Source organism: Marinobacter litoralis (genome assembly GCF_016427555.1).
GTDB lineage: Bacteria > Pseudomonadota > Gammaproteobacteria > Pseudomonadales > Oleiphilaceae > Marinobacter > Marinobacter litoralis_A.
Genome location: NZ_JAELVS010000004.1, coordinates 1 through 57,671 on the forward strand (window position 1 = coordinate 1; position 57,671 = coordinate 57,671).

A 57,671-nucleotide genomic window follows, 5' to 3' on the forward strand; every position below is an offset into this window, starting at 1 on the left:
ATGGCTTGGCGATCTGAATCAGCAACAGCGGACCATCGTCGAAAGCTGGTCAGCGGATCGTGGCCGGCAAACGGAAATCTGGTTAACAGGGCGGAGAAACTGGCAATTGGCATTGCTAGACGTACTGGAGCAACGAGGCGAGCCCGGCTTTGCTGAACAGGTGAAAGAGCTGCTGGTTCACTCAGAGCGTGCCAGAGGCGCGGAGTACCAGGCCATGCTGGCCAAAAGCCGGGGCGCGATGGCCAGATTGATGCACGATCTTCTGCAGGCCGGAGATACCCGGCATCAGGATCACCTGCTGGCCAGGGCCAGTGAGCTGAACGGAGATTTCGCCGCGCTCACCTGCAGTTAGAAACCAATTGCGATGCCAATGAAAAGGGCCCGATGACTCCGTATCATCCGGCCCTTTTTGCGTATCGATCAGCTTTTAAACCGTCAGGTATCCACCGTCAGCATTGATGCAGGCGCCAGTGGTATAGCTGGAGGCATTAGATACCAGGTACAGCACGGTACCAGCCATTTCATCGGGATCCGCGACACGCTTCATGGGGATGTGGGCCATGGCTTGCTTCTTGATAGCGTCGTTGGTGGTCAGGGCGCTCGCAAACTTGGTATCCGTCAGGCCTGGCAGCAAGGCATTAACCCGCACGTTCTGCTGCCCCAACTCCATCGCGAAGGACTTGGTCATCGAGATGACGGCAGCCTTGGTGACGGAGTAAATGCCCTGAAAATGCCCCGGATTCACACCGTTCACAGACGCCACGTTAACGATAGAGCCACCGCCATTTTTCTTCATCAGCTGCGCACCGCGGGCGCACATGAAGAAATAACCACGAATGTTCACGTCCACCGTTTTCTGGAAAGCACCTAGATCGGTGTCTTCGACCGGGCCAAAGTACGGGTTGGCCGCCGCGTTATTCACCAGAATATCCAGTTTACCGTGGGCCTTGGCGATGTGTTCCCAGGTGGCTTCAATCTGGTCCATTTCACCAATGTGGCAAGCCACGGCTTCAGCACTACCGCCGGCGTCGCGAATGCTGCTGGCAACGGTTTCACAATCATCAATTTTTCGACTGCTGACAATCACGTGAGCACCGTAAGTGGCCAAGGTACGGGCAATACTTTCGCCGATGCCACGGCTGGCACCGGTTACCAGGGCGACTTTACCAGTCAAATCAAACAGGTTCGCGTTGCTCATAGTTGTTCCTCACTCTTATCGGAAGGTCACCAAAGCGGGGTTTTCCGCTTCGAGGTGGCTATAGTTGTTGAAGGTAGCCAGGCTGCGCCGGGCACCGGAATACAGAATTCGGGATACGCTGGTGTTGGCAATCACACTGTTTACTTCCAGCGTTTTTCGGTCGGACAGCTCCAGTAAATTTTGAGCGATCACGGCTATCGGCCCGCCCGAGGTGGAAACCACCACATCCGCGCCATCGGCCACTTCGATCAGCTGATCCAGCGCCTGGTTTACCCGCTGCTTGAAGTGTTGCCAGGTTTCGGCGTACTCGTTATCGTAATCGCCGCTCACCCAGCGTTCGACAGCCTTTTCAAAAGCCATCTGAAACGCTCGGGCCGGCTTGGGGAAACTCGCTAAATCCCGCGCCATTGTCTGCTTGTCGGCCCATTCCGGGCGTAGACGTTCGACAACCTCGACATGATCAAACTCGTTCAAGCCTTCGAGTACCTGCATGTCTGGAAGCGTTGAGCCATAACCGGTCGCCAGTGCTTCTACGGTTTCCCGGTGGCGCTTGAGATTGCCGCCAAAAATGGCGCCCGGCTCCACCTTGTCCGCCAGCCAACGGCCCAGCACCTTGCCCTGCTCCCAGCCTCGCTTGGAAAGCTGGTCGTAATTTTCCTTGCCGAAACTTGCCTGGCCGTGGCGCACTAGGTAAACCGTTGCCATTACAGACTGCTCTCACTGATCAGGCGCAAACACCGTTTTTCGAGATAATTCGCAGCATGACCGAAGGCCGCAAAGCGCTTGTCTTTGGTTTGGCCGTTGTAGAACCGGTAGTAAATCTGCTGAACAATCACCGCCAGCCGGAACAAGCCGTAGATTTCATAGAAATCAAAGTTCTCAGCCCGGAACCCGGATTTTTCCATGTAGTATTCCACTACTTCCTTACGGGTCAGCATGCCCGGCTGGTGAGTGGGCTGACGGCGCAGCATCTGGAACGGGCCTTCATCATCGGCCTCAATCCAGTAGGCCAGCGTGTTACCCAAGTCCATCAACGGATCGCCAATGGTGGCCATTTCCCAATCCAGTACACCGATCACTTCAAACGGGTTGTCGGGGTTCAGCACCACGTTGTCGAAGCGGTAGTCGTTGTGGATCACAACCTGGGCAATGTCGTCTGGCATTTTCTCGTTCAGCCAGCTCATGACGGCTTCGAAGTCACCCACATCTTCGGTGCGCGCCTTGCGGAAACGATCGCTCCAACCGCCAATCTGGCGCTGAACATAGCCTGCCCCTTTACCCAGTGTGTCCAGGCCCGCGGCTTTCGCGTCAACGGTGTGCAGGTCAACCAGTTTGTCGATCACATTCAAACACAGCTTGCGGGTATCCGCTTCGCTCAGTTCAAGATCACTCGGGAAATCCTGACGCAATATGATGCCTTTGAGCCGTTCCATTACATAGAAATCGCAGCCCAATACACTGTGGTCGTCACAGATGGCCACGATGTTCGGCACGTAGGGATACACCGGCTTCAACGCTTCCATCACCCGCGCTTCGCGCAGCATGTCGTGAGCGGATTTGGCAATTTTTCCAAACGGCGGCCGACGCAGTACAAACGACTGGTCACCGTAGTCCACTTGATAGGTCAGGTTCGATGCCCCACCCGGGTACTGTTTGATGGAAGGCTGACCTTCCAAACCCGGAATGGCCTGTTTCATGAACTGGTCAACCACTTGAACATCCAGCTCTTCGCCTTCCCGGATGGCTACGGCCTGATCAATCTGTGTCATTCATTCTCTCCTGTGATCCTGTGGCTAGCTCGGCCACTCAGGCGTTGCTTTTGCTTCCCATCTTACTCATCCAGCGCTTGGTTTCCTGGTACATCAACCAGTCAAACGCTTTCGGCGCGTGGCGTTTGAGCATCCACATACGGCGCTCTTTCGCATGGGGCAGCACCCAGAAATCTTTGCCTTTCACGCTACGGACAATATCGTCGGCTACGTCTTCAGCGGTGATGCTGGAACGCTTCATCAGTTTGTTCACGTTCTGTTGAATGCCCGGGATATCCGAGCGCATGCCGTTTGTGAGATTGGTCTGGAAAAATGCCGGGCATACGCAACTTACATGTATTCCGGAATCCCGAAGTTCTTGGCTAAGAGTTTCGGACAGCGCAATCACACCCGCTTTGGAGACGTTATAGCTGTTCATCAATGGCGCAAGCATCAGCCCAGCCATAGAGGCGATGTTCACAAACGCGCCAGACTTCTGTTCTTTGAACAGCGGCGTAAACGCCTTACAGCCCCGCACAACACCCAGTACATTGATGTCGAGTATCCATTCCCAGTCGCCAATGGTGGTATCTTCGATCGCCCCTGCGGAGGCTACACCGGCGTTGTTGACCACAACATCGACACCGCCCCACTTTTCCACCAGATCATCCCGGACTTTCTCGAAATCGCTCAGGCGGCGTACATCGCACTCAACGAAGTAACCTTCGCCACCGGCATTGTTCAGCTCTTTTTCAATCGCGATGCCCTGCTCCGGGTTAATGTCCCCAATGCAGACCTTGGCACCTTCTTTCGCGTACCGCAATGCAATCGCCCGGCCCAAGCCACTGGCTCCGCCGGTTATGAATACTCGTTGTGTCATTGTCTGTTCACCGCTTTACGTTTGAGTTCGTTGTTATAGTTTCGAGCCCGACCTTAGAGTAAGAGTTGGTACCGGATAGGCCATTCCAAAAACCGCTACGAGCACATCCATGTGCGCTTCTCTCCGGCCATCCATGGCCTACGAAATTTTTGGAATGGCCTATCCGGCACCAACTCCCAAGCTCCTCAGTAAGCTGTTCAAATTTAGACAATCTTTAGCCGCTTCGGCAAAAGCTTCAACTCTTCTGGCGCTGCCAGCTTCGTCTACCCGCAATCCCTCTGATAAGCCAAAAGGTGCCGTTGGGGGTAGGCTTCTGAAAATGTGCGGAGCCATGGATGGCGGAGCAGAAGCGTCACATGGGTTCGGCCGAGCGCTTATGAAGCAAAGCTTCATGCGACAGCCGAACGACCGCAATCTACGATTGCGGGCCGGACCCCGCAGGGGTGCCGAAGGAGCGGTTTTCAGAAGCCCCACCCCGATGGCCACCCAGCACCAAACCCTCAGGCTAAGGCGTCACAATCACCCAAGTCTGAACTTATTTATACTTCCGAAGCTCAAGGCGAGCCACCATCGCCCGATGCACCTCGTCAGGACCATCAGCCAATCGCAGAACCCGAGCATAAGCAAACAGCGCGGTCAGCGGGAAGTCGTCATCGCTGACGCCACCGCCACCATGCATCTGAATCGCATCATCCACAATCTGCTGCAACATCGCAGGCACCACCGCCTTGATCATCGACACTTCCTGCAAGGCACCAAGAATGCCCTTCGTATCCAATGCCCAGGCACACTTCAGCGTCAACAACCGCGCCTGCTCGATGTTCATCCGGGCATTCGCAATCACATCCGGATTACCGCCAAGTTTCGCCAGCGGGCGACCGAAGGCCTCACGGCTCATGGAACGCTTAACCATCAATTCCAGAGTACGCTCGGCAGCACCGATTGCGCGCATGCAGTGGTGTACCCGGCCCGGCCCCAAACGACCTTGGGCAATTTCAAAGCCACGGCCCGGGCCAGCGATGATCGCGCTTTTCGGCAAACGGACGTTTTCGAACAATACCTGACCATGACCATAAGGCTCATCGTAAGCCCCGAAAACCGGCAGCATGCGTTCGATGGTGATGCCCGGAGTGTCCATCGGCACCAACACCATCGAATGACGGCGATGTTTATGGGCGTCTGGGTCGGTCACTGCCATGAAAATGCCCACTTTGCAGTCCGGATGCCCAACCCCCGTACTCCACCACTTGCGACCATTAAGAACCACTTCGTCGCCCTCAACCACCGCCGTCGCTTCCATGTTGGTGGCGTCAGAAGAGGCAACCGCAGGCTCAGTCATAAAGAATGCGGAGCGGGCTTCGCCGCTCATCAATTGGGGCAGCCATTCCGCTTTTTGCTCATCGGAGCCGTAGTGGATCAACACTTCCATATTGCCGGTGTCGGGCGCATTACAGTTGAAGATTTCCGGCGCAATAAAGCTGCGGCCGGTTTCTTCAGCAATCAGGGCGTAGTCGGAGTTCAGCAAGCCACAGCCATGCTTCTCATCTGGGAAGAACATATTCCACAGGCCCTGGGCCTTGGCCTTTTCCTTCAGTTCCTTGATGATCGGCAGCACTACCCAGCGGTTCTCCTGAGCGGCCAGTTCTTTATGGTATTGCTCTTCAATCGGGTAGATCTCATCACGCATGAACGCTTTCACGCGCTTCAGATAATCTTGGCCCTTCTCGGAAATATTGAAATCCATGGTGCAGCTCCTCGCGCTTACCGGCCCCATCTTCCAGGGCGCACTTTCGATCAGATGGCAAACAGTCTAGGAGGCAATACGCTATTACGCGACTGAATTGTTCTTATCGTTTATCATTATCGTTACTTATTCTGCAATCGGATATTCATGATGGCTCTGAATCGACTCGACCTGAATCTGCTGCACGTGTTCGACACGATTTATCGTGAAGGCAGCCTCACCCGCGCTGCCAAGGCCCTGCACCTGACACAACCCGCCGTGAGTCATTCACTCGCCCGGCTGCGCGAGCATTTTGATGACCCGCTCTTTACCCGCCAAGGCAATCAAATGGTGCCAACACCTCTGGCGCGGCGTTTTCTGGAATCCATGCGGCCCGGCCTCAACCAGGTGCAAAGCGCAGTCAATCAGTTTCATGCCTTTGATCCCGCCAGCCAACGTAAAACCTATGCACTGGGATTGAGAGACGTTCTGGAATCGACGTTTTTGCCGGAACTGATGAATAGATTGGCACCCTACCCCGACATGGAGATTTCCAGCCAACGGGTGGCGAGGCGAGAAATGGAAAGCCAATTGGCGGCGGGCAAGCTGGATTTTGCCATCGATGTTTTGTTGCCCGTCAGCAACCAGACCAGTCATGAATTACTTCGGCAAGACAGGCTTGTGGTACTGGCGCGCAAAAAGCATCCCGTCGCGGAGAAAGGCCTGACCATGGCGTCCTATCTTGAAGCCAAGCACGTTTTGGTTTCGTCCCGGAGCGAAGGGCCCGGATTGGAGGATTTCGCGCTGTCTCGCCAAGGCGCGCAGCGGGATATCCGCTTGCGCTGCCAGCATTACTATGCGGCTTGCCGCGTTGTTGAAGCTTCAGACTTGCTGCTGACCATGCCTGAAACCTACGCCAGGATTATTGCCGAGCGCGCAGAGGTTGAAGTGATGGCTCCTCCCGGCGAAATGCCGTCGATCGACGTGCATTTGTACTGGCACAAAGCCTACGAACAGGAGCCTGCGCTGGTGTGGTTCCAGGAGCTGCTGCGGGATCTTCAGGAAGGTTAATACGCCCCGACTAGCATCAGAAAGCCCATAAAACTGGCGGCGGTCAAGCTCAGCGAAACCACCACTATGCCAAAGCCCCACCAGACTGCAGCGCCACTGGATATGTTCACACCGTGGCCCAGCAGCGTTCGGTAAAACGCCCAAGGCCCCAGAACAAAGGCGCCAACCACCGCAAACACCAGACCGATGGCAATGCCGGCAAAGGTCCAGGTTGCCAGCGCGGTTGCACGCTCGGACACCTGCTCCTGCACACCATGATGCTCAAGAAACTTCTTGCAGAAGAACCAAATCAAGCCGAACAACGCCGCCACAAAGACGAGCGCACCAATAAGCGTGACAATCCGATAAAGCACTGGGACATCCTGTTTTCGGGAGTTTAATAGAAGCCGAAGCCACCTTTGGGCCACTATAACCATCATCGTTCACAAGGCACAACAGAACCTTGGTCCCCTCATCTCCGATAACTGGCATATAGCTGCTTCAGGGCTACACTGGGGTTGTTGAATCCGCTTACCCCACACCGCTCAGGAGGTTCGGGAATGAGCCAAACCACCCGCATCGCCGTTACACCCGGAGATGGCATTGGTCCGGAAGTTGTCGCAGTCGCTATCCATTGTCTGGAAGCGTTACGCGCCAAACACCAACTGGCACTGGAGTGGACACGTTTTCCATGGCCGTCTCATGCCTGGCACGAAGAACACGGAGAAAGCTGGCCTGCCGATGCGCTGACGCAACTCAAGGCCTACGACGCCATCCTGTTGGGCGCACTGGGCGACCCGGGGCCCATCAACGATCCTGACCGCTATCTATTGTCTGACAGCGTCTCACTTTCGCCACTTCTCGAGATGCGCAAAGGCTTTGATCAATGGGTTTGCGAACGACCCGCCCGGCTTTTACCCGGAGCACGCCAGTATCTGAAGGACGACCGCGCCAAAGACATCGACATGCTGGTGATCCGGGAAAACAGTGAAGGCGAGTACGTCAGCCAAGGTGGCCGACTGCGTCAGGGGACCGCCGACGAAGTGGCCACCCAAATGGAAGTCTTTACTCACCGAGCGACCGAACGAATTATCCGTTACGGCTTTGAGCAAGCCCGAAAACGCGCAACCGAACGCTCTAAGAGTGGCAATGCGCGCACATTCAAAACTCTGGATGGTCGCCACTGTGAAAGTCAGGTGTGCGTAATCACCAAACGCAACACCCTCAGGCACTGGGGTGATCTGTATACGGAAGTCTTCGAAGCCGTCAGCAAAGATTATCCTGATATCGCCACCCACCATGAGCTCGTCGATGCTGCTTGTATGAAGTTCGTGCAGTGCCCCTGGGCCTTCGACGTGGTGGTTGCCAGCAATTTGCAGGGGGACATTCTCACCGATCTGGCCGCCGTTCTATCCGGTGGTATGGGCGTAGCCCCGTCCTGCAACCTGAACCCCACCAACCTCGAGATGCCGTCGATGTTTGAGCCGACTCATGGCAGCGCCCCGGATATCGCCGGTAAGGGCATAGCCGACCCTACCGCTATGCTGTTCACCACCGCGCGCATGCTGGAATGGCTGGGTCAAAAAGACGCCAAGCTCGCGGCCGCCGGTAAAGAACTGTTTGAGGCTGTGGCCGCTGACCTTGCCGATTCAGGCGATGAACAGCGCAACACACAGGAAATCGGAGACGCCATCCGCAAACGACTGGCCCCGTAACCAGACTGCTGAACCTTTTTCACATTCATTCCGGGAGGTAATCAATGACCGACCAAAAGGGCAAGCTGTCCCCTTTGCTGAAACAAGCCACAGGTGTCACTGCCGCCAAAGGCGAAGGTGCTTACATTATTGATCCGGAAGGCCGTCGTTATCTGGATTTCACCTCGGGCATTGGCGTCACCAGCACCGGCCACTGCCACCCCAAGGTGGTTGAGGCGGCACAAAAACAGGTGGCAACCATGATCCATGCCCAAGCGACTACGGTCATGAACCCTCGCTTGCCAGAGCTTGCCGAAAAACTGGGGGAGCTGACACCGGATCCTTTGAACGCGTTCTTCTTTTCCAATGCCGGTACCGAGGCGGTTGAAGGAGCCATTCGATTGGTGCGCCAGGCCACGGAGCGGCCAAACATCATCGTATTTCACGGCGGCTTCCATGGCCGCACTATGGGTTCGCTGTCACTCACTACCTCGAGCGTCGGCCTGCGGGCCGGTGTCAGCCCAATGATGAGTGGCGTTGTTGTTGCGCCCTTCCCCCACGCCTTTCACTACGGCTGGAGCGAAGAGGAAGCCACCGATTTTTGTTTACGTGAGCTGGATCGAATTTTTGTTACTTATTCGGCCCCTAAAGAAACGGCCGCCATGTTCATTGAACCCGTTCAGGGCGAAGGCGGTTACGTTCCTGCGAACACCCGGTTCATGCAAGGACTGAGAGAACGCTGCGACAAACACGGCATTATGCTGGTGTTTGATGAAGTGCAAGCCGGCTTCGGGCGCAGCGGCAAGTTTTGGGCCCACGACCATTTTGACGTCACCCCCGACGCCATCCTGATTGCCAAAGGCCTGGCCAGCGGTTTCCCCATCTCGGCACTGGCGGCCTCGGAGGAAACCATGGCTAAAGGCTGGCCCGGATCTCAGGGCGGCACCTATGGCGGCAACGCCATTTCAGCCGCAGCTGCCATCGCCACCATCGATGTCATCCGCGAAGAAGGCCTCGTCGAGAATGCGGAGCGCATGGGTAAACGCCTGCGCAGCAATTTGGAATCGTTGAAGAAAGATTATCCGGATATGGCGGACATTCGAGGCATGGGCCTGATGCTGGGCGTGGAAATGCGCCGCGGCGATGCCCCGGACGGTGAGCGTGCCGGCAACATTCTCAAAGAGTGCGAAAAACGTGGCTTGCTAATGTTGCGCTGCGGCCCCTACCAGGAAATCGTGCGCTGGCTGCCGCCACTGATCGTCAATCAGGAGCAGATCGACGAAGCGACCCGCATCTTTGAGGAGGCATTGAACGCAACTGCCTGACCGTGCTTGATAAACAGAAAAGCCCGAATGACACAGATTCATCCGGGCTTTTTTTAATTCATCGTCGTTGTCACAGCAGCATTTTACTCCGCCATAACCAGCTCCAACCGACCGCGGGCAACCCGGATATCCATCGGCACCACTCCCAACAAGCGCTGAGCGGTGCTTGTCTCATCCAATCGGTACACCGGCATGGTTTCCAGCATCTGGGCCACTACCCTCATGACAGAGTCTGTCACCGGGCCCAAATCTCCTTTGAAAAACGGCGAATCAATGGAGCTTTCCAAAAGTTGCAGGCGGCGTATGTAAACGGCTTTTTCTTTGCTGTCATAAACCGGCGCGCCTTCAACTTTAAGGGCAAGATCGACCGGCAGCTTGGTCAGCAGTGCATTGAGGGCAACCTGCCCTTTCAGATCAATAACGGCTACGTCACGGCCATCCGGCCCCAACGTGATATCGGCATCTTGCAGGCTAAGACTGAGTGGTGAGCCACTTTGCAGTTGTTCGCGGTCGTATTTTGCCACCGCGTTCTTTAAATGCTGCTCCACTTCACCTTCAGTAATGGAGTACGGGGAAAAACTGGCGCACCCGCTTGCCAGCACAACAGCAAATATCAGGGTTAAGCGCACAATCGGTTTAAGCATGTTGTTCATTCGTCAGCCTCCTCGGAAGACCCCTATAGTGCGGGATCTACCGGGAGCTGACAACTTACAGTCCTGTATCAGAACTTCTGTTTGGCCATCCAGGGAATAATACGATCGAAGGCTTCATTCATTCGCTCGCACGTGAGCGAGAAACTGAACCTTAGCGCATTAGTGCAATGGTCGCCGAAGGCATCGCCCGGCACGACACAGACGCCGGTTTCTTTCAGCATCCGCAACGCCACATCGGAGCCGTCTACATGGGGCGGCAGATTGGGGAAGGCGTAGAAAGCACCACCCGGCTTATATCCCGTCAGGTGTGGCGTGCGATCGATCAATTTAACGATATTATCCCGGCGCTCGCGATAAATGTTCACCATGTCCTGAACGCAATGCTGTTCTGCCGAGAGCGCCGCCACGCCGGCAAACTGAGCCGGAGTGTTCGCCACCGATGTGGTGAACATGTGGTACCGCCGCAGCGATTTGATGGCCGCTTGGCTTGAGATCACCCACCCCACTCGCAGGCCGGCCATACTGTAGGTTTTAGAAAAACTACTGATGCACATGATGTTGTCGAGATCGACCGCGCAACTGAGCACGCTGGCAAAATCGTCGTCATCAAACAGCATATGGTCATAGACTTCATCGGCGTAAACCTGAATGCCTCGGTACGCACACTCCTCCAGAATGGTCTCTACCGTGCTGCGCGGATAAACCGCCCCGGTGGGGTTGTTCGGGTTATTCAGCACCAGCGCAAAGGTGCGGGACCCCATGGCCTTGATGACATCATCAGGATCCAGCTGATGATTGTTTTCCGCGTATGTGGGGATGTACTTTACTTCTCCGCCGGTCATCCGGATCAGCGGTGCATAGAGCAAAAATGAGGGGTCGGTAACAAGAAACTGCCTGCCCGGTGCCGACGTGGCCGAAATCGCCAGGTACAGAGCCTCGGTCGCGCCACTGGTAATCAGGATGTTGTCCCGGGTGAGCTTTCGGTTGTAGCGTTTGCCGTAATAATCGCGCAAGGCCACCAGCAGTTCCGGTAGGCCGGCGTCCATCGTGTAACCGGTTTGCCCGGCGTTGAGCGCGTCAACATAGGCCTCGATAATATGCGGTGGCGTGGGTTGGTCAGGCTGCCCGATGGAAAGATGAATAACATCCTTCATGGTAGAGGCCATATTCACAAGTTTGCGAATGCCGGACACGGGAATGGCCTGCATGGCGGGATTCCAGCTGGCCTTCGCTTTCCGGTACTTCATCTTGCGAGACGTCGCCTGCTCCACATTCTTGTTCAATGGCTCCGGCATTGTCCACCTCCTTGCACGTAGGGAAAATAAAGGCTTACCTCGAGCGTAGCACGAAGCCCCGGGGGTACAAGTAAAGCCATTGATTTGACCATCGCCCCGCTGACAACCAGACTGTGTAGGCATCAATGAACAGACTGCCAACCCCTTCTGGAGCTGACATGACAGAGTCCCGAAAACCGGTTGTTACCGTGCTCACCGCCCCCGATGACCCCACGCCGCCGGGGATTGAACCTCTGAAAGATCAGGCCGAAATTCGCTTCGCCTGCGATGAACAATCACTGCGGGAGACCTTGCCCGGCACCGACGTTATGATGGTGACGGACTTCCGTACCGAGGCGCTTGAGGCTGCCTGGCCTGCTGCCGATCGTCTGCAGTGGATTCACGCCACCAGTGCCGGTGTCGATGCCCTGATGTTTCCAGCCCTGATCGACAGCGATGTAACGGTGACCAACGCGCGCGGCATTTTCGACCGAACCATCGCCGAGTACGTACTGTGCAGCATTTTGATGTTTGCCAAAGACTTCCCCGAATCACTGAGACTGCAGGCCCAGCGCCAGTGGAAACACCGGGATACCGAGCGCGCTGAAGGCAAACAAGTGCTGGTGGTGGGTGCCGGTTCCATCGGCCGTCAGATTGGCCGTTTGGTCAGGGCGATTGGCATGCACCCTCACGGAATCGCTCGAACCGCTCGGGAATCCGACCCGGATTTCGATGCCGTACACAGCAACGAGGCGCTGTATGAGCAGCTCGAACAAGCCGACTTTGTGGTGATTGCAGCGCCATTAACACCACAGACCGAAGGTCTGTTTGATGCAAAGGCCTTCGCCGCGATGAAAACATCGGCCCGGTTGATCAATATCGGCCGCGGCCCCATCGTGAACACCGGGGCTCTGATCAAGGCACTGGACAACGGAGAAATTGCAGGCGCGGCCCTCGATGTCTTCGAAGAAGAGCCACTACCGGAGGATCACCCTTTGTGGGCGCGGGAAAATGTCATTATGACCGCGCATATGGCGGGTGATTTCATTGGCTGGAACCAGGCTCTGACCGAGCAGTTTCTCGACAATTTCAAACGGTGGTCCCAGGGCGAAGAAGTCTTCAATCTGGTGAACAAAAAGCTGGGTTACGCGGGCTAAAAGAACGGGAGCCATCAGGCTCCCGTTTCTTATCCGTACCGAAAAGCCCAACCATCAACCGCCCGAAAGCGACTGCTCGGAAGGGTCAAGCTCCATTTGCTGAATGGCGATGACCGCTTGGGTCCGGTTGCGCACACCCAACTTACGGAAGACCGCTGTGATATGGGCCTTGATGGTGGCTTCCGATACATCCAGATCGTAAGCAATCTGTTTGTTGAGCAGCCCTTCAGCCAACATGCCCAATACACGGAACTGCTGGGGCGTCAGAGAGGCCAGGCGCTCTGAAAAGTCCGTAGGTTCGGATTGCATTCGCTCGATCTTGTCAGCCACGCCGTCCGGCAGCCACACATCACCTTCCAGAACCGCCTGAATGCCTTCCGTGATGGTCGGCAGAGGCGCGCTTTTCGGGATGAAGCCGGAGGCGCCATAGTCCACCGAGCGGCGCATAACCTGCAGGTCTTCGGAACCTGACACAACCACCACAGGCAAGCCCGGATACTGGCCTCGCATGAACACCAGCCCTGAATAACCATGCGCACCCGGCATGTTCAGGTCCAGCAAAATCAGGTCAGCATCGGGGTTGGCCTCTACCGCCGCCTGTAATGCCTTGATGCTGTCCACTTCGACTGTATTGGCATCCGGCACCGCCTGGTTGACCGCCTGTTTCAAAGCTGCTCGAAACAAAGGATGGTCATCAGCGACGATAATTGTTTGTGTCATTCCACACATTCCTCACAGGTTATTGGCTGGCTCACGCCGGCGCTTAATGGGACGCCCGGCTGCCAATCAGTTCATCCACTACACTTGGATCGGCCAGCGTGGAAGTATCTCCCAACTGGTCGTGCTCATTGGCTGCAATCTTACGCAAAATTCTGCGCATAATCTTGCCAGATCTTGTTTTCGGAAGGCCCGGAGCCCACTGAATCACATCCGGGGACGCAATCGGCCCGATTTCTTTCCGGACCCATTGCACCAACTCTTGTTTCAGCTCATCCGACGGCTCTTCGCCCTGCATCAGCGTGACGTAAACATAAATGCCTTGGCCTTTGATTTCATGGGGATAGCCCACCACAGCGGCCTCTGCCACTTTAGCATGAGCAACCAACGCACTTTCAACCTCCGCAGTACCCAAGCGGTGGCCAGACACGTTCAACACGTCATCCACACGGCCGGTGATCCAGTAATCGCCATCCTCATCCCGGCGTGCCCCGTCGCCGGTGAAATACATGCCCTTGTAGGTGCTGAAATAGGTCTGGATAAAGCGTTCGTGATCGCCATAAATGGTGCGCATCTGTCCGGGCCAGCTATCCAGAATCACCAGGTTGCCCTCGGTGGCGCCGTCCAGCAGATTACCGTCATTATCCACCAAAGCCGGCTGAACACCGAAGAACGGCCGCGTGGCCGAACCCGGCTTCAGATCCACCGCGCCCGGCAGGGGCGCAATCAGAATGCCGCCGGTTTCAGTTTGCCACCAGGTATCCACAATCGGGCATTTGCTGTTGCCAATCACACGGTGGTACCACTCCCAGGCCTCTGGGTTGATCGGCTCGCCAACCGAGCCGAGCACGCGCAGGCTGTCGCGTGTGGTGCCATCCATGCAGGACGCACCTTCGGCCATTAGTGCACGAATCGCGGTAGGCGCTGTGTACAGAATATTAACCTTATGCTTGTCTACAACCTGGCCTATCCGCGAACTGTCAGGGTAATTCGGCACACCTTCGAACAGCAGCGTGATCGCACCGTTCGCCAAAGGACCGTATAGGATATAGCTGTGGCCGGTTACCCAGCCAAAATCCGCCGTACACCAGTACACATCACCATCATGATAATCAAACACATACTGATGGGTCATTGAAGCGTACACCATGTAGCCACCCGTGGTGTGTAACACACCTTTCGGCGCACCGGTGGAGCCGGAGGTATACAGCATGAACAGCGGGTCTTCGGCGTTCATCGGTTCGGGCTCGCACTCCGCCGACGCCTTCGCCATCAGATCTTCATAACGAACATCACGCCCTTCCGTCCAGGGCACCTGATCGTTGCCGGTGCGGCTGACCACAATCACACGGTCTACCTTGGCCTCGCTTTCGTGCTTGAGTGCCGCATCCACATTCTTTTTCAACGGAATGGCCCGGCCTCCACGCAAACCTTCATCCGCCGTCACGATAAACCGAGACTTGCCATTTACCACCCGGGCTGCAAGCGCTTCCGGAGAGAATCCACCGAACACCACCGAATGGATGGCACCAATGCGGGCACACGCGAGCATTGCAACCGCCGTTTCGACGATCATCGGCATGTAGATGGTAACCACATCGCCTTTCTTCACGCCCTGATCTTTCAGCACGTTGGCAAACTTACACACTTGTTCGTGCAGCTCACGGTAGGTCACATTGCGCGAAACCGAGGGGTCGTCACCTTCAAAAATAATCGCAGTCTGGTCACCGCGTTCAGCAAGGTGGCGATCAAGACAGTTGGCCGAGGCGTTCAAAACACCATCTTCGAACCATTTGATAGACAGGTTATCGTAATCGTAAGTGCTGTTTTTCACCTTGGTAAACGGCTTGATCCAGTCAATACGCTTGCCATGTTCGCCCCAAAATTCGTTCGGGTTTTCAACGGATTGCCGATACATCTGGTCGTATTGCTCCGCCGTCACCAAAGCCGCTTGCGCGATATCTGGCTGAACCGGATACACCTTTTTATCTGTCATCGTCTTCCCCTTGCTCAGAGTTGTTATCTTTATCGAATGTCGTTTCAAGGCGGGTGGAACGCAGGGCCGCGTTCAAAAATATGGTTACACGTAGTTCAACACGTGAATCACTCAACAATGAATTAGACGAACGTCCAAAATAAACAGGACGTTCGTCCAGCCTACGAAAAGAGGGGAAGGTCACATTTCGAGCAACATTTGCTCACTCAAGACCCGTCACGCTGCGCGTCGGGTATGCTGCCGGGTCTTCACACGCTTGGCCTTTCGAGGTTTCAACGCATACCGATTGAGCCCTGCCAGATGAATTTTCCGAAGATACAGCTCCCAATCAATAGCGCGGGCATCGACCGGAAACAAACTCTGGTCAACCTCGCCGGAGCGCTTCGCCAAAGCAAGCAACTGGTCATTGCAGAAAATATAATCCGGAGCGGTGTAGAACCCGAAGATCGTTGCCAGGGATTGCGTGGTCTCCAGGTTTCGCAGCCATTTCAGATCGGAACGGCTGCCCAAACGCCTGAGAACACCATTGGTGAAACTCAAAGGTAATCGGGCACCGCTCACCACGAGGTCAAATACGGTTCGATTCACTGCCACAAAAGGTTTCGAGGGTTTTCGGTAGAACAGATGATCGTAGGCGGCATAATTCGCTTTCGCTTCGGCCATCAAATGGTCGATGAACTCGCCGATGGTGATCGGGTTCGAGCTGCCACTGCTGCATTGATAAATTCTCTGCGCCTGAGGCTCGGCCACAGCCTCCGACAGCGCAAGAATTATCGCATTGGCCACCAGATCCACCGGAATAACGTCGATGACCCCTGCACGGTTCCCGGGGAACAGTGACACTTTTTCACGGGCGTAGGCCAGGATAATCGCATCGGCCACTTTAACTCCCTCAATCCAGCCGGAATCAGGCTCCTCAAGAGCGCTTTCAATGATCGAAGGTCGAACGATGGTCAAACTCCGCCCTTGCAGTGCCTTCAGCAGCAGCTGTTCACCCAGCCACTTGGTGAAGGTATAGGTATCACTCCATCCGTAACGGCGGGCCTCCCGCAATCCCAGCTCGACCAAGCGTTTCTCCAGTGCTTTGCCGTCGTAGCGGCTTCGCTCACTCTCAATTTTACTCTGCAGGTCTGCAATCAAGGCCTCAACCTTGTAGTAGCCTTGCTCTGATTGCGGAATAGATTTCCTGGCCGGCTTGATGATGGCTTCAGCGACCTGCCCACTATTCATGCCATTCACATAGCACGTGGATACCTGCAATACCGCCAAACCCGCATTCAACCGCGCCAGTTCGGCGATGTTGTCGAGGCACAGAGTGTTGATCGTCAATGCCTGATCAAGCGCTTCCTGAAAGTTCACGCTGGCCGCAGAATTGATGACCGCATCCAGATCGCCCGCCAGCTTCTGAAACGCGTCCTGACCGAGTCCGAACGCCGGCTCGGTTACCTCACCGGTGATGCAATGAAGCTTTTCCGTGAGGAAGGATTCGAATAACTCGGGATCGCTTTCACGCACCCGGTCGAAAACCGACGAGGTCGCAATCTCTTCAAGAAACCGGTTGCGGGCGTCTGAGAATTTGCGGTTGCCGCGAATCAAAAGGTACACGCCGCCTATCTCCGGAACAGCTCTGATAAGCTTTTCCAAAACAACTTTGCCCAAAAAGCCAGTTGTTCCCGTAATCAGCACACGCTTGCCTTTCAGCCGTTTTAATACCTGAGAAGTCGCCGTACCTGCCACTGTCTGCTCGCTTGCCATTTCCTGCCCTCCGTGTCTTATGCCCTGTTCTTCTTGTCGTTCAATGTTTGCACACCCAGTATGACAAGCAGGTGACCAACTGCATACTTAACATACAAACCCACACCGGTTTTGTTTGCCGCTTCTCAAAAAGCTGGCAGATGTGTAGAAAAACCAATCACATCACATTCCTGCTAACAAACCGCTCAAACAGACCTCACTAAGCATTTAATAATTTGAAAATATTGTCTAAGCTCGAACCCAAACAAAACTGAACATCTCGTCACGTAATCTTTGATACGGTGTACCAGATGGCATGCCAGCTCTGCGAATGACTTATAACAACGATAAAACTGGCGACGACACAACGGAAATGTGGACATGACAACCAAACTTATTGAGGAAGTTCTGGGCCATATCAGGAAACCAAACGCACCTGATGAACTCTTGACCTTGGTGGAAACAGCGATAAAAAAACACCCGCTGATTCAGTCTCACGTTGCAATTCAGTCCCGGCTCGAAAAATCCGAAGCACTGCATCGATACATCGTCAACAACTCGCCCGACATTGTCTTTATGCTCGACGAATCCGGGCGCTTCTGCTTTATCAACGACAAAGTAAACAGTCTGTTGGGCTACCCACCTGCGGACCTTTGTGGCAAACACTTCCGGACCATACTCGATGAGCGGGATGTCGCGCGCGGTGCCTACGCGGTGCGAGGGCCCAACATCAGTGCTGACAACCCTCGGTCACTGGAAGTTCGGCTGAAGGCCAAAGGTCACAATACTGCTACCCGGCACTTCGAGATCACCGCATTTCCCATAGAACCCCAAAGCTGGCCCCAAACCGATGAATCTTTGGCGGGCTGTATCCCGCAGCTTGCCCGTTACTATGGCACTGCGCGGGATGTCACCGACCGAAAAGAAGCTGAAGCTTGTATAAACTTTCAAACCTATCACGACCCATTAACCCGACTACCCAATCGCGCCCTGTTTAAAGACCGGCTGGAGTTGGCTGCGGCTCATGCCCGTCGCAACCACCACAAACTGGCGGTGATGTTTCTGGATCTGGATCGCTTCAAAGTCATCAACAATACGCTTGGCCACGCCATGGGCGATCGCTTATTGCAAGCGGTGACCCAACGCATGGAAAAATGCCTGCGCCATGGCGATACGCTGTCTCGTTTCGGCGGTGATGAATTCACCATTCTGCTTCCGGTCATCGACAGTACCGAGGATGCTCGCAGCGTTGCCAAAAAACTCATTGCCGCGCTTCAAAGCCCATTCCAACTCGGCAACCACGAGGTGTTTGTGGGCGCCAGTATCGGAATCGCCCTGTTCCCGGACGCGGGCCAAACCATGGAACAGTTGCTGCAATGCGCAGATGCCGCCATGTACTACGTGAAAGCGCGAGGCAAAGACGGGTACCGGTTCCACTCCAAGAGCATGCGCACAACGACAACCCAGCGGCTGCGGATGGAACGCGATCTCAGACTTGCCATGGAGCGCGAGGAATTTCAGGTGCATTACCAGCCCCAGGTTTGCTCGAAAACCCACCGTATGGTCGGGGTCGAAGCGCTGGTCCGCTGGCAACACCCTACTATGGGACTGCTTTATCCGGTCGATTTTTTGCCTTTGGCTGAGGAAACCGGTCTGATCGCAAAGCTTAGTGAAAAGGTACTTAGCCGCGCCTGTAAAGAGGTCGCTGACTGGATCGCCTCGGGGCACCCGGACCTTCGTCTGGCCGTCAATCTCTCCGCAAGCCAGGTGGAGCACCCAAGATTCGTTGAAATGCTGACTGATCGCATCAAGGCGAACGGCTTTCCGAAGGAGAACCTGGAAATAGAAATCACAGAAAACGTGATCATGAAGGATCTGGAGCAAATCAGCAGCAAATTCAGAGACCTCGCCAGCTCAGGTATCCGCATTGCGATCGACGATTTTGGTACCGGTTACTCCTCGCTGAATTATCTGCACCGATTGCCCATTCATACCCTGAAAGTCGATCAATCCTTTGTAAAATCCATTCGAAGCGGCGACGAAGGCGCATGCATTGTGAATGCAATCGTTGCCATGGCGCATGGTTTGAAGCTGGAGATCGTGGCCGAGGGCGTCGAAACTGATGAACAGCTGTCATACCTGAAACAGCTGGGGTGCCAACAAGTGCAAGGGTTCTTCTACGGGCCTGCGCAACCCGCTGCGGAAATCAGCAAAATACTCAACGCCAAAGACCGATGCCTCGCCCACCCCCCCCACAAACTAGGATTGTAAGACACTTGGATCCGAAAGGTTGACGAGGTTTGCAAAGCGTTGCAGCTCGTTAATTTTTGTATCTGGAAATGCGCGCTACTGCACATATTTCACGCAGCGCCTTCTCTAATCTAGCTCTTACACGCACGCCACCGAACCACCGTCATACGGTTAACAACGACAAAAAGGTAGCGGCAAACAGAGACTAGAAAGAAGGCAGTAACCATGCGCGACAAGTACAAATATATCGGTCCCGTCTACGACTTTCTCAGCAATCTATACAGTGGCAAAAACATTCATCACTGCAAAACCGCCATGCTGGATGTTGAAACCGTGCAAAAAGGCGACCGGGTTTTATTTGCCGGCGTCGGCCATGGTCGCGATGCCATTCGCGCTGCGGAGCTCGGTGCCGATGTAACTGTCGTGGATCTGTCTGAGACCATGCTTCGGAAATTTGGTGATGCCTTGAGTGCAGAGGCCCCTCACCTGACTATTCGCCGGATTCACAGCGACATCATGAAAGTTGACGAGCTGGACCAATATGACATGGTTGTCGCCAACTTTTTCCTGAACGTGTTCGATGAAGACATGATGGTGAAAGTTCTGGAACACCTGATCAGCCTGGGTAAAGCCGATGCCAAAATCGTCGTTGGCGATTTTTGCTATCCCACCGGCAATATTTTCTCCCGCACGTTCAAAAAGCTCTATTGGTACATGGCCGTGTTCGTGTTCTGGTTATTCGCCAACAACGCCTTCCACAAAATTTATAACTATCCCGAACATATGCAACGCTTGGGCTTGCAAGTGCGCGAAAAGAAACACTTCAAGCTCCTGAACATGGATTGCTACTGGTCGATTCTGGGTCAGAAAAAAGCCTAAACCTATAAACAACGCTAAAAAAGGGTTACGGGAGCCGTGTTATGTCAGACCAAATTCTTGCACTCGATGGCATAAAAGAGAACGCCAGTTGCCAGTTCACGTTCTCTGAGCGCGTGGGCTACCTGAAGCAACATGGTGCACACTCTCAGTCTTTCTCCACGCTACAACCCGGTATGCACTATTTCGATGTACCGGGTGTAGGCTACATTGCTTACATGCGAAAATGGGGTGGTACGTTTGTGCTGTCGGACCCGGTGGCGGCGCGGAAGGATTTCCCGGTTATTCTTGAGCAGTTCCAACAGAAATTTCCCAATGCCTCTTACGTTCAGGTGTCCAAGGCCGTTGTGGACTTTCTTCATCTGCGCTTCGGACTGTATGGCACTCAGTTTGGCTGTGAATCCCGGATCGATCTTCAGAAATGGTCTTTAACCGGCAAGAAAAAACAAATCCTGCGCACCGCATTGAATCAGGCTGAAAAGCAAGGAATCACGGTAAAAGAGCGCTACAGCGACGATCACACCCGTGAAATATCCGAAGCCTGGATACGAACCCGCAAATGCAAAAGCAACGAAATCCGGTTCCTGATTCGTCCGATGGAAATGGATTACCGTGAAAACGAACGCCATTTTTATGCCTACCAGGACGGCAAGGCGGTTGGTTTCATCTATTTTGATCCGATCTACCACAACAACGAAATCATTAGCTACGTGCCGAATATCTCTCGGGCCAATGCAGACTTTCGACAAGGCATTTTCTACACTTTGATGGCCCATGCCATGGACGTTTTTAAAGCCGAAGGGGTTCCGTTCATCGATTTAGGACTCATCCCTCTGTCACTGGACAAAGCCACCGAGCACCAGGAAAGCCGGCTGTTGAAAAAACTGATGCACGGTATCTACGACAAGGGCAATTTCCTATACAACTTCAAAGGCCTGGAGTTCACTAAATCACGCTTTCGGGGCGAGAACTTCAAAACCTATTGCTGTCACAAACGCGCCATTCCCGCCCTTGAATTCTTCGCCATGTTCAAGCTGACCCGGCTACTTTAAGCTGGGCCAGTGGCTTCGGACCTCGGCGACGGCCATGCCCAGACCGGCCGAAAAGCTCGCAATGCCAGCAGGAGCCGGGCCGGAAAAACAAGCGGCTTTAACCACCGCGCCGGGCAGCTCAGCGGGCGTTTCCGCACCGGATAGACGGCCAGCTTGTTGCAGCAAATACGTCACTCGCCGCGCAATGGCTTCTCCCGAATCAACCCAGAACGCGACGCCAGGCAGACTTCTTTGAAGCCAAGACAACAGCAAGGGGTAATGGGTGCACCCCAAGACAACGGTGTCTACACCCCGCTGGTGCAACGGCAACATGGCATCGCTTACCAGGCTTTGCTCCGGTTCCTTACCGGACACCAACTCCTCAGCCCAGCGCACCAGATTCGGGTTGCCTACGCGGGTCACCTCACAGTCGCCAGCAAAGTCTTTGATGAGTTGGTCTAAATAGGGGCGTTTTATGGTCGCCGGAGTGGCTAACACCCCGACCTTTCGGCTCACTGTGCACTCTGATGCGGGTTTGATCGCCGGTACCACGCCCACCACCGGAACTTCGGTACGAGCCCGAAGGTGAGGCAACACCACGGTACTGGCGGTATTGCAGGCGATTACAATGACATCGCAGTGGAATTCCTGAAGGCTCAGATCAATCAGTGCGCAGCAGCGATCAATCACGACTTGCTCGGGCTGATCACCGTAAGGAAAAGCTTCGTTATCCGCCAGGTACAAAAGCTCGGCGCCAGGCAAGGCGCGATGAATGCAGGCCGCGACACTGAAGCCGCCCACACCGGAATCAAAAACCAGAACGCGAGGATGACGCTTACCCATCGTCAGGACGACGCTCCGCCGGCAGTAATGGTGTCTTTCATGGCTTCAATCAACTGCCCCGATATCGTGGTCGCTGGAGGGATTGGGGGATGATCGTCCGGAGTGAACCAACCGGCATCGGCCAACTCGTCTTCCTGAAGCACAAGGTCTCCGCTTTCATAATCTGCAAAAAAGCCCATCATCATTTGATGGGGAAACGGCCAGGGCTGAGAATTTTGGTAACGGATATTGGTGACATCCAGCCCGGTTTCTTCTTTCACTTCCCGAACCACCGCTTGTTCGAGGCTCTCGCCGGGCTCAACAAAACCCGCAATCAGACTGTAAAAGTTGCGCGTCACCCGCGAGGATTTCGCCAACAAGAAACGGTCATCTCGGCGAATAACCACAATGACACAGGGTGAAATTCTTGGATACCAAGGAACATTGCAGCGGCCACACCAACGGGCGCGTTCTCTCGGGTGCGCCTGTGTCGGTTCACCACAGCGCCCGCAGAATCGATGATCCTGCCACCACTGCCATACCTGAAAGCCGGTACTCAGGAGTTCTATGGGTGCCGCCGGCGTTTGCATAATCGCGTCTCTGAGAGTGACGGTGCTCAAGCCAGGTAAGCCCGCGTCTGCCAACGTGCTGACAAAAAGCCGGTGCCCACACCAAGTGCCGAGGGGCAGGGCTTCAGGCCGGCTATCCCCCATTTCAGGGCCACCCCAACGCAAAAACCACCCGTTACCGGGTTTTAGAATGCTGCTTCCGGAAAAAGCCAACAACAAATCACCCTGTTTCGGCTCGTCATCGCTCCAACCGGGCACCCACTGCCCGCTGTTATTCACCATAGCCAGCCCCTGTTTATCCAACGGTGGACAGCAATGTAGCACATCAAAATCGTTGGCCAGAATGACTATTCGGCTTTTCGACCTCGCGACAACCCGTTAAACTTGGCCACTGTTTCCAGGTCCGGAGTTACACCTTATGCGATTTTATCAGGGCGTTCGCAGCCTGATCCTGTGTTTTTTCCGCAAAATTCTGTTTTTATGGGTTCGCACAGACGTCAGCGGCAACACATTGGAAGAACTGGGTCTCGATCCTGAAAAACCGGTCTGCTACGTGCTTCAATACAGCTCTCTGTCGAGCCGTTTGGTATTGGAGCATGAAGTGATCCGGGCCAAGTTGGCCGGACCTTCCCCCGAATTGCCCGTAAAGAACAGCTCTACTCACTCGTTTTTCTTCCTTTACCAGCGTGTTGGCGGTCTATTTCGAGGCCGCCGGCAAAAACCGGTACCCACCAAAGAGTTCAGCGAACTCGTCAAGTTTGGCGTAAGCCATCCAGACCAAGATGTGCAGATCGTTCCGGTTTCCCTGTTCTGGGGCCGATCCCCGGACAAAGAGAAGTCTTTGGTCAAGCTACTGCTGTCGGATACCTGGTCTGTAGCCGGGCGGCTGCAGAAATTTTTGTTGATTCTGGTTCACGGCCGAAACACCTACGTGCAGTTTAATCGACCATTGTCACTACGCATGGTGGTTGAGGAATACCGCGACAACGAAGAAAAAGCCCGCCGCAAACTCGGGCGCATTCTGCGTACCCATTTCCGTCGCGTACGTCAGGCCGTTCTGGGGCCGGATTTGTCTCATCGCCGAACACTCGTTGAGGGGCTGCTGCGAACCCAGGCGGTAAAAGAAGCCATTCGCGAAACCGCAGCCAAAGAAGAGATCGCTCCTGAAAAAGTCCGTGCGCGCGCCTTCAAGTACGCGGATGAGATTGCCGCCAGCATGTCCATTGTGACCATCCGTTTTATGGAACGGGTACTCGCATGGCTCTGGAATCGCATCTACAACGGCATTGCCATCAATAACATTCAGGTTGCCAAAGAGGTCGCACAGGACAGCTCCGTTGTTTACGTGCCCTGTCACCGCTCCCACATCGACTATCTTCTGTTGTCTTACGTGCTCTATAAAAACGGGCTGATGCCGCCGCACATTGCCGCCGGCATCAACCTGAATATGCCCATCGTGGGCCCGATCCTTCGTCGTGGCGGCGCCTTCTTCATGCGCCGAAGCTTCAAGGACAACCCGCTGTACGCCACCGTGTTCAACGAGTACATGCACGTGATGTTCACCCGCGGTTATTCGGTTGAATACTTTGTAGAGGGCGGCCGTTCCCGCACCGGGCGTATGCTGCCACCGAGGCCCGGTATGCTGTCGATGACGGTTCGCAGTTTCCTGCGCGACAATCGCAAACCCATCGTGTTTGTACCCGTCTACATCGGATACGAGAAGGTCATGGAAGGTCGCTCTTATCTTGGAGAGCTGCGCGGCAAGAAGAAGCAAAAAGAAAGTGTTTTCGGGCTGGCCAAAACCGTCCGCAAGCTCAGCAACTCGTTCGGCCGGGTTTCCCTGAACTTTGGCGATCCTATTCCGCTGGCCAACGTACTGGACGAAGTTCGCAGCACCTGGCGCGAAGAGGCTTACGATGCAGAGTATCGGCCGGACTGGCTCCCTGACGCGGTCTCGGAGCTATCGGAACGGGTGGCGGGCAACATCAATGCGGCGGTCGCAGTTAACCCGATTGGTATCACCGCAACGGTGCTGCTGGGCACCGAGCGCATGGCGATGGATGAAGGCCAACTGGTGCGCCTGATGGACCAGTTTGCCAACATGTTAAAGGCGTTCCCTTATGCCGACACCGTGACCTTACCCGAAGGGGACGGCAAAGACTGGCTGAATTACTGCGAAAGCATGGGTTTGATTAACCGCTTGCCGCAAAAGCTGGGGGACATCATCTCGCTGGAAGGCTCCAACGCCATCCTCATGACCTACTACCGGAACAACATTCAACATCTGTTCGCCCTTCCGGCACTGGTTGTCAGTCTGTTTGAAAATAAGGCCTGCCTGCGCCGAGAGAAAATCATCTTCCTGGTCAGCGTCGCCTACCCTTACTTGCAGTCTGAGCTATTCCTGCGGTACTCGCAGGACGAAATCGAGAACATCATCAATCAATGGATTGACGTGTTGATCCAGCAAGGGCTGCTGTTGGCACTTGAAGAAGACAAACTGAGCCGACCCGAGGAAGGCACAGAAGCCATGCTGCGCGCGCGCATCCTGTCACGCTTTGTTATCCAGACCCTGGAACGATACCACATTGCTCTGGGTATCCTGCGCAAATACGGCTCCGGCAAACTGACCGCGGCGGAACTGGAAGAGCAGAGCACGCTGCTGGCAGAACGCATGTCGATTTTGTTTGGCCTGAATGCCCCGGAATTTTTCGACAAAACACTGTTCCGAAGCTTCATTGCCAACATGCAGAAGAACGACGTGCTGATTGCCGACGAAGAGGGACGATTGTGTTACGGCGAAGGGCTGGATGAAGTAGCTGAAGATGCCCGATTGGTGCTGAGTGTTGAAAAACGACAGGCGATTCAGCAAATCACCATGATGGACGCATGAACATACCCCCTGCAGGGCCGGGCTGAACGAGTTTCAGCTCGGCAGGGCTTTTAGTGAATAGATGTCGTACCGGCTGCTTTTGCCGTCAATCTGTGTGGCCGGCTTGGGGCCGTTGACGGCCGGTGCCTTGCGGGGACGTTTGACCACGACCCGGTAGCGAGCTGCGCTCAGGGCCGCTTCCAGTAATTGTTCCGAATCGTCGTCATCACCAACCACCTGCCGGAACACCTGCATTTCTTTCTTTACCAGTGCTGACTTATCACGGTGCGGAAACATAGGATCGAGATACACCACATCGGCAACATCGCTGCCCGCCTCTCGCAGCCAGTCCACCGAATTGCCCGTCTGCAGATTCATGCGCTGGACCACGGGTGCACACGCTGCATTTAGTGCAGCTCGCGCCAAACCATCGGCCAACAACGCATGAATGACCGGGTTACGCTCAAATAGCGTCACCGTGCAACCCAGCCCCGCCAATACGAACGCGTCCTGCCCCAGGCCGGCGGTGGCATCGAGCACGTGCAACCCGGATTTGGTTTTGTGCAAACCTACCGCGCGGGCTACCAGCTGACCAGTACCGCCACCATGTTCTCGCCGATAACCCATCTTCCCGGTCACAAACTCGGCCTTGACGGGCCCTGGAGCCGCCTTTCCGGTGAGCTGAAGGGCTAACCCCTGGTCATCCATAATCAGCAATACAGGGAAGTCTCTGACTAGCTTAGGCTTCACCAAACCCAGCCAGGTCAGGCCCAGTTCATCGGCAAGATTTTTGGCACTGGGGCTATCGCCCAAAGGGGTGCAACCCACGGCGACGATGTTTTCGAGAGGAACGGAGTTCGCGGGTGAGCTATCGGCCATGGCGGTGATCTCCGGAGACTACTCCCGTCCCGGGAGTTTCTTCCAGGTGACTTCGTCACGGACATACACCGGCTGAGCCTGCCCCGCAGGAACGGCCTGACCCGCATGAAATCCGGGAATCGCCAAGCGAGCGACCTGAGCCGCCCTCGGCACAAGAGAGGAATCTACCGAGCCGATACGGGTTCCAACAGATTCGGGCATGTCGCTGCGAAACTTCCAACCCTGCCCTGCTCCAAACCAGTCACCGCTTAGCTCATCGGCATCCGGCAAGCTGACCTGATCCGGATGACAGACACGCTCGTCACCCAACAAAACAGGCAAGCCATCACGGCAGGCAAACGTCGCCCAATACACCTCGCTCATGCGTGCATCGAATGCAACCGCGATGCCTCCACCGTCAGCTAGCTTGTGCGCTTCAATGGCGTTCAGGGCAACAGCAGCGAGGGAGGATACCGGCACCACCGGCAAATCGAGCCCCCAGGCCAAACCCTGAATGACTCCGGTAGCGATGCGCAAACCGGTAAACGACCCCGGCCCGCGTGCAAAGGCCAGAGCATTCAGATCTGAGGGTTTCAGCCCCTGCTCTGCGAGTAGGTCGCGAACCATGGGCATTAAAAGACGGGTGTGGCCCCTGGGGGCCAATTCAAACCGCTCGGTAATCTGACCATCCAGCCAGAGAGCGGCGGAGCAGCCTTCGGAAGAAGTATCCAGTGCTAACAACTTCACAGATCAAGCCTCCGTGGCTACCCCGGTTTCAGTTACTTAAGTTGTGACAGGATCTGGTCACGAATGCTGTCGAGACTACCTACGCCTTCAACGCGGACATACTTGGGCGCGTCGGCAGGAGCTTCCTTGGCCCAGCTCTGATAGAAACCAATCAGCGGTGCAGTCTGGTCGTGGTAGATACCCAAACGCTTGCGCACGGTTTCTTCTTTATCGTCCTCACGCTGAACCAAATCTTCACCGGTTTCGTCGTCTTTGCCAGCAACCTTGGGTGGATCGTATTTCACGTGATAAATACGGCCGCTGCCTTCGTGAACACGGCGACCGGACAGACGGCTGACGATTTCTTCGTCATCTACCGCAATCTCGACAACATAATCGATGTCAATGCCTTGATCCTTCAGCGCTTCGGCCTGAGGAATCGTGCGTGGGAAACCGTCGAGCAGGTAACCGTTTTTGCAATCAGGCTGCTGAATACGTTCTTCAATCAGCGCGATAATGATGTCGTCAGACACCAATCCGCCGGATGCCATCACTTCTTTGACCTGTTTTCCCAGCTCTGATTCAGCTTTAACGGCAGCGCGCAGCATGTCGCCGGTCGAGATCTGAGGGATGTCGAATTGGCTGGTGATAAATTGGGCCTGGGTGCCCTTGCCCGCACCTGGTGCGCCTAGCATGATGATTTTCATAACGTTGTGCTCCCGTTGTCTTAAATTGTCTTACGAAAAGTTGTTGCAAAAATCTGCGTTTTTGCGACAACCTCTCTGGAATCGCGAGTCGATTTCAGCAATGCCCGGCGAGAATCGAGGCCGCATTATACGAACTCAGCCCCTGCAGAGAAAGTCGACCTCTGTATCATCGCGTATTTTAATTAGATGCAAGCTGTATGTAGTGGTACTTTGCCGGTGCAATATGGCTCAGGAAGCCAAAGAGGATGCGAGCGCATCCAGATCAGAAGACATTTGCTCTACGTCGAGCTGAACCCGTTCCAGATCAGCCAGATCCAACCCTAGCCGTTCAACCAGAGCCGGCACATCATCAGCATTCAATTCATCGCCAATGCCCTGCTCCTTCAGCACCGCATTGGCCAGCTGAACCATCGCGACATACTCTTCATGGTCGCCACGATAACCCATGTGTTGGTGCATGCCCGCGGCTTTGATCACAGGTTCCGGTAACTGCCAGAGCCGATGCAGGATACCACCGATCGCGCCGTGCCCCACCGCAAGAATATCTTCTTGTTCACTGTGGCCCAGCACTTCGTATTCCAGCGATTGCAAGCTGGCCTCTGGATTCATTTCTCTGAGCGCGTTCAATTCCTCAAATTCGGTCGGAAACAGATGCCCGACCAGCAACAGACCGAAGTTGTGCAGCAAACCACAAAGATAGGCCAACCCTTTATCGTGCCCAGCACGAGCAGCCAGCCCCTGACACAGAAAGGCGCAGTAAAGCGAGTGTCGCCAGAAGTTGTCCATGCCCAGCGGCCCCTTGCGCGGCACATCAAATGCTTGAACCGAGGCAATCCCCAGCGCAATGTGAGCCACACGATCAAAGCCCAGAACCCGCGTAACCGCTTCCTGGACCGAGTTGATCTGACCGGGATAGGCAAACAACGCAGAACGGGCATAACGCATGATCTGCGCGGTCATGCTGGGATCAAATTCAATCAGTTCCGATAGTTCCTTGGCCGAAGCTTCGGGGTTACCGGTCAGCCGGAGAATGCGCAACGCCAGCGCGGGCATCGGGGGCAAACGATAGAGTTTCTGAAGTTTGTCAGCGACTTGCTCAAGCGTCAAAGCCTCGCGCTGCCCGACCCCCTGGCCGTGAATCACCAGCCGCCCTGCTCTTGCACCCGCCAGCGCCAGTCTCAATGAACGGGCATCCATTTCCACCAGAGCGTGATCGGTACCGGCACTAAAAACAACGGGGCCAGTTGAATCCACACCTTCATCCACCAAGACCGGAATGCCCCACGCTGCCCCCAAAGGCGGCACAAAGCCCGGCGCACAATCACCGAACAAACGGGTTATCTGGCGGGCCGTGAGAGGCTGCAGGCGCCGACCGGTCAGTTGTTGCACGGCATCCAGATCAAGCGTGCTGTCAAATCGATGCACAGCCATCACCACACCGGTCATATCAATCAGCATGGTGGCCTGAATGAAGTCGTGCTGCGGCCGCCCCGATGCAAGCACCAAGGCATCCAGATTGCTGACCACGCCGGTTTCTACAGGCCGATACGCAATCCCTTTCCGATCCAGAAAATGCGCCAGCTTTTCTGCCACTGCCAACTGAACTTTCTCCTTTAACAATAACGAAAGCGGAGCAACAAGCATCCGCTTCTGCGGGAAATTAACCCGTATTTCGCATCCCTGCCGATATGCCAGCCATGGTCACTTTAAGGGCCCGCTCGACCATTTCGGGTACATTGGTTTTGCCCTCACTCTCACGATCCCGGCGCAGCAACTCCGCCTGCAGGTAGTGCAACGGGTCGGTATAAGGGTTCCGCACTCTCATGGAATGGGCAAAAACCGGCTCATCCTCGAGCAGGTTTTCCTGCTCCTTCAGTTCGAGCAAGCGGTCAACACAGCCTTGCAGGCGCGTTCTTAAATTCTCGCCCAGGGATTTTAAGGTCTCGTCTTGTACAAGGGTTTGCTCGTAGTAGGTGGCAATTCGCAGATCGGCCTTGGCCAACACCATCTCAAGCATATCCACGTAAGTTTTAAAGAACGGCCATCCCTTCATCATTTCACGCAACTCGGGCAAGCGATTTTGGCGAGCGGCTTCCTCAAGCGCTACGTCGCTGCCCAGCCAACTTGGCAACATCAAGCGCATCTGAGTCCAGGCAAATATCCACGGAATCGCCCTCAAACTCTCGACACCACCGGTCGGTTTACGCCGGGCAGGCCGACTGCCCAAGGCCAATTTGCCCAAGGCCGTTTCCGGTGTCACCTGGCGAAAATACGGCACGAAATCAGGGTTCTCACGCACTACATCGCGATAAGATTCGAGCGAGATACTTGTCAGCCAATCCATCACCTCACGCCAGCTGTCCTTCGGGACAGGCGGCGGTGCCAGAGTAGCCTCGACCACAGCCGTGGTATAAAGCGTCAAACTTTGCACCGCCAGTTTGGGCAAGCCGAATTTGAACCGGATCATCTCACCCTGCTCGGTGATTCTGAAACTGCCGTTCACCGACCCGGGGGGCTGTGACAATATGGCCCTGTTGGCGGGACCACCACCCCGTCCAACCGTGCCACCACGACCGTGGAACAAGGTTAAGTGCACCCCATACTGGCTGGCCACTTCGGTGAGCTTTTCCTGCGCCTGATACTGGGCCCAGGCCGCCATCATCTGCCCCGCATCTTTGGATGAATCCGAATAGCCAATCATCACTTCCTGGCGGCCCTGACAATACTCGCGGTACCAATCCACCTGATACAGCGCCGCCATTGCGTCTGGCGCGCCCTGAAGGTCACTGAGGGTTTCGAACAGAGGCACAACCCGCATGGGGAATGTCATGCCCGCTTCACGCAACAACAGGATGACGCTCAACACATCCGACGGCTGACTCGCCATCGAGATCACATAAGACCCCAAGGCCTCTGGCGTCTGCCGGGCAACCACCTCACAGGTTGCAAGTACTTCTCGGACAGGCTCGGACGGCTGCCAACCACGAGGCACCAAAGGTCGGCGGCCCTGGAGTTCCCGCAACAGGAATTTCTGCCGCTCAGGTTCAGACCAGGAGGCATAATCGCCCATGCCCAGATACTCGACAATCTCCGCCACCGCTTCGGCGTGGCGCGCCGCTTCCTGCCGGATATCCAAACGAATCAGCGGTAACCCGAAGGTATGGGCGCGACGAATGGTGTCAAGCAGCGGACCATTGGCAATGTGTTCCAGGCCACAGTCCACCAAAGACCGATAACAAAGCTCCAGAGGTGCCGTCAGATCGTCGTTTTCAAACAGTATGTTGGTAGCGTCAGCGGCTTTGCCTTTGGCTCTGGCAGCAGCCCAGTCGCGGGTTTTAATCAAACGGTCCCGCAACTGGCCGAGGACGACCCTATACGGCTCCCGGGAGTCCCCGGCCTGGGTTTTCAATTCGTCACTGGCCTGCCACATGGAGAGTTCTGCACGTAACGCCTTGATGTCGCGCAGATAAAGGTCGGCAGCCATCCAACGGCCGAGTAGAAAAACTTCCTGCGTCACTTCATGGGTCACATTCGGATTTCCGTCGCGGTCGCCCCCCATCCAGGATGCAACCCGAACCGGCGTGGCGGCAATAGGCAGGCCCTTACCGGACGCATCCAACAGCGACTTGTCCAGATTTCGCAAGAATTTCGGCAACGCCTCCCACAGGCTGTTCTCGATGACCGCAAAGCCCCACTTGGCTTCATCAACAGCGGTCGGCCGCTCGTAACGAATTTCGTCGGTATGCCAAGCCTCGGTGATCAGCTGGGACAGACGACTCACGATGTCGTCGCGCTCGTCCGGGCGCAGGTCGCTGTGGTCCAGCTTCTCGAGGCAATCCGACATCTCGTCATATTTCATGATCAGCGTGCGGCGAGCGACTTCGGTGGGGTGCGCGGTCAGCACGAACTCGATGTGCAAATCCGCCACTTTCCGATGCAACTCGTCAGGCGCAACACCGCCAGCCTTCAGCCGCTCGAACACCTCGGTCAGTGATTCCACCGTCAGGTCCGAGGCATGCCCTTGCTTACGGCGAATGCCATGATATTGCTCGGCCAGGTTGGCTAGGTTGAGAAACTGGTTGAAAGCGCGGGTAACCGGAAGGAGTTCGTCGTCACTTAACTGTCCGAGCAAAGTCACCAGACGCTGGCCGGAACCGCTCTCTTGCAGTCGGTCGGCTTTGGCTGCAGCCCGAAGTTCCTCGATCCGGTCGTAACACTCTTGCCCGGGAAACCGTTGAATGTTTTGGCCCAACAGTTCACCCAGTAAACGTACGTTTTCTCGCAAGTCAGGATGCAGTTCAGTCACTTTGAGTTCCTTATAAATGAACAGAAACAATCTGAACTTACGATACTAAGGATTCACCAAGAACGCTATCAGGCCTTAGGGTTAGCCCTTTTCGACGCCTTTCACTTGTTGCCAAATGGCATCAAGTGCTTCAAGGCTTTCACTGTCCAGATCCCGTCCTTGCTCATGCAGAAACCGCTCGATTGCCCGGAATCGGGCGTCAAATTTATGGTTAGTTCTCGCCAGGGCCTGTTCGGGGTTCACTTTCATGAATCTGGCCAGATTGACGCACACAAACATCAGATCGCCCAGCTCGTCTTCCACCGCATCACGGTCGCCGGTGCCGGCCTCGGCCGCTTGCCAGGCTTCTTTGAGCTCATCGATTTCTTCATGCAGCTTGTCAAAAACCGGAGCTATCTCGGGCCAGTCAAAGCCGTGGTTGGACGCACGCTTTTGCAGCTTTTCGGCCCGCGCAATCGCCGGCAACGTACTGGCAATACCATCTAGCCGGCTGACCGGCTCATCGGTTGCGGGTTTGCTTGCCCGCTCTTCGGCTTTGATACGTTCCCAACTGGCTTTGATCCAGGCCTCGTCCGGGCGATTGTTCGGGTCAACCCGACTGTCCAAGGTACCTTCCGGAAACACGTGCGGATGGCGCCTAATCAGCTTGCGAACCAAGTGATCAACAATGTCGTCGAAATCAAAGTGACCGTCTTCTTTTCCGATCTGCCCGTAAAAAATCACCTGGAACAGCAAATCCCCCAGCTCGTCTTTCAAATGCGGGAAGTCCTCCCGCGCAATGGCATCGGCCACCTCGTAGGCTTCTTCGATCGTATGGGGCACGATCGTGCTGTAGGTTTGCTTGGTGTCCCAGGGGCATCCGGTTTCCGGCTCCCGCAGGCGTGCCATGAGGGTTTTCAAATCGTCAATTGAATAGCTCATGAGCGCTTTCGCCTTACGTCGATAATGTTTGGCAGATTACGAACCTGTGCCAGCAAACGGGCCAGCTGCTCAAGACTGGAGATCTCCACCGTTACCCGCATGGTAGCCGTATTTTCATCTTTGTTGGTCTGCGTCTGCAGCGACAGCACGTCACATTTGGAGTTCGAAAACACCTGCGTGATATCCCGCAACAGGCCTGAACGATCATAGGCTTCAATTTCGATCTCAACGGGGTACACCGCGGCAGGCTGGCCGCCCCAATTCACCTCGATAATGCGGTTCGGCTCGATTTCCTGCAGGTTCAGGAAGGTCAGACAATCCTGCCGATGCACCGTCACGCCACGGCCTACCGTGATATAGCCGCCAATGGGGTCACCGGGCAACGGTTTGCAGCAGTTGGCCACCTGGGTTTTCAGCTTGCCTACACCCCGGATCTGGATATCGGAATCTGTGCTGTACCCGCTTTTTCGAGCCGGGCTTAGTTTCAAATCCAGCTGCTCGGTTTTTGGCTCCAACATCTGCTGAGCCACATTCGCTACTTGCGAAGGCCTCAGGTCACCAGCACCGATGGCGGCAAACATATCGTCCGAGGAATGGTAGTTAACCCGCTTGGCCAAATCCGTCAGATTCACGTCGTAAAGTGACAGGCGCTTGAATTCATCCTCAAGAATGGCTCGGCCATCAACAATGTTGCGGCCACGATCCTGCTGCTTGAACCAACTCGTGACTTTCGCCCGCGCACGAGAGGTTTGTATGTACCCCAAACTCGGGTTCAACCAGTCGCGGCTGGGCGCGGGGTTGTTCGATGTCAGAATAAAAACCTGATCGCCCGTCTTCAGGGGATAGGTCAACGGTACTATCCGGCTGTTAACTCGCGCGCCACGACAGGAGTGACCGATTTCAGTATGAACACGGTACGCGAAGTCGACCGCCGTTGCGCCCTGTGGCAAGTCCACCACATGGCCTTCCGGCGTGAACACGTATATACGATCGGGCACAAAATCGGACTTGAGATGGTCGGCCAAGCCAGACAAATCGCCCAGTTCTTCCTGCCATTCCAGAACCTGACGCAGCCAGTTTATCTTGGCATCGTAACCACTGGATTTGTTGTTGGTATCCGTGCCTTTGTAAAGCCAATGGGCACAAACGCCCAGCTCGGCTTCCTCGTGCATCGCATGGGTACGAATCTGGACTTCCATGACCCGCCCTTCTTCACCTACAACCGCGGTGTGCAGCGACTGATAGCCATTTTCTTTCGGGTTGGCAATGTAATCGTCAAATTCATTCGGAATGTGGCGCCAAAGCGAATGCACAATACCCAGCACGGCATAACAATCGCGCACTTCCGGCACCAGAATACGCACGGCTCTGACATCGTAAACCTGAGAAAAATCGATGCCTTTCCGGCGCATTTTTCGCCAGATACTGTAAATATGCTTGGCCCGCCCGCTCAGCTCGGCATTAATGCCAGAAGCCTTGAGTTCGGTCTGCAGGGTATCGAGCACGCGGCGAATGTAGCTTTCGCGATCCAGCCGCTTTTCATCCAGAAGTCGCGCAATTTTTTTGTAGGCTGTGGCATGCAGGTAACGGAAGGACAGGTCTTCCAGCTCCCATTTGATGTGACCGATGCCTAACCGGTGTGCAAGAGGGGCGTAGATATCAAACACCTCCCGAGCCACTTTCATGCGCTTATCGGACGACGCATCTTTGATAGCCCGGATTGCACAGGTACGTTCCGCCAGCTTGATCAGCGCGACCCGCACGTCGTCAATCATGGTGACGAGCATCTTGCGAACGTTATCGAGTTGCCCTTCGCTCTGCCCCAGCACATTGCCTTTGAGAGGGTGGTGAATCGAGGAGATCGCGGCCATTTGCTGGACGCCATTGATCAGCCCGGCCACTTCATCACCGAATTCCTTGCGGATTTCGTCCAGCCCTACCCGCTCTTCCCGGACGGCGCGGTACAAAACCGCTGCCACCAGACTGGCCTGATCAAGGTGAAGCTCCGCCAGAACCTGCGCCATTTCCAGGCCGGTGTGAAAACTATTGGCCCCGGGCGCCCACAATCGATCCTCACGGAACGCCTCCAGAGCAATCCGATCGGCTTTTTCACAGGCCAAACGCAATTGCTCGGGGTTCTCCAGATGAGTCTGTTCCGCAATACGATGAACCCAACGGCCAATGTCCACCTGGCCGTCGCCGGTTACTCCGTAATCTTCCCTAACCTTTACCATAACAGAGACTTACCTGATGTTGGCCCGGCCATCCTGGAACTACCCTGATCTCAGAAAACCGGGCTCTTCAAACTCATTTGCGCTTGTTACGCTCGAACAAGGCAATCGACTCGACGTGCGTGGTGTGCGGGAACATATCCATCACACCGGCCCGCACGAGGCGGTAGCCGTTATTCACCATAACGCCGGCATCCCGGGCCAGGGTTGCCGGATTACAGGACACATACACAATCTGATCGGCACCGAACGCCGTCAGGTACTTGCAGATTTCTTCGGCGCCAGAGCGGGGCGGATCAATCAGGATTTTATCAAACCCTTCTTTGGCCCAGCTTTGACCGGTGAAGTCGCCGTGCAAGTCAGCCCCGAAAAACTCTACATTATCGAGACCGTTCAGTTTGGCGTTTTCACGGCCACGTACCACCATGGCATCGTCGCCTTCCACACCTACGACCTGGCCGCCCTTGCGGGCCAGCGGCAAGGTAAAGTTACCAAGACCGCAGAACAGATCGAGCACCCGCTCCCCGGGCTGAATATCCAGCCATTCCACCGCCCGGTGCACCATCTGATTGTTGATGCCCGCATTCACCTGAGTGAAGTCCATTGGATGGAACTGCATGGTCAGATCAAACTCTTCCATGCGATAACTCAAGCGCTCGTCATCACGACCAGAAGACTCCGGCCAGATACGATGAACCGTATCGGGGCCTTTCGGCTGCAGGTAAATATGCAGGTCGTGCTCCTGCCCGAAGGCAATCAGCTTGTCCTGATCTTCCGGCACCAGTGCATCCATATTCCGGAATACCATGGCGGCATAATCATCACCACAGGCCACCTCCACTTGCGCAATCCGGTCGAACGCCGCCATACCATGCAACAACTCTCGCAGTGGCATGATCCGCTCACCAATGCGAGGGTCCAGCACCACACACTCGTCGATATCGGTCAGGAAGCTGTTTCGCTTCTCACGAAAACCAACCAGTACCGATTCACGGGCTTTGACGTAACGTACACCCAAGCGCGCTTTACGGCGGTATCCCAGTGAGTCCGGCGAACGCATGGGCTCTACCCACTCTTCCGGTTCAATACCGCCAAAGTGCGCAAAGTGTTCGCGCAAGGTATTTTCCTTAAAGCGTATCTGGGCATCCGCGCTCATGTGCTGCAAGCTGCAGCCGCCACACAAGTCGGCAAAGTTACACGGCGGTTGCTGGCGCTCAGGAGCCGCTTCCAACACGTCCAAAGTGCGCAGCTCATCAAATTTGCTACGACTTCCAACCACTTTTGCCATGACGGTTTCGCCCGGCAAGCCGCCGTCAACGAACTGAACCTTTCCGTCGGCACGGGCAATACCCCGGCCATCGTGGCCCAGGCTTTCAATCTCACAACGCACGGGTTCTTGCGGCAGAACCTTACGGCGGCGTCTACTCATAATTAGTCAGTCTCTTGTCAGTTTCCGGCTCAGGCGCTCGGGAACACACCGGTGGATAAATATCGGTCTCCGCGATCACAAATAATGGCTACGATTACCGCGTTTTCAACCTCTCGGGAGAGTTTGAGCGCAGCCGCAATAGCACCACCAGATGACACACCGCAAAAAATCCCTTCTTCTTTAGCCAGAGCTCGCATGGTGTCTTCCGCCTCTTGCTGGCCAATGTCCAGCACGGAATCCACTCTCGCAGCATCGTAAATTTTGGGCAGATAGGCTTCAGGCCAACGCCGAATGCCCGGAATGGACGCACCGTCTTCCGGCTGCAACCCGACGATCTGCACATCCGGGTTACGCTCTTTCAGGTAACGGGACACCCCCATAATGGTGCCGGTGGTGCCCATGGAGCTGACAAAGTGCGTTACGCGACCCTGGGTTTGCTCCCAGATTTCCGGCCCGGTGCTGCGGTAATGGGCCAGCGGGTTGTCCTGGTTACTGAACTGGTCCAGCACCTTGCCTTTGCCTTCGGCTTCCATGCGGATCGCCAGGTCCCGGGCGCCTTCCATACCTTCTTCCCGGGTAACATTGACCACCTCGGCTCCGTAGGCGCGCATCGATGCCCGGCGCTCCTCACTCAGGTTGTCCGGCATGATCAATATCATGCGATAACCCTTGATGGCCGCAGCCATCGCAAGGGCGATGCCGGTGTTGCCCGAGGTTGCTTCAATCAAGGTATCACCGGGGCTGATGTCGCCACGGCGTTCCGCTTCCTGAATCATGCTGATGGCCGGCCGATCTTTCACCGAACCCGCAGGATTGTTGCCCTCCAGCTTTGCCAAAACGACGTTACTGGTATCCCCCGGCAAGCGCTGCAAACGCACCAGTGGGGTGTGGCCGACATAATCTTCAATAGTGGGGAAAGTCATATTGAAACCCTGTGATACACTTTCGGGTTCGAATCATACTCGCTATAGCCGCTATGTCCCAATACAGCTTGTCGCTATATCCATGACCTCTGGCTATAAATGAGTAACGTGCCTTCCCCGGCATCGCCGGGGACTCATCAGAATAACAGGAACAAGATATGCGGCGGTGGGGCATTCGCAAAAAAGTCTTGGTGGTAACGCTTGTTCCCACCCTCGTCACAACTCTGCTGCTGGGTCTGTTCTTTACCCACAGCTGGATAAACAACATCGAAAGCCTGCTCCATGACCGGGGCGAATCGCTCTCCCGCCAGCTGGCCGCGGGCTCAGAATACGGCCTGTTTACCGCCAACCGCAGCCTGCTTAGCAGCCTTTCCAATGCCTTGTTGGAAGAACAGGACGTTCGCTCCATCTCGTTCTTCACGCCCGAGGGCAAGCGCCTGTTGCATACCGGCCCGGGCAGTTCCGACGCAATCCCCGGCAGTGCTTTCAAAGCCGATCAAGAGGTGAAAATCACCCTCAACCACACGACCCGATTCATCAACCCGGTTCACCTTCAGGATCTGAGCATCGACACGATGATCGATACGGAAGCTCGTTTATCCGCGTTGCGGGCCGAGAATCCGCTGGGCTGGGTGATGGTCGAGATGTCCCATACCCGCACCGAGAAAGAAACCTACAAAGCTCTGCTGATCTCCCTTCTGATGATCATTGGCGGCGTAATCCTGAGTATCGGTATCTCTCTGCGCCTCAGCCGTGCCTTCACGGATCCGGTATTTCAGTTAAATGAAGCGGTCGCCCTGCTCAAGGAAGGCAAGCTGGAAACCCGGGTGTATACCAGCGCAGGCCCGGAATTCGAGCAACTGGAATCCGGCCTGAATGATATGGCCTCGGAACTTGGCAAAGCCCAGGCCGAAATGCAGCAGAACATCGATCAAGCCACCGAAGATCTGCGGGAAACACTGGAAACCATCGAAATCCAGAACATCGAACTGGACTTTGCCCGCAAGGAAGCGCTGGAAGCCAGCCGGATCAAATCCGAGTTTCTGGCCAATATGTCCCATGAAATTCGCACACCACTGAACGGCATTATCGGGTTCACCGAGCTGCTGCTGAAAACCCCGCTACCAAGACAGCAACGCGATCATCTCAATACGATCCGCAAGTCGTCAGAGATTCTTCTGACCATCATCAACGACATTCTGGATTTCTCGAAAATCGAGGCAGGCAAGTTGCTGCTGGACCGGGTTCCCTTTGCGCTTCGGGACATCGTCGAAGAAGTCATGACCATGTTGGCCCCCGCCGCACACGCAAAGAACCTCGACCTGGTGCCCCTGGTTTACAACGACGTTCCCGACCACATCGTGGGCGACCCCCTGAGAGTAAAACAGGTCATCACCAACCTCCTCAACAATGCCATCAAGTTCACCCAAACCGGTGAAGTTGTCTTGAGGGCCAGCCTTGAAGAAGAAGACGCCGAGAACAATCGTGTCACCTTGCGCCTGAGCATCACCGACTCCGGAGTGGGTCTGTCCCGAGCCCAGCAACAATCCCTGTTCAACGCCTTCAGTCAGGCCGATGCATCGACCGCACGTCAGTACGGCGGCACAGGCCTGGGGCTGGCGATTTCCAAGCGCCTGGTAGAAGAAATGGGCGGTGAAATCGGGCTGAAGAGCGAGTTAGGTAAGGGTTCGACTTTCTGGTTCACGCTTACGCCGGAACTCTCCTCCCCGGCAAACAGCAGTCCCCCCAAAGAAGCCCTGCGGGGTGAGCGCGTCATTTACCTTGAACAACAGAAAACCACCGGCCTTGCCGTTGAACACTTGTTGCGAGACTGGGGCATGGTGGTAGATCGGGTTTCATCGCCGGCCGCACTTCAGGAACACGTTGAAGAGGCACAACTGCACCAGGAAGGCTATGCAGCCGCGATCATTGGCATCACTCGCCACCTTCTTAACTCGAATCAGTACGGCAATTTGCTTCGTACACTGGAGGTGGAGCGGGACTGCAGAACTTTGCTGCTAACCCCTACACTGGAAACCCTCGACACACCGCTTTCAGGTCTGGCCAGCGGCCATCTGACCAAGCCGATATGCCGGGATCCACTCTACGACGAACTGCTGGCTCTGATACACGGCATTCGTTCAGGGCATCGTGAAGATACCCCGGTGTCGATACCCGAACACAATCAGGTTAAAGCGCCCCGAATCCTTGCGGTTGACGACAACGACGCGAACCTGAAGCTGGTCATGACCTTACTTCAGGATTGCAAAATCAATGCGGAAGGCGCCTCCAGCGGTTTCGAGGCACTCACCAAAGCTAGGAAAAAGCCGTTCGATCTGGTGTTCATGGATCTGCAAATGCCGGGTATGGATGGCGTTGAAGCAACCGCTCGCATCCGGGATCTGGATTCCGACGCCCATTACACCCCGATTATTGCCTTAACCGCCCACGCCCTCGCGGATGAGCAGGAACGCCTGTCGGAACAGGGGTTCGATGGTTACATGGCCAAGCCGATCAGCAGTCGTCAGCTCAATGAGCTGGTGCGCGAATACACCGGCTACGACTGTAAAGCCTCGGCCACGTCGTTCAAAATTTCGGAAATCCGGGACACCCGGCGCGCTCTGCGGCCGTCAAACCGGCGCATACAGCAAGACTGCGTGAGCATTGATGAAAGCATCCAGCTTGCTGCGGGCAAGACCGACCTGGCCGAAGAGTTGTTCAGCATGTTGCTAGAACAGCTCCAAACCGATGCGCCTCGCATTCAGGCGCTTTGGGATGAAGGCAATGAGGAAGCCCTGCTGGAATGCATACACAAATTGCATGGGGCGACCCGGTATTGCGGCGTGCCCGAACTTCGAGCTGCCGCAAACCGGTTTGAAACCGCATTAAAATGCAATGCGCCTGATCGTGAAATTCTGAAAGACCAGCTCAATTCTGCTATTGAGCGCCTGCAGAACTGGAGTGAGCAAACCGACTGGCAACCGATGTTCCGCGAACAACAACGACAGTCGGAAATCCACTAGCCGATTCAGGCTCGCGCGCGATCCAGAATCGCGCGCATGTCTTTCACCGCGTCTTTTAATCCGGTGAACACGGCCCGAGCGACAATGGCGTGGCCAATGTTCAATTCATTGATGCCCGGAATCGCCGCCACTCTCTCGGTGTTGTGATAATGCAAGCCATGCCCCGCGTTAACGATCAAGCCCTGTTCACGTGCATAGGCAACGGCGTCTTCCAGAATCGTCACCGAAGCTTCCGCCTGAGCCGGCGTTGCTGCTTCGGCATACTCTCCGGTGTGCAGCTCTATAACCGGCGCGCCGCAACGAACCGCCGCATCAATCTGAGCACGGTCCGGGTCAATAAACAACGACACTTCGGCTCCGATGTTTGCCAAGCGCTTACAGGCGTTCGCGACTCGCTCTTCCTGCCCGACAACATCAAGCCCGCCTTCTGTTGTCAGCTCTTCACGCTTTTCCGGCACCAGGCAAACACACTCGGGCTTTACCTGTTCGGCAAACGTGAGCATGGCGTCGGTTACCGCCATTTCCAGATTCATTTTGGTCTGTAGCACTTCCTTCAGCAGCAATACGTCACGATCCTGAATGTGTCGGCGATCTTCCCGTGGATGTACGGTGATGCCATCCGCCCCCGACTGTTCAGCTACCAATGCAGCTTGTACCGGATCGGGATAGCGAGTACCCCGCGCCTCACGCAAAGTGGCCACATGATCAATGTTTACACCAAGCAACACTCTGGAATTCATAAGGTTCTCTCAGATGAAGAAACGGAATGGCTGAATAAACTTCTGCTGTGGAGCGGCTTTCCCTGCAACAGAAAATCCACAAGCACACGCATGACGCGTTTGGCTGTTCTGCGCGCCGACTCATCGCTGTAGTCGTCCGCCGCCAGCGCGATCAAAGCCTCGCCCGGCAGCCGCCCTAACCGGACGTCAGCGCCACCTGCGGCGACAATGCCTTGAGCAGGATCATAACCATAATACTGACCAACCTCTACCAGACGGCCAGTGTCAGTCGTTTGATCCCATGAAAAGTCATACCCCAGAGCGCCGGCGAAAGCCCTCTCGAAGCGCCGCAAAATCGGCTCGACATCGCCGTTATCCTGAACACCCGACAACGCCTGAAGGCTCTCAATGTAACTGGCAAACAACTCCGGGTGGGGATCGGCAGCCGGCAAAACACGCTGCAGGAGCTCATTGATGTACAAACCGCTATACAACGCGCGGGTTTGCCGTAAGCGGGGCGCTTCCCGTAACTCCAGTTGCACCAGAGTTTTGAGATCGCTTTTGCCGGTCCAATCAATCAACAGTGGCTGGAATGGCTGGAGCTGCGCTTTCAGAGGACTTTTTGCGCTGTTGCCGCCACGGGCAATAACGCTCATACGGCCATGGTTCAAGGTGAATAAATCCACCTGTAATGCGGTTTCCCGCCATGGCCGCCGATGGATGACGTAAGCGGGCTCTTGTTGCACCGCTCCTCTCATATCAACCTCAGAGGTCGTTCATGCCCAGGCTTTTCAGCGCTCGGTCACTGTCGGCCCAGCCACGCTTTACTTTGACCCAAAGCTTGAGCATGACTTTGGTATCGAACATTCGCTCCATATCAATACGAGCGTCCTGACCGATCTGACGCAACCGGGCGCCCTTGTCACCGATGATGATCTTTCGCTGTCCGTCACGCTCAACCAGGATCAGTGCGGATACGTGCAGAGTCTTACCTTGCTGCTTGAATTCTTCAATTTCCACCGCAACCGAATAAGGTACCTCGGCGCCCAACTGGCGGGTAATTTTCTCCCGAACCATTTCAGAAGCCATGAAGCGCTGGCTGCGATCCGTGATCTGGTCATCCGGATAGAAATGCACACTCTGTGGCAGAAAACGGCCAACGGCTTCTTCCAAAGGTTCCAGGTTGGTTTCGCGCAGCGCTGACAACGGAATAATCTCGGCAAATTCGCGCTTTGCAGCCAAGGTTTCGAGATGCGGCAGCATCAGCTCTCGCTTCTCCAGCTTATCGACCTTGTTGATCGCCAGAATAACCGGGCACTTCAAACGCTCCAGCTTCTCCAAAACCATCTCGTCGGCGGTGGTCCAGTTCAGTTGATCCACCACAAACACCACCACATCGACATCTACCAACGCCGAAGTTGCGGCCTTGTTCATGTAACGATTGATCGCCCTTGGCTCTTCTTCGTGCATGCCCGGCGTATCAACGTAAATCGCCTGCACATCGCCCTCGGTTTTGATACCCAGCACCTGGTGGCGGGTGGTTTGGGGCTTGCGCGAGGTAATGCTAAGTTTCTGTCCGAGAATGTGGTTCAGCAATGTGGACTTGCCCACGTTGGGGCGCCCGACAATGGCGACAAATCCGCAGCGGCTGTCCGGATTATCCGGGGTGGTAATATCGTGCATCATGAATTCTCCACGCCCAGCTTCTTGAGGGCACTTCGGGCGGCCTGTTGCTCAGCAATTCGGCGACTGCTGCCGGTGCCAGTGGTTTTACGGTCCAGCGACGACAACGCACAGGTCACATGGAATGTCTGATTATGAGCTTCGCCCTCCACCGAGATCACTTCGTATCGCGGTAACGGGAATTGGCGCGACTGCAGGTACTCCTGCAAACGGGTTTTCGGATCCTTCTGGGTATCCTGTACATCGAGCCCGGCCAGCCGTTCTGTAAACCATCGCAACACCTGCTCACGGCAGGTGTAAAAATCGCTATCCAGATAGATGGCACCGATGATCGATTCCACGGCATCGGCCAGGATCGACTCTCGACGGAAGCCGCCACTTTTCAGCTCTCCGGAGCCCAGCCTCAGATATTGCCCCAACTGAAACTCGCGCCCGATTTCGGCCAGCGTAACGCCCTTAACCATACGGGCTCTCAGACGGCTCAACTGACCTTCCCGGGCAGACTCAAACTTCAGGAACAGGTGCTCGGCAATCACCATATTGACGATGGAATCGCCAAGAAATTCCAGACGCTCGTTGTTCTGGTTGCCAAAACTTCGGTGAGTGAGCGCCAGCAGCAGCCGTTCAGGGTCTTTGAACTGATAGCCGATGCGGCGCTGAAGTTGATCAAGATCTGGTTTTGAACTCACTTGCCTTTAAACTCATACTCGTGTTGGAAGTGAACGACCGTATCGACACTGCCAAACAGGTTATTGCGAACCTCATAATCAACGTTTATGAGCACCAGATCTCCGTCTTTATCCACGGTGATATTCTTGGCATCAAAACCGCGCACGTTGTTCACACTTAGTTGCTTGTTGATCACCCCACGGACCTGAGCCGGCCCCATATCGGACAGACCTTCAATGTTTTCGAGGTTTTCCAGGGCTTCCTGAATAGTAAAGTCATCAAGGTAAGCCGGCCCGACCTTCAGCGCAAATGTCAGCAGCCCGGCAAAAAACAGGGCCACGATCATCATGGTCAGACCACTGCCCTGCTGATACTTCATACCCGTGGGAAATGCGTTTTTCATTCGCGTTCGCTCCGAACTCATAGAGATCATTCAATACCACCTACACGATCAAAAGATGGCAGACTTGTAAAAGATTTCCAGTGCATCCAGATACCAAAGGCCTTACCGACCACCAGCTCATCCGGTACGGTGCCCCAGAAGCGACTGTCGTTACTGTTGTCCCGGTTGTCACCCATGACAAAGTAATGCCCTTCGGGAACCGTCCACTCACCTTCACCAGACCCCGACACTCGTCCCAAGGTGAGGTAAATATCATGTTCGACCGAACCCACGGTTTCGCGCCACCGTTCCATCGGAGGCAAGCGCGCGACAAAATCCCGAGGCACGGGTTCATCATTGATGAAAAGCTGTTTGTTGCGATAACGCACGGTGTCGCCCGGCAAACCGATCACGCGTTTGATGTAATTGGTGGAACCATCTTCCGGAAAACGAAACACCATCACATCGCCACGCTCCGGGTCACCGATTTCGACAACTTTCGTCCCGGCCACCGGCAGCCGGAGGCCATAGGCGTATTTGTTCACCAATATAAAATCGCCTACTTCCAGCGTAGGCAGCATGGACCCGGACGGAATCTGAAACGGTTCGATCAGAAATGAACGCAGCACCAACACAATCGCCAACACCGGAAAGAAAGAGCGACTGATATCAATCAGCCAAGGCTCTTTAGGCTCGTCCGCACTGTCCGACGAAGGCTGCGGCTTCGCGTTTGCGAGCCGGCGTTTTCGTAAAAACAACTTATCCGCAAGCCAAACCACCCCCGTCGCGAAGGTGAGAACGACCAGTACCAGTGGAAAATCAATATCCATCGGGTGCCTTAGTTTGCTTAGTTATCAACTTTCAACACAGCAAGAAACGCTTCCTGAGGCACCTCGACATTACCCAGCTGCTTCATGCGCTTTTTGCCTTCCTTCTGCTTCTGAAGCAGCTTTTTCTTACGACTGACATCACCACCGTAACACTTGGCTGTTACGTTTTTGCGCAACGCCTTTACGGTGACCCGCGATACCACCTGCGTGCCAATGGCCGCCTGAATCGCGATATCGAACATCTGCCGCGGGATCAGCTCTTTCATTTTCTCAATCAGCTGGCGTCCTTTACGGTGCGCCAGATCACGGTGCACGATGATGGCCAGCGCATCCACGCGTTCACCGTTAATCAGCACATCCAGACGCACCAGATTCGCATCCTGAAAACGCACAAAATGATAGTCCAGCGATGCAAAGCCACGGCTGGCGGATTTAATGCGATCAAAAAAGTCCATGACCACTTCAGCCATCGGCAACTCATAGCTGAGCTGAACCTGAGACGACATGAAGTGCATGTTCTTCTGAACGCCCCGTTTTTCTTCACACAGGGCGATAACGTTACCCAGGTGCTCCTGGGGCACAAGAATGTTGGCCTCTACAATTGGCTCGCGCATTTCTTCAATCGAGCCGATATCCGGAAGCCGGGACGGATTATCTACCGATACCGTTTCGCCCTGCTTGGTGACCACTTCGTAGATAACCGTGGGCGCGGTGGTGATCAGGTCAATGTCGTACTCGCGTTCCAGACGCTCCTGAATGATCTCCATGTGCAGCATGCCCAGGAAACCACAACGGAAACCGAAGCCCAAGGCATCGGAATTTTCCGGTTCGAAGAACAGCGAGGCATCGTTCAGAGTCAGTTTTTCCAACGCGTCCCGGAAGTCGTCGTAGTCATCCGCACTGACCGGGAACAAGCCCGCATACACCTGCGGTTTTACTTTCTGGAACCCCGGCAACATCGGAGTTTCTTCCGCATGTTTCTGGTGCACAATGGTGTCGCCTACCGGCGCACCGTGAATGTCTTTGATACCGGCAACAACAAAACCAACGTCACCCGCTTCAAGAATATCGGTGTCGGTCGGCTTGGGATTAAAGATCCCGACCTTATCCGCGTTCCACGCCTTGTTGGTCGATTTGATAACGATCTTGTCGCCTTTGCGCAAAACCCCTTCGATCACACGCACCAGCGACACAACACCCAGATAGTTATCGAACCAGGAGTCAATGATCAGCGCCTGCAGGGGGGCAGTACGATCCCCTTTGGGCGGCGGAATCTTCTGAATCAGATCCTCGAGAACATCTTCGACACCCAGACCGCTCTTGGCGCTGCAGCGCACCGCATCCTGAGCCTCGATGCCAATAATGTCTTCAATCTCGGCGGCCACACGCTCTGGCTCGGCCTGCGGCAGGTCCATTTTGTTCAGAACCGGAACAACCTCCAAGCCCTGCTCCAGCGCGGTGTAGCAGTTAGCCACTGACTGCGCCTCTACGCCCTGGCCAGCATCCACAACCAGGAGCGCACCTTCACAGGCATACAGAGAACGAGAAACTTCGTACGAGAAGTCAACGTGCCCCGGAGTATCGATGAAATTCAGTTTATAGGTTTCGCCATCTCGAGCGGTGTAGTTGAGCGTTACACTCTGGGCTTTGATGGTAATGCCCCGCTCTCTCTCGAGATCCATGGAGTCCAGCACCTGAGCGGCCATTTCACGCTCGGTCAAACCGCCACAGCTTTGAATGAAACGATCCGCCAGCGTGGATTTACCGTGGTCGATGTGGGCAATGATGGAAAAGTTACGGATTCGGCTCAGTTCAGTCACAGACAATGATTACTCATATAAGACATGGGATTGAGCCCGGTATAGCCGCTACGGGTCCGGGAACGGCGTGATTTTACCGGTATCCGGCCGCTATTGCCATGATCAGGAAATAAGCGGCTTCTCATACTGGCGAATCAAGAACCCGATTAGGGCATCTTCGTCGAGCGGATAGCTGAACAAGTTACCCTGACTTTGGGCGCAACCAGCGGATTTCAGAAAGGCCAGTTGTTGCATGGTTTCAACACCTTCGGCCACCACGGTCAAGTGCAGCTTGTGCGCCAGCGCGATAACCGCCGACGCAACATCGGTGGCGCTGACGTTGTAGGGGATATCACGAATAAATCCGTGATCGATTTTGATCACGTCCAGCGGCAATTGCTGCAGCGAAACCAACGAGCACGAGCCCTTGCCAAAATCATCCAGAATCAGGCAAACCCCCAGATCATTCAGTGCAACCAGCAGCTCACGCAGCATTCTGGGGTCTTCATTCAGCAGTTCGGCTGGCAGCTCAAGCTCGATTCGGTCGGCGGCAACGCCGGTTTCGGTGATAACGCGCCGGATCAGATCCAGAAAGCCGGGGTCGATAATCTGCCGAACCGAGAAATTGACCGCCATTTTCAACGATTCAAAGCCCGCACGCTCCAACGCCTGCACTTGTATGCAGGCCTGTCGGAAAGCCTGTTCACCCAGGCGAATGATCAGACCGGTTTCATCCGCAAGGTTGATAAACTGCTGCGCGGGTACCAGGCCCCGTTCAGGATGGTGCCAGCGCAAGAAAGCTTCAACGCCAATCACTTTCTGGCTAACCAAATCCACTTTAGGCTGGTAATGCAGCACAAAACGGTCTTCTTGCAGCGCGGTCGCCAGTTCTTCCTGCTGCAACATTCGGCGCGCCGCTTTGATATTCATGGCCGGCGTGAAGAACTGGTAGTTGTTGCGGCCCATTTCTTTCGCCCGATACATGGCCAGGTCGGCATATTTCATCAGGGTCCCCACGTCTTCACTGTCGTGAGGAACCATAGTGATACCAATGCTGACCGTCACCCCAACGTCGTGATCGTTGAGCCGGACTCTCTGACACAGGCGCCGCAAGATGGTTTCAGCCACTTTGCCAGCCGCATCGGTACCACTGACCCGGGACAGCAGAACCACAAACTCATCGCCACCCAGACGCGCGACAGAATCCTCTTCCCGAACACAACCCTGAAGCCACTCAGCCACGCGCTTGAGTAATTCATCGCCGGCGTCATGACCCAAGGTATCGTTGATTCGCTTGAAACCGTCCAAATCCAGATACATCAGTGCGGCCGGCTCTCCACTGCGACGACAGCGTTGCACAACGCCGTTCAGGCGGTCACGGAACAACTGCCGGTTGGCCAGCCCGGTTAACGGATCGAAAAACGCCAACCGGTGCAACTCGGATTGCGCCGCTTTCAACTGAGTCAGGTCCCGCAAACTCAACACCACCCCGGTCACACCCGGCACCTTCAGCATGGAGGTGAAGGTGCCTTCCATGTCGTGGCATTGTCCGTCGGCGTCGTTGATGCGGGCCCGCACCACCGGCATTTGTTTGCCCGGAGACGTCACCGCGTCTTTGAACGCTTGCCGCAATCCCGGCCAATCTTCAGGGTGGACCAACGATTTAAAGTCCAGGTCCGAGACCCGCTCCGGGTCAAAACCGAGAATATCCCGGGCCGACGGGCTGGCATACATCGGGTTGCCCGCTTTGTTCATAACCATCGTTACGTTGGCCGCACCTTCGGTGATCGCCCGATACCGACCAGCGCTAACCTGAGCCCCCAAACGCGACCGCACCAACGACAAAACAAACAGGTACATCAGAACACTGATCGCCAACCCCGCCCCTAATACAATGGGTGGGCGCGGATCCGAGGCAAGATAGTCAAACGCGGGTGTAGAGCGGGTTTGCAACAGCCACTCCCGTCCGCCGTGAGAGATCGTCTGGCTCAGTTCGAAACTGAACTCGTTGTCCAGCGATCCCAGATTAGAGCCGTACATAAGGGTGCTTCGGGACACCTGCGCGGCATCGTAAATGCGGACATCGAGGAAGGGGGAAATCAAACCGACAATGCCATCAAGCAGGTTATTCATCCGAAATGCACTGAATACATAACCCGCCAGCATCATCCGACGCTCGGCTCGGACATCCGGAATGACACCACCCTGATACACAGGGTAATACATAAGGAACCCGGCCTGATCCTCGGCCAAGACCTCCTGAACCAACACCACCTTGCCGGTTACCATCGGCTTGGCGTCATCGCGGGCTCGCTCCATCACAACCCGGTGTATGGGGTCACTGAAGGCGTTGTAGCCAAGAGCACTCAGGTTTCGCTCGGTGCCCGGCTCGAGGTACACCATGGGATAATAATACGGCCCGGTGCCCAGAGGTTTTACCAAATACTTATACACCCCTTCGGACCGAACGAAAGCAATGTGGTCCGCCATTTGGCGAACACCGATCCTCTGCACATAACCGATCCCCTCTATGCCGGGGTAATAGCGGTTGATATCAACCTTCTCAACGTAGTCACGCCATTCATCGCGACTAACCTCGCCTTTCACCGCGAACAGACCAGCACTACCAGCCAATACCTGCTCGTAGTTCAGCAGGCGCTCTTCGATGGCGGTTTTCAATTGCAGGGATTGTGCCCGAAATTTGGCTTCGGCACGGTCCTCTACCAAGCGGATGGAAACCTGCCATAACAGGATGGTGACGCAAATCGAGACGACAAAAACGAGCAGTGCCAACCAGGAGTTGCGCAGTTTGAGCAGTTGGCGGAGGGATAATTCCTTGTTTTTCATATTGTCACCGGGTCCATCCCATGACCGAGGGTTCGAGAAAGTCCGGCGAGTATAGCAAAAGCTCCCGGGCATGTCGTGACGCGCCCGAGAGCCAGTGCACAGCTTCTAAAGAAGCGTTTTTACGGCCGCATCACCAGATAGATAGGTCGCCCTTGGCGCACCACACGCACCGAAACTGCCTGGCCTTTCGGCAAGCTTTTCACAACCGACTGGAAAGCCTTCAGCGACCCAACCGGCTTGCGGTTTATCTCGGTGATGATGTCACGGGTTCGGATTCCGGCCTGCAAGGCTGGTCCCCGTTCCACGCCAGTCACCAGCACCCCGCTTTCAACACCGGCCGCACGGGCGTTTTCCGGAGTTAGCGGCTCAACCGCCAGACCAAGAGCGTCAGCAGCTCCACCACGGTGGCCTTGGGCCTTTGAACGGCTGGTGCGGCCATCTTCCGGCAACTCGCCTATTTCCACATCAAGCTCGATCTCGTCACCGCCCCGCAGCACGGTCAACCGGGCCGATTCACCAACCGGTGTACGGCCCACTTTCGGCGGCAAATCCGAGGACAGTTCAATGTCCTCGCCGTTGTATTCCAGCACGATATCACCTGACTGAAGACCGCCGGCCTGTGCAGGTGAATTGACCATAACCTCGGCAATCAGGGCACCCCGCGGCCGCTTCAGACCGAAGGTCTCGGCAAGATCCCGGTTGACCTCCTGAATCAGCACACCTAGCCAACCACGCGCGACTGCGCCTTCGTCACGAAGCTGACGGAACACGCTCATGGCATCGTCAATCGGAATCGCAAACGATACCCCCATAAAACCACCCGAACGGGTGTAGATCTGGGAGTTAATGCCAATCACCTCGCCGTCCAGATTGAACAGCGGCCCGCCGGAGTTGCCCGGATTAATAGCAACGTCGGTCTGAATAAAAGGAACGTAGTTTTCCGAAGGCAGCGAGCGGCCAAGCGCACTGACAATGCCCGCCGTCACCGTGTAATCGAACCCGAAGGGTGAGCCAATCGCAAACACCCACTCTCCTACTTTGAGCTCTTCGGAACTGCCCACCTGAACCACGGGCAGATCGTCGGCATTCTCGATTTTCAGAACGGCCATGTCCGAACGAGGGTCGGTACCCACAATGGTCGCAACGAACTCCCGGCGATCGTTCAGCCGAACCATCACTTCATCGGCGCCTTCCACGACATGGTTATTAGTCAGAACATAACCGTCTTTTGAAACGATGAACCCAGAGCCCATTGAGCGCGTTGGCTGCTTACCGCCCGGCGCACCACCAAACGGGGAATTCGGGCCGCGAAAGAAATCCTGCAAAAATGGCGGCAACTGATCCAGTTGCCCCTCGTCGAATGGCAGCCCCTGAAAACGGGAACGGCGCCCGGCAGGCTCACTGGTGGTACTGATGTTCACCACGGCGCTGGAGTTTTCTTCAACGAGTTCGGTGAAATCCGGCAATCCCCGTGCCGTAACTTGCTGGCTCCACAGGGTCGAAACCAAAGTGGCGAAAATCAGCCATGCCCCCAGAACAAAACCTGACCGGAGTCCATCAGGATAACGAGCAACCGGCGTAGTTATTTTTTGCATGTAAACCCCCCTTACATTTGGCCGTTGGACTGCGGTTACAATTTATGGCTGCGTAATCACTTTTCAACTTAAAAATCGGTAGGTTTCAGAGACAGGTCACAGACGCAATTCGGTTCACGCGAACCATATGTGGTTGAAACCGGTCACCCGATCGCGACTGCCAACGACGCACCAACCAGAACCCGGCTCCCAAACCCACAAGCGCACCCATAATCGCCACCAGATCTGTCTCACCCAATAACCGGAACGCGCCAATACTCGCCAACACCATGAGCAACAAGGGCAGCCCGTATACGGCCAGCGAAGCCGTCAGCAGCGATTGCTCATCCAGGCCAATCACTACCTCATCGCCAACCTGCGCATCGACGGTATTCAACACCAACACTTGATTGGCTTTGCCGCCCGAAACCGCCGCCAGCGCCCGCTGACCACAACCGGCACGGGCAGAACAGCTTTCACACGCACTGGTCTGAATGGTTTGCACCCAGGCTTGCGCCCCCTGAAGCGCCACCACTTTTCCGGTTTCAGTGATCACTTGCTACCCACCTTTGCGCCAGCGCATCATCAATCGATACCGAACGGGCGACTTTTCTAGCCGTTTCAGGGGGAATCTCCCCAACCACGACAATCAAGAATGGCCGTTCTGCCACCTCTACTTCATGAATATAGACCGTCGATGCGCCCACTCGCGAGGCACCTGTCGGCATTTTTAGCCCTTTCACCGGCTCAACGAACACCGAGAATGTGGCCAGCCCATCCGAGAAAGCCACGGCCTTGCCGTTACTGGAGCTTGGGGTGGCAGCCGGCATGTATCCATCCGGGCGCCAGTTCAAGGTCCAGCCTGTCATTCGTCCTACCGTCGATTGCTGGGGTTCCGGCGCGCCAAGATGGCGGGTTATCTCGCGCCCCTCGGTTTGAACCTCAAACTTCTCATCTGCAATGTCATCGGTGATCTCCAGGCTGGTGTACTGGAAATGCTCGAGCACAGCGTCATCAATATCCCGCACGTGGCTTTTCACCAAAAGCCCCGTTTCTTTTTCAACCCAAAGCCGATGGCTGTAGCGGTCATTGTCTTTGGCGGTCAAGTCCACCGTCACCACCTCGTAGCCAGCCACTCGATCTTCGCCCATTAGCGCCGGCTGATACCACTGGCTGACCGGCATCAACTGATTGGTGAAGGCCTCCGCAAACGGCCCCGACGGAATGACCTCATCCAGACGAATACGACCTTGATCCGGTAACACACAGACCACATCCATACCCTTACGGACAATCTCACCCGAGCCGCCATCCTGCATCACCAGTCGTTCTTCCACCTGACCATTTCGGTATCGGTGCGCAATGCGCATCGAGTGCACCTGATCACCTCGGGCATAAACGAACACACCCTCGTAAGACGTCATATTCAGCGCAGGCCCCAAGCGCTCCAACCAGTCCATTGCGGTCATGGACTCTGAAGCATCAACTGCGGCATTGTCGGCATGGGCGGCCATGAACGGCGCAAAAACGAACCATGCTATGACCATCAGCATTCGAGCCGTGGCATGTTTGCCCTTATGCAGAATATTCATAGCCAAACACCTCAAGCTCAATACCCACCGTTCGCACTTACCATTCTCGCGTATCCCATAGAACCTCGGCCGGCGCCAACGCTGTTGTGCTGGGCATGTTCCAGCAAATACTGCCGAACCTGGCGCAGCTGCTGTTCATCCAGACGCTGCAGGGCAATCTCTTCCTTGCTTAGCGCTAGCTGAGACGCTCGTTGATCTACTCCGGTGAACGCCAGTGCGTTATTCGGATCACCCGGCGCTGTTCCCCAGCCGGCACCGGCACCAAATCCAACCAGCAGTGCCAAGGTCACCATCGCCGCTACGGGCCAGTGCCAATAACCGCCGGCACGAGGGACAGGTTCGGCTTTGTCTGCAATCGGAATATCCTGATCGTCAATTGCGGCCCGAACGGCACCTGCGACATCCACACTGTAGGAAGCGCTCGGAGCTTCGTGCATCAGGTCGCGCACCTGCTGCCATCTTTGCCATTGTTCTCTGACTTCGTTCTGATCGTCGTGCGAAAGCAATCTGCGCACTGAAAGCTCGTCCGCTTCATCGTCCATCATTGCTGACAGAGTTTCTCTGAGACGCTCATCCATCGGGTGCAACCTCACTTACGTCACTGAATGATTAAGAAGTGGACCAATGTGCCGATCCACTGCATCCCGGGCTCTGAAGATCCGGGAACGGACGGTTCCGATCGGGCACTCCAGAATCCGGGCAATGTCTTCATAACTGAGACCGTCATATTCTCTGAGCAAGAAAGCGGATCTTAGTTCCTCGGGCAGCGCGGCAATCGCTTCGGCCAACGCTTTCTGCAGCTGATCTTTTTGCAGCAGTTTTTCTGGCGAAGCCACATCACGTAAGCGCCGGCCATCGTCGTAGTTTTCCGCCTCGGAGGAATCCGCCGATGCTTGGGGGCGGCGACCTCGGGCCTCGAGATGATTTTTGGCGGTGTTCACCGCAATACGATACAGCCAGGTGTAAAATGCACTGTCACCCCGGAACCGATCGATGGCACGAAACGCCTTGATGAACGTTTCCTGCGCCAAATCCATCACTTCGTGGCTGTCGTAAACGTAGCGACTGATAATGGAGGCAACCCGGGACTGGTATTTCACAACCAGCAGATCGAACGCAGCACGGTCGCCATGACGAACCTTACGCACCAGCTGCAGATCCGTCTGGCTTTCAGTCTGTTCACTCGATGTAGAATCTGTGTTGGAAATCATGGACGACGCAACGGATTGTCCCGTTTGTTTTGCCAGCGGGGTGGCTCGTAATCGGCTCGCTTGTGTCATTGTGTTTTTCCGGTGTTCAGATATGAACCCAGGTTGCCGACAGCAACCGGCTCGAGGCATATGCATCGGGCCAAATAGACAGCAAGCACAAAGTTTAGTTCAATACACTTCCACATTATGGCCTGCGACAACAACTCAATGCCACAATCCTACGAATACGATGTACTTATTATCGGCAGCGGCGCTGCCGGACTGACCGTTGCTTTGAATTTGCCAGAGCACCTGAACGTTTGCGTCATCAGCAAGGCCGACATCAGTTCCGGAGCCACGCTTTGGGCGCAAGGCGGCATTGCAGCGGTTCTCGATGCAACCGACTCGGTTGAAAACCATATTCAGGACACCCTCAATGCCGGTGGTGGTCTGTGCCACGAGGATGCGGTGCGGTTTACCGTCGAACATGGCAAAGCAAGCATCGACTGGCTCATTGAATCCGGTGTGACCTTCACCCGTAAAGAAAACGACGATCAATACCATCTGACCCGCGAAGGCGGCCACAGCCACCGCCGCATCATTCACGCCGCCGATGCTACCGGTCAGGCGGTATCCACCACGCTCGCCAGCCAGGCCGCAGCCAAGCGCAATATCGACCTGAAATCTGGCCGGGTTGCGGTTGATCTGATCACCAACCGCAATCTCTCGCTGCCCGGCAACCGTTGCGTGGGTGCCTATGTATTGAATCTTGAAGACAACCACGTTGAGCTTTACCGCGCCCGCTTCACGGTGGTGGCAACCGGTGGCGCATCCAAAGCGTACCGCTATACCACCAATCCTGACGGCGCCTCCGGTGACGGCATTGCCATGGCCTGGCGTGCCGGTTGCCGAGTCGCCAATATGGAATTCAATCAATTCCATCCGACTTGCCTGTATCACCCTCACGCCAAATCTTTCCTGATCACCGAAGCGGTTCGCGGAGAAGGTGGAGTACTGAAACTGCCCGATGGCAGGCGGTTTATGGACAAGTTTGATGACCGTGCAGAACTGGCGCCCCGCGATGTTGTTGCAAGAGCCATCGACCACGAAATGAAGCGGCTAGGGGCCGATCACCTGTATCTGGACATCAGCCATAAACCGGCTGACTTCATCAAGCACCACTTCCCGACCATTTACGAAAAATGTCTCGGTTTCGGCATCGACATCACCAAAGACCCGATTCCTGTGGTGCCTGCCGCCCATTACACCTGCGGCGGTATCATCAGCGACGACCGCGCCCGAACTGACATCAACCAGCTCTACGTGGTTGGTGAAGCGGCCTTTACCGGCCTTCATGGTGCCAATCGTATGGCCAGTAATTCGCTACTGGAATGCCTGGTTTATGGCCGTGCAGCCGCTCAGGACATTGCTCGCCGGGAAGCAGACATTCCCAACGTGCCGTCAGTGCCCGCATGGGACGAAAGTCAGGTTCGGGATTCCGATGAAGACGTTATCATTTCCCACAACTGGGATGAGTTGCGCCATTTCATGTGGGATTACGTCGGCATTGTGCGGACTACCAAACGTCTGCATCGCGCCAAACACCGGGTTGACCTGCTGCAGGGCGAAATCAATGAGTTCTACAGTAACTACCGGGTGACCAATGACCTCATTGAATTACGCAATTTGGTCACCATATCAGATCTGATCATTTGCTCTGCGCTGCAGCGCAAAGAAAGCCGCGGGCTGCATTACACACTGGACTACCCGCAAGCTCAGGGCGAGGCCCGCGACACTATTCTGGTGCCGACGACTTATCGAACTCTGGCTCCCTGAGCCGGAGCCTTCACCCAACTTACAAACACGGAACCCGTTATGTCCGACACTCAAAATACCAATGCGCACACTGAGTTCCACCGTCTCTGGTGGCACAGCCGTCGCGGCATGCTGGAACTGGACGTTCTGCTTCTGCCTTTTCTGGAAGAAGTTTATCGAGATCTCGAACCCGAAGACCAGGCACGTTACCGTAAACTGCTGAGCTGCGAAGACGCCGATATGTTTGAATGGTTTATGCAACGGAGCAAGCCCGAGGATCCGGATCTTCGTCGCATCGTCGAGATGATTCTGAACCGTGTCCAACCGGATTGAGCTGACACTGCGCCCCTCATCGACTGCCGGACTTATCGCATCACTGCCCTGGATCGTGCTGGCGAGTTTCATCGTTATAGCAGCACTGGAGTCTTCAGCTCTGTTGGCGGCCTTCACGATCCCGGTGCTCTGGCTGGGGCGCGCGTCCTTTCAGCGCTTCGGTTTGCTGAAAAAACCGAATTCCATTATCGCTGTAACCTACGACAGCACAGGGCTAACATGCCAGTTAGCTAATGGCCGTAAGCTGCCGGTAACGGTCACCAACGCCAGTTTTCTGAGCCCCGGACTAGCGATTCTTCAATTCAAACCGAACAATCAATCATCAGGGCGCATGATGACCATCATCACCGGTGAGCTGGGCGCTCTGAAGCCGAACACCACCGACTGCGCCTTCAGGCGCCTGCGGATGTTACTGCGCACCGGTTCGCCTGAACCCGGCCACAAAACTTCTTCGTTTTAACTCTGGAGATGATCGTGAGTAGACAGGATTCACAACAACTCGCAATTCCGAACGGTTACGCTCTGTTGAACGATCGGGTCATGGCTCGCATCAGCGGGCCGGGCACCGACAAATTCGTGCAAGGCCAGTTCACCCAGCACGTAGACGAGATCACGCAAGAGCAATCACTCAGAGCCGCGGCCTGCACGCACAAGGGGCGTGCCTATTGCCTGACTCGCCTGGTCAGGGATGGCGACGACCTGTTGATGGACTTCGATGCCACCCGGGCCGAAGCCACCATTGCTCATCTGAAAAAATATCTGATGCTCTTTCGCGGTACCAGCCTCGAGACCCTGCCTGCCAAGCGGATCATTGGCTTGCTCGGCGAAGCCTCGGCCATCTCGGTGGCCGGCGAAGACGCACGCGCATTGACCGAGCCGGGACAAACCCTGAAAGTCGGTGACAGCCACCTGATCCGGATCGAAAACACGGCAGACGGCACCGCACGCTATGAATGGTGGCAATCTGCAGACGAGCTACCTATGCCCGACGGTATCGCCGAACTTTCCCTTGAGCAGTGGCTGGCTTCGAGCATTTCCGCGGGCGTACCCTGGCTGACCGAGGCGACTCAGGAAGCCTACGTACCGCAAATGATGAACCTCCAACACTTGCAGGGCGTGCATTTCAAGAAGGGCTGCTATACCGGACAGGAAGTGATTGCTCGCATGCACTTCCTTGGCCAGTTGAAAAAAAGCCTTTTCCGACTATCTTTCACCAACACACCACAGGCGCCTGCCGCCGGCAGCAAACTGTTGGCCGGCGAGAAATCTGTGGGCGAAGTGGTCAACGCCCTGATGACCGGCGAGCAGGAGGGCGAAATGCTTGCCGTTATTCGTCATGACGCCAGTACGGAAACACTGTCGCTGGAAGGAATGCCCGAGGCAGGCATCAAACTCGAGCAGTTGCCTTACGCTGTGCCGGAACAGCAACCTTCTGATACATAAGTTGACAGGAAAGCTTGCCGTTATTTGGTATAAATGTAGCCATACACTGAGCCCGGTTTAAGGGCCCCATTCAAGCGGAAACAGACGGACCATGGCAGACATTAT

Annotated in this window: 50 protein-coding genes (1 of these 50 running past the window's edge); 15 read left to right on the plus strand and 35 right to left on the minus strand. The window is 55.4% G+C overall.

The window, feature by feature from the left end; translation table 11 throughout:
• The coding region (locus JAO79_RS11980) for a DUF6279 family lipoprotein (protein ID WP_227664588.1) at positions 1 to 352 on the plus strand (352 nt) is incomplete at its 5' end.
• A gap of 75 nt (positions 353 to 427) precedes the next feature.
• Here the strand turns inward: JAO79_RS11980 and JAO79_RS11985 are convergent.
• The 5 genes from JAO79_RS11985 to JAO79_RS12005 form a co-directional block, all read right to left on the minus strand.
• A complete protein-coding gene (locus JAO79_RS11985) occupies positions 428 to 1,198 on the minus strand; it encodes an SDR family oxidoreductase (protein ID WP_199007501.1) in 771 nt (256 codons plus the stop codon).
• Positions 1,199 to 1,213: 15 nt separating this feature from the next.
• Positions 1,214 to 1,903: a histidine phosphatase family protein gene (locus JAO79_RS11990; protein WP_199007502.1), complete on the minus strand. Its 690-nt coding sequence runs from the start codon at positions 1,901 to 1,903 to the stop codon at positions 1,214 to 1,216.
• The gene (locus tag JAO79_RS11995) at positions 1,903 to 2,967 is read right to left on the minus strand and encodes a phosphotransferase family protein (protein ID WP_199007503.1); all 1,065 of its coding nucleotides are present in this window, start codon (positions 2,965 to 2,967) and stop codon (positions 1,903 to 1,905) included. Before JAO79_RS11995 ends, JAO79_RS11990 begins: the two co-directional genes overlap by 1 nt.
• Positions 2,968 to 3,004: 37 nt before the next feature.
• A complete protein-coding gene (locus JAO79_RS12000; protein ID WP_199007504.1) occupies positions 3,005 to 3,826 on the minus strand; it encodes an SDR family oxidoreductase in 822 nt (273 codons plus the stop codon).
• A 535-nt stretch (positions 3,827 to 4,361) separates the two neighbouring features.
• Complete coding sequence (locus tag JAO79_RS12005; RefSeq protein WP_199007505.1) at positions 4,362 to 5,570, minus strand: acyl-CoA dehydrogenase family protein; 1,209 nt, start codon at positions 5,568 to 5,570, stop codon at positions 4,362 to 4,364.
• Between the two features lie 150 nt (positions 5,571 to 5,720).
• Here JAO79_RS12005 and JAO79_RS12010 point away from each other — a divergent pair, with 150 nt between their 5' ends.
• Complete coding sequence (locus tag JAO79_RS12010) at positions 5,721 to 6,620, plus strand: LysR family transcriptional regulator (RefSeq protein WP_199007506.1); 900 nt, start codon at positions 5,721 to 5,723, stop codon at positions 6,618 to 6,620.
• Here JAO79_RS12010 and JAO79_RS12015 read toward each other — a convergent pair.
• A complete protein-coding gene (locus JAO79_RS12015; protein ID WP_199007507.1) occupies positions 6,617 to 6,973 on the minus strand; it encodes a hypothetical protein in 357 nt (118 codons plus the stop codon). The genes JAO79_RS12010 and JAO79_RS12015 overlap by 4 nt on opposite strands.
• A 186-nt stretch (positions 6,974 to 7,159) precedes the next feature.
• Between JAO79_RS12015 and JAO79_RS12020 the strand changes: the two genes are divergently transcribed.
• Together JAO79_RS12020 and JAO79_RS12025 are read left to right on the plus strand one after the other, a co-directional pair.
• Positions 7,160 to 8,314, plus strand: coding sequence for an isocitrate/isopropylmalate dehydrogenase family protein (locus JAO79_RS12020; RefSeq protein WP_199007508.1), 1,155 nt, complete (start codon positions 7,160 to 7,162; stop codon positions 8,312 to 8,314).
• Positions 8,315 to 8,358: 44 nt separating this feature from the next.
• Complete coding sequence (locus tag JAO79_RS12025; protein ID WP_199007509.1) at positions 8,359 to 9,618, plus strand: aspartate aminotransferase family protein; 1,260 nt, start codon at positions 8,359 to 8,361, stop codon at positions 9,616 to 9,618.
• An 83-nt stretch (positions 9,619 to 9,701) separates the two neighbouring features.
• Here the strand turns inward: JAO79_RS12025 and JAO79_RS12030 are convergent, their stop codons facing one another.
• Both JAO79_RS12030 and JAO79_RS12035 read right to left on the minus strand, forming a co-directional pair.
• Positions 9,702 to 10,271 carry a DUF1439 domain-containing protein gene (locus JAO79_RS12030; RefSeq protein WP_227664589.1) on the minus strand — a complete coding sequence of 190 codons (570 nt, stop codon included), beginning with the start codon at positions 10,269 to 10,271 and terminating at the stop codon, positions 9,702 to 9,704.
• Positions 10,272 to 10,339: 68 nt separating this feature from the next.
• Positions 10,340 to 11,566 carry a pyridoxal phosphate-dependent aminotransferase gene (locus JAO79_RS12035; protein WP_199007510.1) on the minus strand — a complete coding sequence of 409 codons (1,227 nt, stop codon included), beginning with the start codon at positions 11,564 to 11,566 and terminating at the stop codon, positions 10,340 to 10,342.
• Positions 11,567 to 11,724: 158 nt separating this feature from the next.
• Between JAO79_RS12035 and JAO79_RS12040 the strand changes: the two genes are divergently transcribed.
• Positions 11,725 to 12,702: a D-2-hydroxyacid dehydrogenase gene (locus tag JAO79_RS12040; RefSeq protein ID WP_199007511.1), complete on the plus strand. Its 978-nt coding sequence runs from the start codon at positions 11,725 to 11,727 to the stop codon at positions 12,700 to 12,702.
• Between the two features lie 54 nt (positions 12,703 to 12,756).
• Here JAO79_RS12040 and JAO79_RS12045 read toward each other — a convergent pair whose 3' ends face one another.
• The 3 genes from JAO79_RS12045 to JAO79_RS12055 form a co-directional block, all read right to left on the minus strand.
• Positions 12,757 to 13,422, minus strand: a complete 666-nt coding sequence (locus JAO79_RS12045; protein ID WP_133006238.1) for a LuxR C-terminal-related transcriptional regulator — start codon at positions 13,420 to 13,422, stop codon at positions 12,757 to 12,759.
• Positions 13,423 to 13,465: 43 nt separating this feature from the next.
• The gene (gene acs, locus JAO79_RS12050; RefSeq protein WP_199007512.1) at positions 13,466 to 15,415 is read right to left on the minus strand and encodes an acetate--CoA ligase; all 1,950 of its coding nucleotides are present in this window, start codon (positions 15,413 to 15,415) and stop codon (positions 13,466 to 13,468) included.
• Positions 15,416 to 15,631: 216 nt separating this feature from the next.
• Positions 15,632 to 17,170 carry a fatty acyl-CoA reductase gene (locus JAO79_RS12055; RefSeq protein WP_199007513.1) on the minus strand — a complete coding sequence of 513 codons (1,539 nt, stop codon included), beginning with the start codon at positions 17,168 to 17,170 and terminating at the stop codon, positions 15,632 to 15,634.
• A 360-nt stretch (positions 17,171 to 17,530) separates the two neighbouring features.
• Between JAO79_RS12055 and JAO79_RS12060 the strand changes: the two genes are divergently transcribed.
• The 3 genes from JAO79_RS12060 (at position 17,531) to JAO79_RS12070 (ending at position 21,327) form a co-directional block, all read left to right on the plus strand.
• Entirely contained in the window at positions 17,531 to 19,420 is a 1,890-nt protein-coding gene (locus JAO79_RS12060) for an EAL domain-containing protein (RefSeq protein ID WP_199007514.1), read from the plus strand.
• 204 nt (positions 19,421 to 19,624) lie between these two features.
• A complete protein-coding gene (locus JAO79_RS12065) occupies positions 19,625 to 20,278 on the plus strand; it encodes a class I SAM-dependent methyltransferase (protein WP_199007515.1) in 654 nt (217 codons plus the stop codon).
• A gap of 41 nt (positions 20,279 to 20,319) precedes the next feature.
• Entirely contained in the window at positions 20,320 to 21,327 is a 1,008-nt protein-coding gene (locus JAO79_RS12070; protein ID WP_199007516.1) for a DUF2156 domain-containing protein, read from the plus strand.
• Here the strand turns inward: JAO79_RS12070 and murI are convergent.
• Together murI and nudC are read right to left on the minus strand one after the other, a co-directional pair.
• Positions 21,319 to 22,149, minus strand: coding sequence for a glutamate racemase (gene murI / locus JAO79_RS12075; RefSeq protein ID WP_199007517.1), 831 nt, complete (start codon positions 22,147 to 22,149; stop codon positions 21,319 to 21,321). The genes JAO79_RS12070 and murI overlap by 9 nt on opposite strands.
• Before the next feature lie 2 nt (positions 22,150 to 22,151).
• The gene (nudC, locus tag JAO79_RS12080; protein ID WP_199007518.1) at positions 22,152 to 22,979 is read right to left on the minus strand and encodes an NAD(+) diphosphatase; all 828 of its coding nucleotides are present in this window, start codon (positions 22,977 to 22,979) and stop codon (positions 22,152 to 22,154) included.
• Between the two features lie 136 nt (positions 22,980 to 23,115).
• Between nudC and plsB the strand changes: the two genes are divergently transcribed.
• Entirely contained in the window at positions 23,116 to 25,587 is a 2,472-nt protein-coding gene (gene plsB / locus JAO79_RS12085; RefSeq protein WP_199007519.1) for a glycerol-3-phosphate 1-O-acyltransferase PlsB, read from the plus strand.
• Positions 25,588 to 25,620: 33 nt separating this feature from the next.
• On the opposite strand, the gene JAO79_RS12090 is transcribed toward plsB, so the two are convergent.
• From JAO79_RS12090 to cysM, 9 genes are all read right to left on the minus strand, one after another.
• Positions 25,621 to 26,445, minus strand: a complete 825-nt coding sequence (locus tag JAO79_RS12090; protein WP_199007520.1) for a class I SAM-dependent methyltransferase — start codon at positions 26,443 to 26,445, stop codon at positions 25,621 to 25,623.
• 18 nt (positions 26,446 to 26,463) lie between these two features.
• Positions 26,464 to 27,171 carry a tRNA (adenosine(37)-N6)-threonylcarbamoyltransferase complex dimerization subunit type 1 TsaB gene (gene tsaB / locus JAO79_RS12095; RefSeq protein WP_199007521.1) on the minus strand — a complete coding sequence of 236 codons (708 nt, stop codon included), beginning with the start codon at positions 27,169 to 27,171 and terminating at the stop codon, positions 26,464 to 26,466.
• A 32-nt stretch (positions 27,172 to 27,203) separates the two neighbouring features.
• Complete coding sequence (gene adk, locus JAO79_RS12100; protein ID WP_199007522.1) at positions 27,204 to 27,857, minus strand: adenylate kinase; 654 nt, start codon at positions 27,855 to 27,857, stop codon at positions 27,204 to 27,206.
• Between the two features lie 228 nt (positions 27,858 to 28,085).
• Positions 28,086 to 29,456, minus strand: a complete 1,371-nt coding sequence (locus JAO79_RS12105) for an HDOD domain-containing protein (RefSeq protein WP_199007523.1) — start codon at positions 29,454 to 29,456, stop codon at positions 28,086 to 28,088.
• A 61-nt stretch (positions 29,457 to 29,517) separates the two neighbouring features.
• Positions 29,518 to 32,163, minus strand: coding sequence for a phosphoenolpyruvate carboxylase (gene ppc, locus JAO79_RS12110; RefSeq protein WP_199007524.1), 2,646 nt, complete (start codon positions 32,161 to 32,163; stop codon positions 29,518 to 29,520).
• An 81-nt stretch (positions 32,164 to 32,244) separates the two neighbouring features.
• A complete protein-coding gene (gene mazG / locus JAO79_RS12115; RefSeq protein WP_199007525.1) occupies positions 32,245 to 33,084 on the minus strand; it encodes a nucleoside triphosphate pyrophosphohydrolase in 840 nt (279 codons plus the stop codon).
• Entirely contained in the window at positions 33,081 to 35,318 is a 2,238-nt protein-coding gene (gene relA / locus JAO79_RS12120; RefSeq protein ID WP_199007526.1) for a GTP diphosphokinase, read from the minus strand. The genes mazG and relA overlap by 4 nt, the downstream gene beginning before the upstream one ends.
• Before the next feature lie 73 nt (positions 35,319 to 35,391).
• On the minus strand, positions 35,392 to 36,744 hold the full coding sequence (rlmD, locus tag JAO79_RS12125) for a 23S rRNA (uracil(1939)-C(5))-methyltransferase RlmD (protein WP_199007527.1): 1,353 nt from the start codon (positions 36,742 to 36,744) through the stop codon (positions 35,392 to 35,394).
• A gap of 29 nt (positions 36,745 to 36,773) precedes the next feature.
• Entirely contained in the window at positions 36,774 to 37,667 is an 894-nt protein-coding gene (gene cysM, locus JAO79_RS12130; RefSeq protein ID WP_199007528.1) for a cysteine synthase CysM, read from the minus strand.
• A 158-nt stretch (positions 37,668 to 37,825) separates the two neighbouring features.
• On the opposite strand from cysM, the gene JAO79_RS12135 reads away from it, so the two are divergent.
• On the plus strand, positions 37,826 to 40,690 hold the full coding sequence (locus JAO79_RS12135) for an ATP-binding protein (protein WP_199007529.1): 2,865 nt from the start codon (positions 37,826 to 37,828) through the stop codon (positions 40,688 to 40,690).
• Between the two features lie 5 nt (positions 40,691 to 40,695).
• Here JAO79_RS12135 and pdxJ read toward each other — a convergent pair whose 3' ends face one another.
• The 13 genes from pdxJ to rpoE form a co-directional block, all read right to left on the minus strand.
• Positions 40,696 to 41,430, minus strand: coding sequence for a pyridoxine 5'-phosphate synthase (pdxJ, locus tag JAO79_RS12140; protein ID WP_199007530.1), 735 nt, complete (start codon positions 41,428 to 41,430; stop codon positions 40,696 to 40,698).
• Positions 41,427 to 42,167 (minus strand): DNA repair protein RecO, encoded by a 741-nt coding sequence (recO, locus tag JAO79_RS12145; protein WP_199007531.1) that lies wholly within the window; start codon positions 42,165 to 42,167, stop codon positions 41,427 to 41,429. Before recO ends, pdxJ begins: the two co-directional genes overlap by 4 nt.
• A gap of 7 nt (positions 42,168 to 42,174) precedes the next feature.
• On the minus strand, positions 42,175 to 43,092 hold the full coding sequence (gene era / locus JAO79_RS12150) for a GTPase Era (protein WP_199007691.1): 918 nt from the start codon (positions 43,090 to 43,092) through the stop codon (positions 42,175 to 42,177).
• The gene (rnc, locus tag JAO79_RS12155) at positions 43,092 to 43,781 is read right to left on the minus strand and encodes a ribonuclease III (protein ID WP_199007532.1); all 690 of its coding nucleotides are present in this window, start codon (positions 43,779 to 43,781) and stop codon (positions 43,092 to 43,094) included. The genes era and rnc overlap by 1 nt, the downstream gene beginning before the upstream one ends.
• Positions 43,778 to 44,164: a DUF4845 domain-containing protein gene (locus JAO79_RS12160; RefSeq protein ID WP_199007533.1), complete on the minus strand. Its 387-nt coding sequence runs from the start codon at positions 44,162 to 44,164 to the stop codon at positions 43,778 to 43,780. The genes rnc and JAO79_RS12160 overlap by 4 nt, the downstream gene beginning before the upstream one ends.
• Before the next feature lie 26 nt (positions 44,165 to 44,190).
• Positions 44,191 to 44,973, minus strand: coding sequence for a signal peptidase I (gene lepB, locus JAO79_RS12165; protein WP_199007534.1), 783 nt, complete (start codon positions 44,971 to 44,973; stop codon positions 44,191 to 44,193).
• A 17-nt stretch (positions 44,974 to 44,990) separates the two neighbouring features.
• Entirely contained in the window at positions 44,991 to 46,793 is a 1,803-nt protein-coding gene (gene lepA / locus JAO79_RS12170; protein ID WP_320158962.1) for a translation elongation factor 4, read from the minus strand.
• Between the two features lie 102 nt (positions 46,794 to 46,895).
• Positions 46,896 to 49,619, minus strand: coding sequence for an EAL domain-containing protein (locus JAO79_RS12175; RefSeq protein ID WP_199007535.1), 2,724 nt, complete (start codon positions 49,617 to 49,619; stop codon positions 46,896 to 46,898).
• A gap of 119 nt (positions 49,620 to 49,738) precedes the next feature.
• The gene (locus JAO79_RS12180; RefSeq protein WP_199007536.1) at positions 49,739 to 51,214 is read right to left on the minus strand and encodes a DegQ family serine endoprotease; all 1,476 of its coding nucleotides are present in this window, start codon (positions 51,212 to 51,214) and stop codon (positions 49,739 to 49,741) included.
• An 85-nt stretch (positions 51,215 to 51,299) separates the two neighbouring features.
• Positions 51,300 to 51,749 carry a SoxR reducing system RseC family protein gene (locus JAO79_RS12185; RefSeq protein WP_199007537.1) on the minus strand — a complete coding sequence of 150 codons (450 nt, stop codon included), beginning with the start codon at positions 51,747 to 51,749 and terminating at the stop codon, positions 51,300 to 51,302.
• Entirely contained in the window at positions 51,739 to 52,707 is a 969-nt protein-coding gene (locus tag JAO79_RS12190; RefSeq protein ID WP_199007693.1) for a MucB/RseB C-terminal domain-containing protein, read from the minus strand. Before JAO79_RS12190 ends, JAO79_RS12185 begins: the two co-directional genes overlap by 11 nt.
• Before the next feature lie 95 nt (positions 52,708 to 52,802).
• A complete protein-coding gene (locus tag JAO79_RS12195) occupies positions 52,803 to 53,363 on the minus strand; it encodes a sigma-E factor negative regulatory protein (RefSeq protein ID WP_199007538.1) in 561 nt (186 codons plus the stop codon).
• 15 nt (positions 53,364 to 53,378) lie between these two features.
• Complete coding sequence (rpoE, locus tag JAO79_RS12200; RefSeq protein WP_227664607.1) at positions 53,379 to 53,996, minus strand: RNA polymerase sigma factor RpoE; 618 nt, start codon at positions 53,994 to 53,996, stop codon at positions 53,379 to 53,381.
• Between the two features lie 207 nt (positions 53,997 to 54,203).
• On the opposite strand from rpoE, the gene nadB reads away from it, so the two are divergent.
• The 5 genes from nadB to JAO79_RS12225 form a co-directional block, all read left to right on the plus strand.
• Complete coding sequence (nadB, locus tag JAO79_RS12205) at positions 54,204 to 55,811, plus strand: L-aspartate oxidase (RefSeq protein ID WP_199007540.1); 1,608 nt, start codon at positions 54,204 to 54,206, stop codon at positions 55,809 to 55,811.
• Between the two features lie 39 nt (positions 55,812 to 55,850).
• On the plus strand, positions 55,851 to 56,123 hold the full coding sequence (locus JAO79_RS12210) for a succinate dehydrogenase assembly factor 2 (protein WP_199007541.1): 273 nt from the start codon (positions 55,851 to 55,853) through the stop codon (positions 56,121 to 56,123).
• Positions 56,107 to 56,583, plus strand: coding sequence for a hypothetical protein (locus JAO79_RS12215; protein ID WP_199007542.1), 477 nt, complete (start codon positions 56,107 to 56,109; stop codon positions 56,581 to 56,583). Before JAO79_RS12210 ends, JAO79_RS12215 begins: the two co-directional genes overlap by 17 nt.
• 14 nt (positions 56,584 to 56,597) lie before the next feature.
• Positions 56,598 to 57,566, plus strand: a complete 969-nt coding sequence (locus tag JAO79_RS16450) for a folate-binding protein (protein WP_320158963.1) — start codon at positions 56,598 to 56,600, stop codon at positions 57,564 to 57,566.
• Positions 57,567 to 57,657: 91 nt separating this feature from the next.
• On the plus strand, positions 57,658 to 57,671 hold the 5' end (the start) of the coding sequence (locus tag JAO79_RS12225; protein WP_199007544.1) for an HDOD domain-containing protein. 820 nt of this gene lie beyond the right edge of the window; 14 of the gene's 834 nt are visible here — the first part of the coding sequence; it begins with the start codon at positions 57,658 to 57,660; its stop codon lies off the right edge, out of view.

Bases quoted from the DNA above. Each gene is read 5' to 3' on its own strand.
- JAO79_RS11985 (WP_199007501.1), bottom strand. From the start codon at position 1,198: ATGAGCAACGCGAACCTGTTTGATTTGACTGGTAAAGTCGCCCTGGTA.
- JAO79_RS11990 (WP_199007502.1), bottom strand. From the start codon at position 1,903: ATGGCAACGGTTTACCTAGTGCGCCACGGCCAGGCAAGTTTCGGCAAG.
- JAO79_RS11995 (WP_199007503.1), bottom strand. From the start codon at position 2,967: ATGACACAGATTGATCAGGCCGTAGCCATCCGGGAAGGCGAAGAGCTG.
- JAO79_RS12000 (WP_199007504.1), bottom strand. From the start codon at position 3,826: ATGACACAACGAGTATTCATAACCGGCGGAGCCAGTGGCTTGGGCCGG.
- JAO79_RS12005 (WP_199007505.1), bottom strand. From the start codon at position 5,570: ATGGATTTCAATATTTCCGAGAAGGGCCAAGATTATCTGAAGCGCGTG.
- JAO79_RS12010 (WP_199007506.1), top strand. From the start codon at position 5,721: ATGGCTCTGAATCGACTCGACCTGAATCTGCTGCACGTGTTCGACACG.
- JAO79_RS12020 (WP_199007508.1), top strand. From the start codon at position 7,160: ATGAGCCAAACCACCCGCATCGCCGTTACACCCGGAGATGGCATTGGT.
- JAO79_RS12025 (WP_199007509.1), top strand. From the start codon at position 8,359: ATGACCGACCAAAAGGGCAAGCTGTCCCCTTTGCTGAAACAAGCCACA.
- JAO79_RS12030 (WP_227664589.1), bottom strand. From the start codon at position 10,271: ATGAACAACATGCTTAAACCGATTGTGCGCTTAACCCTGATATTTGCT.
- JAO79_RS12035 (WP_199007510.1), bottom strand. From the start codon at position 11,566: ATGCCGGAGCCATTGAACAAGAATGTGGAGCAGGCGACGTCTCGCAAG.
- JAO79_RS12040 (WP_199007511.1), top strand. From the start codon at position 11,725: ATGACAGAGTCCCGAAAACCGGTTGTTACCGTGCTCACCGCCCCCGAT.
- JAO79_RS12045 (WP_133006238.1), bottom strand. From the start codon at position 13,422: ATGACACAAACAATTATCGTCGCTGATGACCATCCTTTGTTTCGAGCA.
- acs (WP_199007512.1), bottom strand. From the start codon at position 15,415: ATGACAGATAAAAAGGTGTATCCGGTTCAGCCAGATATCGCGCAAGCG.
- JAO79_RS12055 (WP_199007513.1), bottom strand. From the start codon at position 17,170: ATGGCAAGCGAGCAGACAGTGGCAGGTACGGCGACTTCTCAGGTATTA.
- JAO79_RS12060 (WP_199007514.1), top strand. From the start codon at position 17,531: ATGACAACCAAACTTATTGAGGAAGTTCTGGGCCATATCAGGAAACCA.
- JAO79_RS12065 (WP_199007515.1), top strand. From the start codon at position 19,625: ATGCGCGACAAGTACAAATATATCGGTCCCGTCTACGACTTTCTCAGC.
- JAO79_RS12070 (WP_199007516.1), top strand. From the start codon at position 20,320: ATGTCAGACCAAATTCTTGCACTCGATGGCATAAAAGAGAACGCCAGT.
- murI (WP_199007517.1), bottom strand. From the start codon at position 22,149: ATGGGTAAGCGTCATCCTCGCGTTCTGGTTTTTGATTCCGGTGTGGGC.
- nudC (WP_199007518.1), bottom strand. From the start codon at position 22,979: ATGGTGAATAACAGCGGGCAGTGGGTGCCCGGTTGGAGCGATGACGAG.
- plsB (WP_199007519.1), top strand. From the start codon at position 23,116: ATGCGATTTTATCAGGGCGTTCGCAGCCTGATCCTGTGTTTTTTCCGC.
- JAO79_RS12090 (WP_199007520.1), bottom strand. From the start codon at position 26,445: ATGGCCGATAGCTCACCCGCGAACTCCGTTCCTCTCGAAAACATCGTC.
- adk (WP_199007522.1), bottom strand. From the start codon at position 27,857: ATGAAAATCATCATGCTAGGCGCACCAGGTGCGGGCAAGGGCACCCAG.
- mazG (WP_199007525.1), bottom strand. From the start codon at position 33,084: ATGAGCTATTCAATTGACGATTTGAAAACCCTCATGGCACGCCTGCGG.
- relA (WP_199007526.1), bottom strand. From the start codon at position 35,318: ATGGTAAAGGTTAGGGAAGATTACGGAGTAACCGGCGACGGCCAGGTG.
- rlmD (WP_199007527.1), bottom strand. From the start codon at position 36,744: ATGAGTAGACGCCGCCGTAAGGTTCTGCCGCAAGAACCCGTGCGTTGT.
- cysM (WP_199007528.1), bottom strand. From the start codon at position 37,667: ATGACTTTCCCCACTATTGAAGATTATGTCGGCCACACCCCACTGGTG.
- JAO79_RS12135 (WP_199007529.1), top strand. From the start codon at position 37,826: ATGCGGCGGTGGGGCATTCGCAAAAAAGTCTTGGTGGTAACGCTTGTT.
- pdxJ (WP_199007530.1), bottom strand. From the start codon at position 41,430: ATGAATTCCAGAGTGTTGCTTGGTGTAAACATTGATCATGTGGCCACT.
- recO (WP_199007531.1), bottom strand. From the start codon at position 42,167: ATGAGAGGAGCGGTGCAACAAGAGCCCGCTTACGTCATCCATCGGCGG.
- era (WP_199007691.1), bottom strand. From the start codon at position 43,092: ATGCACGATATTACCACCCCGGATAATCCGGACAGCCGCTGCGGATTT.
- JAO79_RS12160 (WP_199007533.1), bottom strand. From the start codon at position 44,164: ATGAAAAACGCATTTCCCACGGGTATGAAGTATCAGCAGGGCAGTGGT.
- lepB (WP_199007534.1), bottom strand. From the start codon at position 44,973: ATGGATATTGATTTTCCACTGGTACTGGTCGTTCTCACCTTCGCGACG.
- JAO79_RS12175 (WP_199007535.1), bottom strand. From the start codon at position 49,619: ATGAAAAACAAGGAATTATCCCTCCGCCAACTGCTCAAACTGCGCAAC.
- JAO79_RS12180 (WP_199007536.1), bottom strand. From the start codon at position 51,214: ATGCAAAAAATAACTACGCCGGTTGCTCGTTATCCTGATGGACTCCGG.
- JAO79_RS12190 (WP_199007693.1), bottom strand. From the start codon at position 52,707: ATGGCCGCCCATGCCGACAATGCCGCAGTTGATGCTTCAGAGTCCATG.
- JAO79_RS12195 (WP_199007538.1), bottom strand. From the start codon at position 53,363: ATGGATGAGCGTCTCAGAGAAACTCTGTCAGCAATGATGGACGATGAA.
- rpoE (WP_227664607.1), bottom strand. From the start codon at position 53,996: ATGATTTCCAACACAGATTCTACATCGAGTGAACAGACTGAAAGCCAG.
- nadB (WP_199007540.1), top strand. From the start codon at position 54,204: ATGCCACAATCCTACGAATACGATGTACTTATTATCGGCAGCGGCGCT.
- JAO79_RS12210 (WP_199007541.1), top strand. From the start codon at position 55,851: ATGTCCGACACTCAAAATACCAATGCGCACACTGAGTTCCACCGTCTC.